This is a genomic window from Pseudomonas sp. AL03, assembly GCF_029960815.1.
Classification (GTDB): domain Bacteria; phylum Pseudomonadota; class Gammaproteobacteria; order Pseudomonadales; family Pseudomonadaceae; genus Aquipseudomonas.
This window is the reverse complement of record NZ_JASBRE010000035.1, coordinates 1-47,787: the sequence shown is the minus strand read 5'-3', so window position 1 is coordinate 47,787 and position 47,787 is coordinate 1. Positions and strand designations below refer to the sequence as shown.

General features: G+C 59.1%; 44 protein-coding genes. 23 read left to right on the top strand and 21 right to left on the bottom strand.

Going from position 1 to position 47,787, the window contains the following annotated elements; all coding sequences use genetic code 11:
* Positions 1-89: 89 nt before the first annotated feature.
* Complete coding sequence (gene tyrS, locus QK293_RS24295) at positions 90-1,289, bottom strand: tyrosine--tRNA ligase (protein ID WP_282382001.1); 1,200 nt, start codon at positions 1,287-1,289, stop codon at positions 90-92.
* Between the two features lie 213 nt (positions 1,290-1,502).
* Here tyrS and QK293_RS24290 point away from each other — a divergent pair, with 213 nt between their 5' ends.
* Positions 1,503-2,939, top strand: a complete 1,437-nt coding sequence (locus tag QK293_RS24290) for a peptidoglycan DD-metalloendopeptidase family protein (RefSeq protein ID WP_282381998.1) — start codon at positions 1,503-1,505, stop codon at positions 2,937-2,939.
* A gap of 3 nt (positions 2,940-2,942) precedes the next feature.
* Positions 2,943-4,034, top strand: a complete 1,092-nt coding sequence (locus tag QK293_RS24285; protein WP_282381993.1) for an anhydro-N-acetylmuramic acid kinase — start codon at positions 2,943-2,945, stop codon at positions 4,032-4,034.
* Between the two features lie 80 nt (positions 4,035-4,114).
* On the opposite strand, the gene erpA is transcribed toward QK293_RS24285, so the two are convergent.
* Positions 4,115-4,465 carry an iron-sulfur cluster insertion protein ErpA gene (gene erpA / locus QK293_RS24280; protein ID WP_007947969.1) on the bottom strand — a complete coding sequence of 117 codons (351 nt, stop codon included), beginning with the start codon at positions 4,463-4,465 and terminating at the stop codon, positions 4,115-4,117.
* Between the two features lie 167 nt (positions 4,466-4,632).
* Positions 4,633-5,667 carry an N-acetyl-gamma-glutamyl-phosphate reductase gene (gene argC, locus QK293_RS24275; RefSeq protein ID WP_282381989.1) on the bottom strand — a complete coding sequence of 345 codons (1,035 nt, stop codon included), beginning with the start codon at positions 5,665-5,667 and terminating at the stop codon, positions 4,633-4,635.
* 135 nt (positions 5,668-5,802) lie between these two features.
* Between argC and hemJ the strand changes: the two genes are divergently transcribed.
* The 6 genes from hemJ (at position 5,803) to coq7 (ending at position 10,330) form a co-directional block, all read left to right on the top strand.
* Positions 5,803-6,231 (top strand): protoporphyrinogen oxidase HemJ, encoded by a 429-nt coding sequence (gene hemJ / locus QK293_RS24270; RefSeq protein ID WP_282381986.1) that lies wholly within the window; start codon positions 5,803-5,805, stop codon positions 6,229-6,231.
* A gap of 33 nt (positions 6,232-6,264) precedes the next feature.
* A complete protein-coding gene (locus QK293_RS24265) occupies positions 6,265-7,233 on the top strand; it encodes a nitronate monooxygenase family protein (protein WP_282381982.1) in 969 nt (322 codons plus the stop codon).
* 86 nt (positions 7,234-7,319) lie between these two features.
* On the top strand, positions 7,320-8,285 hold the full coding sequence (locus tag QK293_RS24260) for a DUF805 domain-containing protein (RefSeq protein WP_282381980.1): 966 nt from the start codon (positions 7,320-7,322) through the stop codon (positions 8,283-8,285).
* Positions 8,286-8,347: 62 nt separating this feature from the next.
* Positions 8,348-9,136 carry an SDR family oxidoreductase gene (locus tag QK293_RS24255; protein WP_282381977.1) on the top strand — a complete coding sequence of 263 codons (789 nt, stop codon included), beginning with the start codon at positions 8,348-8,350 and terminating at the stop codon, positions 9,134-9,136.
* Positions 9,137-9,216: 80 nt separating this feature from the next.
* The gene (locus tag QK293_RS24250; RefSeq protein ID WP_282381975.1) at positions 9,217-9,555 is read left to right on the top strand and encodes a histidine triad nucleotide-binding protein; all 339 of its coding nucleotides are present in this window, start codon (positions 9,217-9,219) and stop codon (positions 9,553-9,555) included.
* Between the two features lie 127 nt (positions 9,556-9,682).
* Positions 9,683-10,330, top strand: coding sequence for a 2-polyprenyl-3-methyl-6-methoxy-1,4-benzoquinone monooxygenase (gene coq7, locus QK293_RS24245; protein WP_282381973.1), 648 nt, complete (start codon positions 9,683-9,685; stop codon positions 10,328-10,330).
* A gap of 168 nt (positions 10,331-10,498) precedes the next feature.
* Here coq7 and QK293_RS24240 read toward each other — a convergent pair whose 3' ends face one another.
* Entirely contained in the window at positions 10,499-10,921 is a 423-nt protein-coding gene (locus QK293_RS24240; RefSeq protein WP_007941657.1) for an OsmC family protein, read from the bottom strand.
* A gap of 230 nt (positions 10,922-11,151) precedes the next feature.
* Here QK293_RS24240 and crp point away from each other — a divergent pair, with 230 nt between their 5' ends.
* Entirely contained in the window at positions 11,152-11,796 is a 645-nt protein-coding gene (gene crp, locus QK293_RS24235; protein WP_282381971.1) for a cAMP-activated global transcriptional regulator CRP, read from the top strand.
* On the opposite strand, the gene QK293_RS24230 is transcribed toward crp, so the two are convergent.
* The 4 genes from QK293_RS24230 to QK293_RS24215 all read right to left on the bottom strand — a co-directional run bounded on the left by QK293_RS24230 (position 11,793) and on the right by QK293_RS24215 (position 15,078).
* Positions 11,793-12,494: a lipoate--protein ligase family protein gene (locus tag QK293_RS24230; RefSeq protein ID WP_282381969.1), complete on the bottom strand. Its 702-nt coding sequence runs from the start codon at positions 12,492-12,494 to the stop codon at positions 11,793-11,795. The genes crp and QK293_RS24230 overlap by 4 nt on opposite strands.
* Positions 12,495-12,592: 98 nt before the next feature.
* Complete coding sequence (gene trpC / locus QK293_RS24225; RefSeq protein ID WP_282381967.1) at positions 12,593-13,429, bottom strand: indole-3-glycerol phosphate synthase TrpC; 837 nt, start codon at positions 13,427-13,429, stop codon at positions 12,593-12,595.
* On the bottom strand, positions 13,426-14,475 hold the full coding sequence (trpD, locus tag QK293_RS24220) for an anthranilate phosphoribosyltransferase (RefSeq protein ID WP_282381965.1): 1,050 nt from the start codon (positions 14,473-14,475) through the stop codon (positions 13,426-13,428). The genes trpC and trpD overlap by 4 nt, the downstream gene beginning before the upstream one ends.
* 9 nt (positions 14,476-14,484) lie before the next feature.
* The gene (locus QK293_RS24215; RefSeq protein ID WP_157713839.1) at positions 14,485-15,078 is read right to left on the bottom strand and encodes an aminodeoxychorismate/anthranilate synthase component II; all 594 of its coding nucleotides are present in this window, start codon (positions 15,076-15,078) and stop codon (positions 14,485-14,487) included.
* A 46-nt stretch (positions 15,079-15,124) separates the two neighbouring features.
* On the opposite strand from QK293_RS24215, the gene QK293_RS24210 reads away from it, so the two are divergent.
* Both QK293_RS24210 and estP read left to right on the top strand, forming a co-directional pair.
* Positions 15,125-15,469 carry a hypothetical protein gene (locus QK293_RS24210; RefSeq protein WP_282381962.1) on the top strand — a complete coding sequence of 115 codons (345 nt, stop codon included), beginning with the start codon at positions 15,125-15,127 and terminating at the stop codon, positions 15,467-15,469.
* A gap of 15 nt (positions 15,470-15,484) precedes the next feature.
* Entirely contained in the window at positions 15,485-17,392 is a 1,908-nt protein-coding gene (gene estP / locus QK293_RS24205) for an esterase EstP (RefSeq protein WP_282381959.1), read from the top strand.
* Between the two features lie 79 nt (positions 17,393-17,471).
* On the opposite strand, the gene trpE is transcribed toward estP, so the two are convergent.
* The 10 genes from trpE to QK293_RS24155 form a co-directional block, all read right to left on the bottom strand.
* Entirely contained in the window at positions 17,472-18,953 is a 1,482-nt protein-coding gene (trpE, locus tag QK293_RS24200) for an anthranilate synthase component I (RefSeq protein ID WP_282381957.1), read from the bottom strand.
* A 71-nt stretch (positions 18,954-19,024) separates the two neighbouring features.
* Positions 19,025-19,843: a phosphoglycolate phosphatase gene (locus QK293_RS24195; protein ID WP_282381955.1), complete on the bottom strand. Its 819-nt coding sequence runs from the start codon at positions 19,841-19,843 to the stop codon at positions 19,025-19,027.
* Positions 19,840-20,514, bottom strand: coding sequence for a ribulose-phosphate 3-epimerase (gene rpe / locus QK293_RS24190; RefSeq protein WP_282381952.1), 675 nt, complete (start codon positions 20,512-20,514; stop codon positions 19,840-19,842). Before rpe ends, QK293_RS24195 begins: the two co-directional genes overlap by 4 nt.
* Before the next feature lie 79 nt (positions 20,515-20,593).
* Positions 20,594-21,742: an iron-containing alcohol dehydrogenase gene (locus QK293_RS24185; RefSeq protein WP_282381949.1), complete on the bottom strand. Its 1,149-nt coding sequence runs from the start codon at positions 21,740-21,742 to the stop codon at positions 20,594-20,596.
* A 222-nt stretch (positions 21,743-21,964) separates the two neighbouring features.
* Positions 21,965-22,789, bottom strand: coding sequence for an ABC transporter permease (locus QK293_RS24180; protein WP_282381946.1), 825 nt, complete (start codon positions 22,787-22,789; stop codon positions 21,965-21,967).
* Positions 22,790-22,801: 12 nt separating this feature from the next.
* Positions 22,802-24,049, bottom strand: coding sequence for an ABC transporter permease (locus QK293_RS24175; RefSeq protein ID WP_282381944.1), 1,248 nt, complete (start codon positions 24,047-24,049; stop codon positions 22,802-22,804).
* A 193-nt stretch (positions 24,050-24,242) separates the two neighbouring features.
* Complete coding sequence (locus QK293_RS24170; protein WP_282381942.1) at positions 24,243-25,286, bottom strand: ABC transporter substrate-binding protein; 1,044 nt, start codon at positions 25,284-25,286, stop codon at positions 24,243-24,245.
* A gap of 49 nt (positions 25,287-25,335) precedes the next feature.
* Entirely contained in the window at positions 25,336-26,460 is a 1,125-nt protein-coding gene (locus tag QK293_RS24165; protein WP_282381940.1) for an ABC transporter ATP-binding protein, read from the bottom strand.
* Positions 26,461-26,786: 326 nt separating this feature from the next.
* Entirely contained in the window at positions 26,787-27,416 is a 630-nt protein-coding gene (locus tag QK293_RS24160; protein WP_003210977.1) for a response regulator transcription factor, read from the bottom strand.
* Positions 27,417-29,816, bottom strand: a complete 2,400-nt coding sequence (locus tag QK293_RS24155; RefSeq protein WP_282381936.1) for a sensor histidine kinase — start codon at positions 29,814-29,816, stop codon at positions 27,417-27,419.
* A 73-nt stretch (positions 29,817-29,889) separates the two neighbouring features.
* Between QK293_RS24155 and QK293_RS24150 the strand changes: the two genes are divergently transcribed.
* Entirely contained in the window at positions 29,890-30,873 is a 984-nt protein-coding gene (locus QK293_RS24150; RefSeq protein WP_282381933.1) for an alpha/beta hydrolase family protein, read from the top strand.
* A gap of 36 nt (positions 30,874-30,909) precedes the next feature.
* On the opposite strand, the gene QK293_RS24145 is transcribed toward QK293_RS24150, so the two are convergent.
* From QK293_RS24145 to QK293_RS24135, 3 genes are read right to left on the bottom strand one after another with little or no spacing between them, the layout of a single operon-like run.
* On the bottom strand, positions 30,910-31,677 hold the full coding sequence (locus QK293_RS24145) for a TerB family tellurite resistance protein (RefSeq protein WP_282381928.1): 768 nt from the start codon (positions 31,675-31,677) through the stop codon (positions 30,910-30,912).
* Between the two features lies 1 nt (position 31,678).
* Positions 31,679-32,350 (bottom strand): N-acetylmuramate alpha-1-phosphate uridylyltransferase MurU, encoded by a 672-nt coding sequence (murU, locus tag QK293_RS24140; protein ID WP_282381925.1) that lies wholly within the window; start codon positions 32,348-32,350, stop codon positions 31,679-31,681.
* Positions 32,347-33,366 (bottom strand): phosphotransferase, encoded by a 1,020-nt coding sequence (locus QK293_RS24135; protein WP_282381922.1) that lies wholly within the window; start codon positions 33,364-33,366, stop codon positions 32,347-32,349. The genes murU and QK293_RS24135 overlap by 4 nt, the downstream gene beginning before the upstream one ends.
* 130 nt (positions 33,367-33,496) lie before the next feature.
* Between QK293_RS24135 and QK293_RS24130 the strand changes: the two genes are divergently transcribed.
* From QK293_RS24130 to QK293_RS24080, 11 genes are all read left to right on the top strand, one after another.
* Positions 33,497-36,298 carry an LPS-assembly protein LptD gene (locus QK293_RS24130; RefSeq protein ID WP_282381919.1) on the top strand — a complete coding sequence of 934 codons (2,802 nt, stop codon included), beginning with the start codon at positions 33,497-33,499 and terminating at the stop codon, positions 36,296-36,298.
* Positions 36,279-37,595, top strand: a complete 1,317-nt coding sequence (gene surA, locus QK293_RS24125; RefSeq protein ID WP_282381916.1) for a peptidylprolyl isomerase SurA — start codon at positions 36,279-36,281, stop codon at positions 37,593-37,595. Before QK293_RS24130 ends, surA begins: the two co-directional genes overlap by 20 nt.
* The gene (pdxA, locus tag QK293_RS24120) at positions 37,592-38,581 is read left to right on the top strand and encodes a 4-hydroxythreonine-4-phosphate dehydrogenase PdxA (protein ID WP_282381913.1); all 990 of its coding nucleotides are present in this window, start codon (positions 37,592-37,594) and stop codon (positions 38,579-38,581) included. The genes surA and pdxA overlap by 4 nt, the downstream gene beginning before the upstream one ends.
* Positions 38,578-39,396: a 16S rRNA (adenine(1518)-N(6)/adenine(1519)-N(6))-dimethyltransferase RsmA gene (gene rsmA / locus QK293_RS24115; protein ID WP_282381910.1), complete on the top strand. Its 819-nt coding sequence runs from the start codon at positions 38,578-38,580 to the stop codon at positions 39,394-39,396. The genes pdxA and rsmA overlap by 4 nt, the downstream gene beginning before the upstream one ends.
* 123 nt (positions 39,397-39,519) lie before the next feature.
* Positions 39,520-39,900, top strand: coding sequence for a Co2+/Mg2+ efflux protein ApaG (gene apaG, locus QK293_RS24110; protein WP_123368659.1), 381 nt, complete (start codon positions 39,520-39,522; stop codon positions 39,898-39,900).
* A complete protein-coding gene (locus tag QK293_RS24105) occupies positions 39,900-40,781 on the top strand; it encodes a symmetrical bis(5'-nucleosyl)-tetraphosphatase (protein WP_282381895.1) in 882 nt (293 codons plus the stop codon). The genes apaG and QK293_RS24105 overlap by 1 nt, the downstream gene beginning before the upstream one ends.
* Before the next feature lie 33 nt (positions 40,782-40,814).
* Positions 40,815-41,144: a thiosulfate sulfurtransferase GlpE gene (gene glpE, locus QK293_RS24100; RefSeq protein WP_046045372.1), complete on the top strand. Its 330-nt coding sequence runs from the start codon at positions 40,815-40,817 to the stop codon at positions 41,142-41,144.
* Between the two features lie 296 nt (positions 41,145-41,440).
* Complete coding sequence (locus tag QK293_RS24095; protein WP_033056218.1) at positions 41,441-43,363, top strand: PrkA family serine protein kinase; 1,923 nt, start codon at positions 41,441-41,443, stop codon at positions 43,361-43,363.
* 202 nt (positions 43,364-43,565) lie between these two features.
* Entirely contained in the window at positions 43,566-44,837 is a 1,272-nt protein-coding gene (locus QK293_RS24090) for a YeaH/YhbH family protein (protein ID WP_282381882.1), read from the top strand.
* Positions 44,834-46,396, top strand: a complete 1,563-nt coding sequence (locus QK293_RS24085; protein WP_282381879.1) for a SpoVR family protein — start codon at positions 44,834-44,836, stop codon at positions 46,394-46,396. Before QK293_RS24090 ends, QK293_RS24085 begins: the two co-directional genes overlap by 4 nt.
* 63 nt (positions 46,397-46,459) lie before the next feature.
* A complete protein-coding gene (locus tag QK293_RS24080; protein WP_282381876.1) occupies positions 46,460-47,689 on the top strand; it encodes a multifunctional CCA addition/repair protein in 1,230 nt (409 codons plus the stop codon).
* The last annotated feature ends 98 nt before the right edge of the window (positions 47,690-47,787 follow it).

Here is a 47,787-nt window from a genome sequence, read left to right as displayed (position 1 = left end):
GTTTACCAAGGAGTTTCCCGTTTCGACTGCGCCGGAAGTGGGGCGAATTATAGACTTCCAGAATCTGCCGTCAACCCCTGATTTCAGCTTTATTCAGATTTGAGCGTAATACGTGCAAATGCCTTCTTCCCAGCCTGGCAAACATGGGTCGCGCCCAACGCGTATATAAAGGTGCGATCGACAACCTCACCATCTATACGCACGCCACCCGAACCCAGAAGATCACGCGCAACCGCCGAGTTCTTCACCAGACCAGCTTTATTAAGGACGGCTGCGATCGGCATATCTTCGGCGGCAGTCAATTCGATCTCGGGCAGATCATCCGGCAGCTCACCTTCCCTCATACGGTTACCCGCCGCACGGTGAGCATTGGCCGCAGCCTCATCACCATGGAAACGCGCGACGATCTCTTCAGCCAACTTGATCTTGATGTCGCGCGGATTTGCACCCGCCTCAACATCCGCACGGAACGCATTGATCTCTTCCATGGAGCGGAAGCTGAGCAATTCGAAGTAGCGCCACATCAGCGCATCCGGAATGGAAACCAGTTTGCTGTACATCACACCCGGCGCTTCCTGAATGCCCACGTAGTTGCCCAAGGACTTGGACATCTTCTTCACGCCATCCAGACCTTCGAGCAGTGGCATGGTCAGAATGCACTGAGCCTCTTGACCATATCCACGCTGCAGTTCGCGCCCCATCAACAGGTTGAACTTCTGATCGGTACCACCCAGCTCGACATCCGCACGCAAAGCGACCGAGTCATACCCCTGAACCAGCGGATAGAGAAACTCGTGAATGGCGATTGGCTGATTGGTTGTGTAGCGCTTGTCGAAGTCGTCGCGCTCAAGCATGCGAGCCACGGTGTACTGGGAGGTCAGACGAATGAAGTCGGCCGGCCCCATCTGATCCATCCAGGTAGAGTTGAACGCAACTTCAGTTTTCGCCGGATCAAGAATCTTGAAGACCTGGGTCTTGTAGGTCTCGGCATTCTCGAGCACCTGCTCACGGGTAAGCGGAGGACGTGTTGCACTCTTGCCGCTCGGATCACCGATCATCCCGGTGAAGTCACCTATAAGGAAGATGACTTGGTGACCCAGCTCCTGGAACTGACGCAGCTTATTAATAAGCACGGTATGACCCAGGTGCAAATCCGGCGCGGTCGGATCAAAGCCTGCCTTGATACGTAGCGGCTGGCCACGCTTGAGCTTTTCGATCAGCTCGGACTCGACCAACAGTTCTTCCGCACCACGTTTGATCAGCGCTAGCTGCTCTTCAACCGACTTCATAACAGACCCGTAAGGCTCGAATTCAAAGGGAACCAACCATACAAGATCGCGCGTCAAATACAAGTTCTGCCCGGCGCACGGACGTCAATCCACGAACAGAGCGTTCGCGGACTTGCTTCAGAGACGATTTGGTTATATTTTATACAGTTATTTCATCTTCATCATGTCATTCATCTTTTCCACTTCATCTTTTTTCAAAGTCAAAAATTACCTATGACCAAAGAATCGTCTAAAGCGCCGCCGCTTTACCCGAAGACCCACCTGCTCGCAGCAAGTGGCATCGCCGCCCTTCTGAGCCTGGCGCTTCTGGTATTTCCTTCCAGTGATGTTGAAGCCAAAAAGACGACCCTGAGTCTTGAACTGGAAAGCCCTGCTGAACAACTGACACAAGATCAAGACGCTGCCGAGGCCGTCCAGGCCACAAATGAGCCAGCAACTTCCCCTTTCGCGCAGATCGAAAACAGCACAGAAGAACCCCAGGAAACCGCTCAGGTCGCACCGGCGCCGGCATCCACGCCCGCCCCTGTGATCGAAGAAAAAAAATCTCCAAACCATAGGGAAGTGATCGTTTCTAAAGGCGATACGCTCTCCACACTGTTCGCGAAAGTCGGCCTTCCGGCAACTTCGGTGCATGAAGTACTGGCCAGCGACAAACAGGCCAAGCAGTTCAGCCAACTCAAACATGGCCAGAAACTTGAATTCGAACTGAGCCCCGATGGCCAGCTGACCAACCTGCACAGCAAGGTCAGCGACGTCGAAAGCATCACCCTGACCAAGAATGACAAGGGTTATGCATTCAACCGCATTACCGCCAAGCCTACCGTTCGCTCCGCCTACGTTCATGGCGTGATCAACAGTTCGCTGTCGCAATCCGCTGCACGCGCAGGCCTGTCCCACAGCCTGACCATGGACATGGCCAGCGTGTTTGGCTATGACGTCGACTTCGCCCAGGATATTCGCCAGGGTGACGAGTTCGATGTCATCTACGAACAGAAAGTCGTCAACGGCAAGGCCGTCGGCAATGGTCCGATCCTTTCCGCGCGCTTCACCAACCGCGGTAAGACCTACACCGCCGTGCGTTACATCAATAAACAAGGCAACAGCAGCTACTACACCGCTGACGGCAACAGCATGCGCAAGGCGTTTATCCGTACGCCGGTGGACTTCGCCCGCATCAGTTCGAAATTCTCCATGGGCCGCAAGCACCCAATCCTGAACAAGATTCGCGCCCACAAAGGCGTCGACTATGCAGCGCCGCGTGGCACCCCAATCAAGGCAGCCGGTGACGGCAAAGTGTTGCTGGCCGGACGCCGCGGTGGCTACGGCAACACCGTAATCATCCAGCACGGCAATACCTACCGCACGCTATACGGCCACATGCAAGGCTTCGCCAAAGGCATCAAGACTGGCGGCAGCGTCAAGCAAGGCCAGGTGATTGGCTACATCGGCACCACCGGGCTCTCCACCGGCCCGCACTTGCACTACGAGTTCCAGGTCAATGGCGTACACGTCGATCCATTGGGCCAGAAGGTGGCGATGGCCGATCCGATCTCCAAAGCTGAACGTGCACGTTTCCTCGCGCAGAGCCAACCGCTGATGGCGCGCATGGATCAAGAGAAGTCCACTCAGCTGGCTTCGAGCAAGCGATAAGCCATGACGCTCTATATAGGTGTGATGTCCGGGACCAGCCTCGACGGCCTGGATATTGCGCTGGTTGAGCTAACCCCGGCGATCAAGCTGGTCGCCACGCACTACATTCCCATGCCTGATTCCCTACGCACCGAGCTGCTTGGCTTGTGCAGTAGTGGCCCGGACGAGATTGCCCGCTCCGCCATTGCCCAGCAGAACTGGGTGAAGCTGGCAGCACAGGGCATTCACACCCTCCTTGATCAACAAAACCTGAAGCCCGAAGACATTCGTGCAATCGGCAGCCACGGTCAGACCATTCGCCACGAACCCGCGCGCGGCTTCACGGTGCAAATAGGCAACCCTGCCCTACTGACGGAGTTGACCGGAATCACCGTGGTCAGCGACTTCCGCAGCCGTGATGTGGCCGCCGGAGGGCAAGGCGCGCCACTGGTTCCAGCCTTCCACGAAGCGTTGTTCGAAGAACAGCCTGGCAATCGTGCGGTATTGAACGTCGGCGGTTTCAGCAACCTAAGCCTGATTGAACCTGGCAAGCCTGTTGCGGGTTTCGACTGTGGCCCGGGCAATGTTCTGCAGGATGCGTGGATTCACCAGCAACGCGGCGACAACTTTGATCGCGACGGCCAATGGGCTGCCACCGGTAAGGTCGAACCGATTCTTTTGAAAGAATTGCTCAGTGATCCGTTCTTCGTGACCAAAGGCCCGAAAAGTACCGGTCGCGAAGTATTCAACCTGCCATGGCTGACACAGCATCTGGCACAGCTGCCGACCTTCGCCACCGAAGACGTGCAGGCAACCCTGCTCGAACTGACCGCCCTGACCATCGTCGAATCACTGCAAAGCGCCCAATCAGACACCCTGGAACTGCTTGTCTGCGGTGGCGGCGCGCACAACGCCACGCTGATGAACCGCTTGGCCAGCTTGCTGCCGAACGCCAAGGTCAGCAGCACCGCGGCTTGCGGTGTAGACCCGGACTGGGTCGAAGCCATGGCCTTCGCCTGGCTGGCCCATTGCTGCCTTGAAGGCATCGCCGCCAATCGCCCGAGCGTTACCGGCGCCCGTGGCCTGCGCGTACTCGGCGCCATCTACCCTGCCTGACTAGCCATACCGAATCCCGGACAGCAAAAAGCCGCAGAGCCCTGAGACCATGCGGCGCTTGGTGATGCTATGAATTGCGATCAGATCGAGAACGAGGAGCCGCAGCCACACGTGGTGCTGGCGTTCGGATTCTTGATCACGAAGCGCGAACCTTCCAGACCTTCCTGATAATCCACCTCGGCACCTGCCAAGTATTGGAAGCTCATCGGGTCGACCACCAGACTCACACCTTCGCGTTCGACAATGGTGTCGTCATCGGCCACTTCTTCATCGAAGGTGAAGCCGTACTGAAAACCTGAACAACCGCCGCCCGTAACGAATACGCGCAGCTTCAAGCGATCATTCCCCTCTTCATCGACCAGGCTCTTCACCTTGTGCGCGGCACCGTGGGTGAATTGCAAAGCCGTGGGGGTGAAGGATTCGACGCTCATGCTAATTATCTCCCGGCGTTACGCCGCCATAATGCGTGATGACGCGCATTATCCGCTTCTCCTAGAAAATCGGTCAACTATTGTTACGGTATATCAATCAACACATTTGCCCGCCCGAAATGCAAAAAAGCCCGTCAGACGGGCCTTTTTGCTGAGCGGAATGAACCTTACGGCAGCATACCTGCGTGGGACAGACCCAAGCGCTCATCCAGACCGAACAGAATATTCAGGTTCTGCACCGCCTGACCCGACGCGCCTTTGACCAGGTTATCGATCACCGACAACACCACCACCAGATCACCATCCTGTGGACGATGCACGGCAATACGGCAAACGTTGGCACCGCGCACGCTGCGGGTTTCCGGGTGACTGCCGGCCGGCATGACATCGACGAACGGTTCGTTGGCATAACGCTTTTCAAACAACGCCTGCAGATCCACCGAGCGATCCACGACAGTCGCGTAGAGCGTCGAGTGGATGCCTCGAATCATGGGCGTCAGGTGCGGAACGAAGGTCAGACCGACGTCCTTGCCCGCTGCGCGACGCAGACCCTGGCGAATTTCCGGCAAGTGACGGTGCCCTTTGACGGCGTAAGCCTTCATGCTTTCCGACGTCTCGGAGTAAAGCGAACCTACGGATGCACCACGACCGGCACCGCTGACGCCGGATTTGCAGTCAGCGATCAAGCGGGTGGTATCGGCCAGACCTGCTTCAAGCAATGGCAGGAAACCCAATTGCGTGGCAGTCGGGTAGCAGCCCGGCACAGCAATCAGGCGGGCCTGTTTGATCAGCTCACGATTGACTTCCGGCAAGCCGTAAACCGCCTCTTCCAGCAGTTCCGGTGCGCCGTGAGGCTGACCGTACCACTTGGCCCATTCATCGGCGTCTTGCAGACGGAAGTCTGCAGACAGGTCGATGACCTTGGTTCCCGCTGCCAACAGCTCACCGGCCAGGGCATGGGCAACACCGTGAGGCGTAGCGAAGAACACCACGTCACAAGCGCCCAGCGTCTTGATGTCCGGAACGCTGAACGCCAGGCCATCGTAATGACCGCGCAGGTTCGGATACATATTGGCCACGGCCAGACCGGCCTCGGATCGGGAAGTGATGACTGCCACTTCAGCTTGCGGATGCTGCGCCAACAGACGCAGCAGTTCGACACCGGTGTAACCCGTGCCGCCGACGATACCGACCTTGACCATAAACCTGCCCTCAACGAACCCACTGGAAAGCAGTCGATAATAGGGGCCGCACGGCTCTGCGACAACCGTCAAGGTGACGTGCGGGCGCTCTACCCTCTACTATCTTCGCTACCGTGAACCTGGGAATAACTAAAAATGCTTTATCTGTGGCTCAAAGCGCTTCACATCGTCAGCATGGTCTGCTGGTTTGCCGGCCTGTTCTACCTGCCGCGCCTGTTCGTCTATCACGCCCAAAGCGAAGACACCGTCAGCAAAGAACGCTTCAGCATCATGGAGCGCAAGCTGTACCGCGGCATCATGGGCCCGGCGATGATCGCCACCCTGATTTTCGGCATTGCACTGATCGCCTTGAACCCCAGCATATTTAGTCAAGGTGCCTGGATTCACGCGAAGTTGACGCTGGTGGTGATCCTGATCGGCTACCACCACATGTGCGGCGCCCAAGTGAAACGTTTTGCCCGTGGCGAGAACAACCGCAGCCATGTCTTTTATCGCTGGTTCAATGAAGTGCCGGTTCTGATATTGCTGGCTATTGTAATTCTGGTCATCGTTCGGCCGTTCTAACTCCAATAAGCACAACTCACCGGGGTACTTCCAATGTCGCTGCCCGCTCTGCTCGAACAACGTTTGCGCCTGCCTGTGGTGGCAGCACCGATGTTCCTGATCTCCAACCCTCAACTAGTGCTCGCCTGCTGCCGTAATGGCGTGGTGGGCAGCTTCCCCGCGCTCAACCAGCGCGAGAGCAGTGGCTTCAAGGCCTGGCTGGAAGAGATCGAAGCAGGGTTGGCAACACTGAAGAATCCGGCACCTTTTGCGGTGAACCTGATCGTCCACAACAGCAACCCGCGGCTGCAAGCGGATCTGGCGATCTGTATCGAGCACAAAGTGCCGATCGTGATCACCAGCCTCGGCGCCGTGAAAGAACTGGTCGATGCAGTACACAGCTATGGCGGTCTGGTGTTCCATGATGTGACGACTCGTCGTCATGCAGAGAAGGCCGCCGAGGCCGGGGTCGACGGTTTGATCGCCGTGGCAGCAGGCGCCGGTGGACACGCCGGGACCTGGAGCCCGTTCTCGCTAATTGCCGAGATACGCCAATTCTTCGACAAGACCCTGCTGCTGGCCGGTTGCCTGAACCACGGCCACGAGATTCTCGCTGCACAATTACTCGGTGCGGATTTGGCCTACTTCGGTACGCGATTTATCGGCACCACCGAAAGTCATGCGTCTGACGCCTATAAAGAGATGCTGCTGACGTCCAGAGCGGCGGACATCGTCCATACTCCAGCGGTGTCGGGAGTACCGGCGAGCTTTATGCGTCAAAGCCTTGAGGCTGCGGGTTTCGACATGGCAGCGCTGCAAGGCAAGGGTGAGGTGAACTTCGGCTCCAAACTCAAGCCTATAAGCGATGAAGCCAAAGCCTGGAAAACCGTTTGGTCCGCAGGCCAGGGGGTCGGCGAAATCGATGACCTGCCAAGTGTTGATCAATTGATCGCTCGCCTTGATGCCGAGTACCGCAAAGCACTGGAGCTGGCGGCAGCGCTGCCCAAACGCTGGCCACGCTGACAGGAAAACTTGGCCAGTCCATTCCGGCTGGCCTTACACTCCACGCGCAATTCTCCCTAAACCATTCGCGACAAGGATGCCTCGCAATGAGCGAAAACCGTTTCAAGATCGTATTCGACGGCGCTCTGCTGCCAGGTGTTGACGTCACCACTGCCAAGCTCAATCTCGCCGATCTGTTCAAAAGCGATGTGACTGCCATCGAGCGGCTGTTCAGTGGCAAGCCGGTTGCACTCAAACGCGACCTGTCACAGACCGATGCTCAGACTTATCTCCAGGCGCTGACCAAAACCGGTATCGATGCCCGGATCGAATCCGAACCTTCGATCGAGCTGAACCTGTCTGACGTTCATGAGCCCCCCCCTGCCGTTGCAGCAGATCCCGAATCCCCTTATGCACCCCCCCGGGCGACCGTCGGCGAAGCCTTGCCTGAATTTGCCCCACTCAAGGCGTTCAGTTTCGAGGGCCGCATCGGCCGCTTGCGTTACCTGGCCTGGACGATGGCCCTGACACTCGTCACCCTAGGCGTTGGCGCTGTGCTTGCTGTTTTCGGCCTGGCCCTCATCAGTACGGACTCGACCGCCGGCCTGATTCTCGGTGGCTTGCTGGCCTTTGTTCTCTTCGTGGCGCTTGCGTTCGTCAGCATTCAGTTCAGTGTCCAGCGTCTGCACGATATCGGCTGGTCTGGCTGGCTTTGGCTGCTGACCCTCGTGCCGTTCGTGGGCAGCATCTTTCCGTTCGTGATGATGATTGCACCGGGTAACAACACCGCCAATCAATACGGCGCGCCACCACCGCCCAACAGCTCCGCGGTCAAGGTCCTGTCTTCACTCTGGCTGGTGTTTATCGCGACTCTGTTCATCGGCGGACTGACCGGTGGCCTCTCTACCATTCAGAGTGAGTACGAAAGCGCCACCCAGAGCGGCTATGAAAGCGACTCCGTGACCACCGAAGAGTTCGAAGATCAGACCGCTGTGGAAGCAGAGCCGGCGCCAAATTCAGCCGACGATGCAGCCGAAGACGCCCAGCCCCCTGTAGACTCTGCGAAAGAATGAACAGCGCTCCCCGCCCGTGACACCTGCGTCGCTGGCGCGGAGCTGTTGCGATGGAGAAATGCATGACCCGTTACGCTCTGATCACTGGCGCTTCCAGCGGCATCGGCCTGGCAATGGCCGAAGCGCTGGCCCGGCGCGGCCGCAGCCTGATTCTGGTGGCCCGGCAGCGTGATCAGCTGGAAAGTATTGCGATTGAACTGACGCAACGTTTTGGCGTGGAAGTGTTGTTCCGAGCCTGTGACCTCGGCGAGCCGCTACGGCTGTCCGGATTTCTGCTGGAGCTGGAGGAAGGTGACCGACAGATCGATTTGCTGGTCAACTGCGCCGGCATCGGCACTTGCGGCCCTTTCCTGGCTCAGGACTGGATGACCGAGCAGGACCTGATCGAAGTGAACATCCTTGCGCTCACTCGCCTGTGTCACGCGATCGGCAACAGTATGGCGCTGCAGGGCGGCGGGCAGATTTTGAATGTCGCCTCGGTTGCGGCGTTTCATCCCGGCCCGTGGATGAGCACTTACTACGCCAGCAAGGCTTATGTGCTGCACTTTTCCGAAGGGTTGCGCGTCGAACTGAAAAAATGCGCGGTCAAGGTGTCGGTGCTCTGCCCCGGCCCTACCCGCACGGCGTTTTTCCGCACCGCGCAATTGGACACCGCCAAACTGGTCGACAGCAAAATGCTGATGAGCCCCGAGGAAGTCGCGCTCTATACCGTGCGGGCTCTGGAGAAAAATCGCGCCATCATTATTCCGGGTCGACGCAACCGCTGGCGCGCCTTCCTGCCGCGGCTCGGCTCCCGCTGGCTGACCCGGACAATCGCAGGCATGGTCAACAAGGCTTACTGCCCGCGCTGATCGCCCCTCAAGGTAAAAGGCTGGGCTCTGACATAACCCATGGTTACACTCAGGCCAGCCCAAACAACGGAGAAACAGCTGTGGATACTCTGTTCAGCAAGATCATCAACCGGGAAATCCCGGCCAAGATCATCTACGAGGACGACCAGGTACTGGCCTTCCACGACATCGCCCCACAGGCACCGGTGCATTTTCTGGTGATCCCGAAAAAAGCGGTGCGCACGCTTAACGACATGACCGAGGACGACAAGGCACTGGCTGGGCATATCCTGTTCACGGCCCAACGCCTGGCCCTGGAACTGGGCTGCGAAGAAGGTTTCCGGGTGGTCATGAACTGCAATCCACTGGGTGGGCAGACCGTCTATCACATTCATATGCACGTGCTGGGTCAGCGCCAGATGCACTGGCCGCCGGGCTGATTGCAGTAAAACCTGTGGGAGCGGCGGTGCGACGATTCGACTTGCTCGCTCCCGCAAATGACCCAACGCAAACCTTCGCCGGCCGATTGGGTTAAACTGGCCGCCGAGATTCTTCCCGGAGGTCAGCATGACTACCCAACGTCACTACTCGCCCATTGACCGTCTTCTGCTGCAAGCCGATGCCGCGATGCGTACATTGCTGCCCTTCAGTGGCCAGCCGTACCGTCCTTCGCCCGCTATCGTGCAGCCGGATGCGCAAATGAGCGACGAAGACACCCGACACGTCGCCGGCCTGATGCGCATCAACCATACCGGTGAAGTCTGTGCCCAGGCGCTGTATCAGGGTCAGGCCCTGACCGCCAAGCTGCCGAAAGTGCGTGCCGCCATGGAACATGCCGCCGAAGAAGAAATCGACCACCTGGTCTGGTGTGAACAACGCATAAAACAGTTAGGCAGCCACACCAGCATTCTCAATCCGCTGTTCTATGGCATGTCGTTCGGGATCGGCGCGGTAGCAGGGTTGATCAGCGATAAAGTCAGCCTGGGTTTCGTTGCTGCCACCGAGCATCAGGTCTGCAAACACCTGAACGAACACCTTGAGCAACTGCCGGCCGAGGACGAAAAGTCCCGGGCGATCCTCGAGCAGATGCGCATTGATGAAGAACACCACGCCGAAAGCGCGCTGGAGGCAGGGGGTTTCCGCTTCCCGGCACCGGTGAAGTTCGGCATGAGCCTGATGGCCAAGGTCATGACAAAGAGTACTTATCGGATCTGATAGCTGCATTGTCCTTGAGAGCCTCTTCGCGAGCAGGCTCGCTCCCACAATGCTCTGCGTCAGCAATAAAAAAGGCGACTACCGCAAAGTAGTCGCCTTTTTTGTGATGTTTGTCCCGTCCTGAATAAGGTTTACACCTGTTTCAGGACTAGACAGTTGAATGTCGATTCAACCGAGTTCGATGATCTCGTAGTCGTGGGTAATCGCCACGCCTGCCGCGCCGAGCATGATCGACGCCGAGCAATACTTCTCGGCAGACAGCTCGATGGCGCGTTTGACCTGGGCTTCTTTCAGCCCGCGACCCTTGACCACGAAGTGCATGTGGATTTTGGTGAAAACCTTCGGATCTTCGGTGGCGCGCTCGGCTTCGAGGAAGGCTTCGCAGCTTTCAACGGCCTGACGGGACTTCTTGAGGATGCTGACCACATCAAAATTGCTGCAACCGCCAACACCCAGCAGGAGCATTTCCATCGGCCGGACACCCAGGTTGCGACCGCCGGCATCGGGCGGACCGTCCATAACCACGACATGACCGCTGCCGGATTCACCGAGGAACATGGCTTCGCCAGCCCATTGGATGCGTGCCTTCATCGCCAAGACTCCACTGTATAAAAAAGGGTAGCCAGCTTAGCACAGGGCCCTTGATTGACAGCGTTCGCCTTCGTAGGACATAACCATCTGCGTCGTAGGTAAATGTTCGAATTTTGCAGGAAGTGTCTGTTAAGCTGGCGCCAATTCGCTGGCGCATAGCCAGCTTTGTAGCAACCTCAGCTCTTCATAAAAAAACCAAACATACCGCGCATTCTTTTCGGGATACAACCATGGTTGCTATTACCCCAACACCCAAAATGAAGAACCTCGACAAGCTGTTGATGCATTGCCAGCGCCGTCGTTATGCGGCCAAAAGCAACATCATTTGTGCCGGCGACCGCTCGGACACGCTGTTCTTCATCATCAAAGGGTCGGTCACCATCCTGATCGAGGATGACGACGGCCGCGAAATGATCATCGCTTATCTGAACTCCGGGGACTTTTTCGGCGAGTTGGGCCTGTTCGAACAGGCCGGCCTGGAACAGGAACGCAGCGCCTGGGTGCGTGCCAAGATCGAATGCGAAGTCGCGGAGATCAGCTACGCGAAATTTCGCGAGTTGTCCCAGCAGGATCCAGACATTCTTTACGTGCTCAGCGGACAAATCGCACAGCGTCTGCGCAACACCACGCGCAAAGTCGGTGACCTGGCGTTCTTCGACGTCACCGGTCGCGTTGCGCGCTGCCTGCTGGAACTCTGCAAACAGCCGGATGCCATGACCCACCCGGACGGCATGCAGATCAAGGTGACCCGTCAGGAGATCGGGCGGATTGTCGGTTGTTCGCGTGAGATGGTCGGTCGCGTACTCAAGGATCTGGAAGAGCGCAACCTGGTGGACGTCAAAGGCAAGACCATGGTGGTCTTCGGTACGCGCTAAGTCCTGAACATGTCTGCCAGCAACTGGCGGTACAACGTGTCGAGTCGCTCCAACGCATCAGGCGCTGCATATTTTTCATGCAGGGCGATGTGGCTCTCGGCGCGAACTCGCTGCTCCAGGCCACAGGCTTCATTGAAACGGTTGACCGCCGCGACCATCGATTCGCGCTCGTTTTCGAGCAACAAAGCACCATGCACCAACCCTACCGGACGCGTACCGCCCTTGCTCTGACGCCAGCGCTGAGCAGTGCCGACCATCTTGCGCCCATCGAGGTTGACGTTGAATCGGCCATCGCAGAACGCGCCATCAACTTCGCCCAGGGACGAAACGCCGCCCAACTCATCCAGCAGCTGACAAATCGGGTCGCAGAGTCGGCGATAAGCGGTTTCGATCCGGTTCTGGTCACCCTCGCTACGCGGTGGCGCGTAGACCAGCGCGATATTGATGGTTGAAGCCGATTGCGGCACCGGTTCACCGCCGGTCTCACGCAACAACACCGGCCAACCCGCTGCAGCCGATACCTCGCACGCGGCCTCGAACCCAGGCAGGCGATTCAACCGTCGAGGCATGACCAGCGCCCGATCACTGGGTTGCCAGAACAGCAGACCAAACTCCGAATCGCCGGTGCACACATGGGCCAACAGATTCTGTTCGGCGAGCAGGCCGGCTTCGACGGTCAGAGAGATTGGCTGAGGCATGGATAACTCCGTAAGACATGAAGTCTTTGGGGCACTTGATGACCTCTTCGCGGGCAAGCCCTCTCCCACAGGGGATCGGGTTGCCTGCGAAGATGTTTTCAGTCGAGGGTCGAGCCGCTGACCGGACCGCCACGCTCTGGAAAGAACAGACGCTGCAATTCGGTGCCCGGGCTTTCGGCGCGCATGAACGCTTCGCCAACCAGGAACGCGTACACATCACTGATTTCCATCAGCTCAACATCGGCCCGGTTGAGAATGCCACTTTCGGTGATCACCAAGCGATCACGCGGGATACGCGGCAACAGATCGAGGGTGGTTTCCAGATTGACGTCGAAGGTGTGCAAATTGCGGTTGTTAACGCCCACCAGCGGCGTGTCGAGGGTTTTCAAGGCCCGTTCCAGCTCGTCGCCGTCGTGGACTTCTACCAACACATCGAGGCCGACGCTTTTGGCCACGGCTGCCAGCTCAGCCATTTTCACGTCGTCCAGTGCGGAGACAATCAGCAGCACGCAGTCGGCGCCCAACGCTCGGGCTTCAATGATCTGGTATGGATCGATCATGAAATCCTTGCGGATCACCGGCAAACCGCACGCCGCACGAGCCTGTTGCAGATACGCATCGGCGCCTTGGAAGTAATCGATATCGGTGAGCACCGACAGACAGGTCGCGCCGCCCTTCTCGTAACTCTTGGCAATGTCGGCGGGAACGAAGTTCTCGCGGATTACGCCTTTGCTGGGTGAAGCTTTCTTGATTTCTGCAATCACCGCCGGCTGCTTGAGCTTTGCCTGAGCGATCAGTGCCTTGGCAAAACCACGGGGTGCATCGGCCGCCTTGGCCAGACTTTCCAGCTCTGCCAGGCTTACGCGAGCGCTACGCTCGGCGACCTCCTGGACTTTGCGGGCCAGAATGCTTTCCAGAACCGTCGGTACACTCATCCCTCATTCTCCACTCTGAATACCGCGGTAAATGCACCCAACTCCTCCAGTTTTTCCCGAGCGAGGCCTGTGTGCAGCGCATCGTGCGCCAGGGCAACGCCTTCTTTCAAACTGCTGGCATGGTCGGCGGCGTACAGCGCGGCACCGGCATTGAGCATAATCATTTCCGCGGCTTTCTGACCGTTCTCGGTCTTGCGCTTGCCCAAGGCATCGCGAATCAGCTCCAGCGAGGCCGCCGGGCTATCCACTGCCAGACCGTGCAGGCTCTGGCTCTTCATGCCCAGGTCTTCTGGCTCGACCCAATACTCGGTGATCTGGTCATCCTTCAATTCCGCCACAAAGGTTGGCGCTGCCAGACTGAATTCGTCCAGGCCATCCCTCGAGTGCACCACCAGCACGTGTTTGCTGCCCAGACGCTGCAGGACTTCGGCCAACGGCCGGCACAACGCCTGATTGAATACGCCCACCACCTGATGCTTCACGCCCGCCGGATTCGTAAGCGGGCCGAGCATGTTGAACAAGGTGCGCAAGCCCAGCTCCCGGCGCGGGCCGGCGGCGTGCTTCATGGCACTGTGGTGGGTCTGGGCGAACATGAAACCGATGCCGACGTTATCGATGCAGCGTGCTACCTGAACCGACGTCAGGTTCAGGTAGATACCGGCCGCCTCCAGCAGGTCGGCGCTGCCGCTGTTGCCCGAGACCGCACGGTTACCGTGTTTGGCCACGGTGCAACCGGCCGCCGCGACCACGAACGAGGAAGCGGTCGAGACGTTGAAGATATTGGCACCGTCACCACCGGTACCGACCACATCGACGACGCCGTCGAGGGTCTTGAGTTCGACCTTGTCCGCCAGCTCGCGCATGACCGACACGGCGCCGACGATCTCGTCGATGCTTTCGCTCTTCATGCGCATGGCCATCATGAATGCGCCGATCTGCGCATCCGTGCATTGACCGGTCATGATTTCGCGCATCACATCGCGCATCTCATCGGTGCTGAGGTCGAGCTGTTCGACGATACGGCTCAGGGCTGTCTTGATATTCATGAAAAGTCCTTAGCGCGTGCCGCCGGTTTGTTTGAGGAAGTTAGCGAACAGCTCGTGGCCCTGTTCGGTGAGGATCGACTCAGGGTGAAACTGCACGCCTTCGATGTTCAGTGTCTTGTGGCGCAGCCCCATGATCTCGTCGACCGAGCCGTCTTCAAGCTGGGTCCAGGCGGTCAGCTCAAGGCAATCGGGCAGGGTTTCGCGTTTGACGATCAGTGAATGATAGCGGGTGACCGTCAGCGGATGGTTCAGGCCTTCGAAAACGCCCTTGTCCTCGTGGAACACCGGGCTGGTCTTGCCGTGCATGACCTGCCGGGCGCGAACCACATCGCCGCCAAACGCCTGGCCGATGGACTGATGGCCCAGGCAGACGCCGAGAATCGGCAGTTTGCCGGCGAAATGCTTGATCGCTTCAATCGAGATGCCGGCTTCAGTCGGGGTGCAAGGACCGGGCGAGACGACGATCCGCTCAGGGTTGAGGGCTTCGATTTCGGCGATGGTGAGCTCATCGTTGCGCACGACTTTGACCTGGGAGCCGAGCTCACCAAGGTACTGCACAACGTTGTAGGTAAAAGAGTCGTAGTTATCGATCATCAGCAACATGGCGTTATGAACCTCTTGAATTCACTGACTTTAATACAGCCTTCGAATGAGTTACCCGCAGCGTCCTGCGCTTTGTCAGTCGCTGGAATCGCGCAGCAAAGCGGTTTGTCTTACGGGTAAAGAAGGCAAAGCGGTAAAGATCCGGCCTAGCCGGCAGAAGAATTCAGGCGCGCCAACGCCAACGGGCGTGTGCCTTGATGACTTGATCCAGAAGTTTGCTGACGATCAACACGGGGAAGGTCTCATTTATACGTCTCGGCACAGTAACTTAGCTGGGCAGAGCGTGCAATATGGGGCGATCGAAGCGCGTAAAACAATCGACGGGTTCGCGCCGAACGGCAACAGGCTCTATAGTTTTTTGGCACTATCGTTTTGCTCACTACAACAATAACAAACGGACTTGCTCATGATCAGACAGACGTTGGCTGTACCGCTTGCCGGCTGCTTGCTCGCTATGGCCTGCGCCCAGGCGATCGCGGCGCCCAACCCTTACTCGAACTTCATCGTCTTCGGCGATAGCCTCAACGATGCCGGGCAGTTTACCGACACGGGCGGCCCCGCCGGTGCCACCCTGCGCTTCACTAACCGGACCGGGCCGATCTATCGGGATGGCAGTGGCGAAGTTTATTCCGCCAACTCGACACAACTGCTGGGCGCAAGGCTTGGGTTTTCTCCAGACCAGACGGCCGCTTCGACCTCGGCAGCGCGCGCCGACCAGGGACTGCCGGACGGCAATAACTGGGCGGTTGGCGGCTACCGCACCGACCAGATCCTCAACTCGATCACCAGCGTATCCGCCACGGGTGAACGCACGCGCTCGGGCTATCTGCCGACAAACAACTTCAGCGCCGATCCGAATGCGCTGTATTACATTTCCGGAGGTGGTAACGATTTTCTTCAGGGACGTGTACAAAGTGGCGCTCAGGCGAATGCCGCTGCGGATCGACTGGCCAACAGCGTCCAGGTTCTGCAAACCGCCGGCGCCCGGTACATCGTGGTATGGCTGCTGCCCGACCTGGGTTTGACGCCCGCCATCAATGGCACGCCCCAGCAGACACCCACCTCACTACTGAGCTCTGCCTTCAACCGGCAACTGGTCACTCGACTGGCGGGGATCGATGCCGAAATCATCCCGCTGAACATTCCGCTGCTGTTGCGGGAAACCTTCGCCGATCCGGCGCGATTCGGTTTTGCTACAGGCCAGAACCTGACGGCGACCTGTTTCAGCGGTAACAGCTGCACCGAAAACCCTACGTATGGCATCAACAGTGCCACGCCGGACCCCAGCAAGCTGATTTATAACGATGGGGTTCATCCGACCGAAGCCGGGCAAAAACTGATTTCCGACTACGCCTATTCCTTACTGGCTGCGCCTTGGGAGCTGACGTTGTTGCCGGAAATGGCCCACGCTACCTTGCGTGCGCACCAGGATGAACTGCGCAGCCAATGGCAATCGGACTGGGATAACTGGCAAGCGATCGGCCAATGGCGCGCCATTGTCGCCGGTGGCGGTCAGCATCTGGATGTCGATAGCCAAAGCAGCGGAGCCAGCGCCGACGGCGACGGTTACAACCTGAACATCGGCGGCAGCTATCGTCTCAATGACGCCTGGCGCGTCGGTGTGGCGGCGGGTTTCTATCGTCAGAACCTGGAAGCAGGCAATAACGATTCGGACTACAAACTCAACAGCTACCTGGCCACCGCCTTCGCCCAGTTCCAGCAGAATCGCTGGTGGGCCGATGCCGCGTTGACCGGCGGCAAGCTGGATTACGACAACCTCAAACGCAAATTCGACCTGGGTGCCAGCGAAGGGGCGGAAAAAGGCGATACCAATGGCGATCTCTGGGCTTTCAGCACACGCGTTGGCTACGACATTGCGCAACCGGGCAGCGAGTGGCACCTGTCACCGTTCATCAGCGCCGATTACGCAAAAGTGGAAGTCGATGGCTACTCGGAAAACAGCACTCGTTCCACAGCGCTGACCTTTGATGATCAGACTCGCGATTCAAAACGTCTGGGCGCCGGTCTGCAGGGTAAGTATCAGATCACCACGCAGACTCAAGTGTTCGGCGAATACGCGTATGAGCGTGAATACGAGGATGACACTCAGAAAGTAAACATCGCGCTCAACAGCCTGCCATCCCTGGACTTCAAACTGGACGGCTATACACCGCAAAGCCACCTGAATCGCGTGAGCCTGGGGGTCAGCCACAAGTTGACGGCCGATCTGGCGCTGCGTGGCGGATACACGTTCCGCAAGGATGATGACTTTACCCAGCAAGGGCTTACCGTTGGGGTTGCGCTGGACTTCTGATCCGGTAACAGCAGGCGCAAAAAACGCGGCGCCCTCACAGGTGCCGCGTTTTTTATGGTGGTGAGGTCTTTGTGGGAACTCAGCTTACCGGGGTTTGCTCGGCGAGAGCCACGGCACGAAACATCGCGCGGCGCTTGTTCAGGGTTTCTTCCCATTCCAGCGCCGGCACCGAGTCGGCAACGATGCCGCCACCAGCCTGCACGTGCAGTTCGCCGTTCTTGATCACTGCTGTGCGGATCGCGATCGCAGTGTCCATGTTGCCGTTCCAGGCGAAGTAACCGACCGCGCCGCCATAGACGCCACGCTTGACCGGCTCCAGTTCGTCGATGATTTCCATCGCGCGGATTTTCGGTGCGCCGGACAAGGTGCCCGCCGGCAGAATCGCCCGCAGTGCGTCCATCGCCGTCAGCCCGGCTTTCAGTTGACCGGTAACGTTGGAAACGATGTGCATCACGTTGGAATAACGCTCGATGACCATTTTTTCGGTGAGTTTCACCGAACCGATTTCCGAGACCCGACCCGTATCGTTACGACCCAGGTCGATCAGCATCAAGTGCTCGGCAATTTCCTTGTCGTCGGACAGCAGGTCTTTTTCCAGCGCCAGGTCAGCCTCTTCGTTGGCGCCCCGAGGACGGGTGCCGGCAATCGGGCGCACGGTAATCAGGTTGTCTTCGACCCGCACCAGCACTTCAGGCGAACTGCCGACGACGTGGAAGTCGCCGAAGTTGAAGAAGTACATATAAGGCGTCGGGTTGAAGCAACGCAGCGCCCGGTACAGATCAATCGGCGCGGCCTTGAAGTCAATCGACATGCGCTGGGACGGCACGACCTGCATGCAGTCACCGGCCAGAATGTATTCCTTGATGGTATCGACGGCTTTTTCGTAATCGCCCTGGGTGAAGCTCGAACGAAAGACCGGATCAGCAGACTGTTGTTTGCTGAAATCCAGGCCACGGCGCGGGGTGATCGGTTGACGGAGTTTTTCCAGCAGCTCTTCCAGTCGTGCCTGACCTTGCTCGAAGGCATCTGCTTGCGACGGATCGGCCAGAACAATCGCGTGCATCTTGCCGGCGAGGTTGTCGAACACCACCACCGCGTCGGAAACCATCAGCAGAATGTCCGGCACGCCCAATGGATCCGGGTTCGGGCATTTGCCTAGACGCTTTTCTACATACCGCACGCAGTCGTAACCGAAGTAACCCACCAGACCGCCATTGAAGCGCGGCAGGCCAGGAATGGTCGGCACGTTGTAGCGAGCTTTGAATTCTTCGACAAAGGCCAGCGGATCTTCAGCCTCATGACTTTCGATCTCGACGCCATCGTGGGTCACGCTGACGTGATGGTCGTGAACCCGAAGCACGGTGCGGCACGGCAGGCCGATGATCGAGTAACGGCCCCACTTCTCCCCGCCCTGCACCGATTCCAGCAGGTAGGAGTTAGGCTCGTCAGCCAGTTTCAGGTAGATCGACAGCGGCGTGTCGAAGTCGGCCAGGGTTTCGCAGGCCAGCGGGATGCGGTTGTAGCCGGCAGCGGCCAAACGCAGGAATTCTTCGCGGATCATGGGGTAGCCTCGTGGCTTGAGGGTCTAACAGTCAGGTATGCAAACGCGCCGGTAGGCCGGCCAGGAACAAGTCAGGCGCGCCAACGCCAGCGGGCCAGGGCCTTGATGACTTTCATCCAGAGTTTGCGAGTGACCACCACGATGGCGTTTCCAGAAGGGGGTTGAACAGCGTTGGGCAACGTTATCTCAGCGGCCGGATCCAGGCAACCGCGAATTAACTTGCGCAGATCGTCGATCACCAGCGCCGGCGACTCTTCGGCAATGGGTCGGCCGTGGTTATAGCCGTAACTGAGCGCCACGCATTTGACCCCCGCCGCTTTCGCCGCCAGCACATCGCTGCGCGAATCGCCGACAAATAACGATTGAGACGCGGGAATGTTGGCCATTTTCATCACAAAAAACAGCGCCGCAGGGTCGGGCTTCTTCTGCGGCAGTGTGTCGCCGCCGATGATCCATTTGAAGTAACGACCGATTTTCATCTGATCCAGCAGCGGCGCGACGAAACGCTCCGGCTTGTTGGTGATCAGCGCCATCTCTACACCCTGCTTGTGCAGCCATTTCAGGGTGTCGCGCACGCCGGGGTACACCACCGTCAGCGCGTGACCGTCCTCATAAAAGCCGTTGAACAACGCCAGGGCATGCTCGGCTTCGACCTCATCGACACCCTCGGCGTCGATGTGGTTGGCCAAGGCCCGTCGCACCAGCAGGTGCACGCCGTTGCCCACCCACTCACGCACCGATGCGATACCAGCAGGTTGACGCCCGAGTTTGAGCAGCATGTTATCCACAGCCGCTGCGAGGTCGGGGACCGAATCGACCAGCGTGCCATCCAGATCGAACATCACCAACCGCGGCAGAGACCCCGGGAACAGCTGCTCAAAGCCACTCATGGGCGAGCCAGCGCCAGTTCGGAACGCATCTTTTCAATCACATCTTGGTAGTTCGGTGCATTGAAGATCGCCGAGCCGGCGACGAAGGTGTCGGCGCCGGCAGCGGCGATTTCACGAATGTTGTTCACGTTCACGCCGCCGTCGATTTCCAGGCGGATGTCACGGCCGGAGGCATCGATCAGCGCCCGCGCTTCACGCAGCTTGTCGAGGGTACCGGGGATGAACTTCTGCCCGCCGAAGCCCGGGTTGACGCTCATCAGTAGGATCATGTCGACCTTGTCCATCACGTACTTGAGCACGTCGAGTGAGGTCGCCGGATTGAACACCAGGCCCGACTTGCAGCCCCCTTCGCGGATCAGTTGCAGGGAACGGTCGACGTGCTGTGTGGCTTCCGGGTGGAAGGTGATGTACGTCGCGCCGGCCTCGATGAAGTCACCGACGATGCGGTCCACCGGGCTGACCATCAGGTGCGCGTCGATCGGCGCAGTCACGCCGTACTTGCGCAGTGCGGCGCAGACCATCGGGCCGATGGTCAGGTTCGGCACGTAATGGTTGTCCATGACATCGAAGTGCACGAAGTCGGCACCGGCGGCCAGGACGTTGTCCACTTCTTCACCCAGGCGGGCGAAGTCGGCGGAGAGAATCGACGGAGCAATGACGAAGGGCTGCATGACGCACCTTTTTTGAGCGGAATCACGATGGCGCGCATTGTATACCGCATGCTTTGCAGCGCGCACCGTGACGCGATAATCAGTACGCCGCCCGGTAGATCTTCTCGATATCGACGGCGCTCAATTTGCGCGGATTGTTGCGCATCAGACGCTCAATTCCCGCCGCCTCCACGGCCATGGCCGGCAGGGCGTCCTCGGGAACGCCGAAGCTGCGCAGACCCGGCGGGATTTCCACCGCGGCGCACAGTTCGGTCATCGCCTCGACGGCTTTGTCGGCCGCGTCGTTGACGCTCAGATGAGCGATCTTCACCCCCATGGCCTCGGCAATATCCTGCATGCGCTCCACGCAGGCCATTTTGTTCCAGGTCATGACATACGGCAGCAGCAAGGCATTGCTGACGCCGTGGGCAATGTTGAACCGCCCGCCCAGCGGATACGCCAATGCATGCACCGCCCCGACCCCGGCATTACCAAACGCCATACCGGCCATCAGGCTGGCGGTGGCCATGTCTTCGCGGGCCTGGAGGTTGGACGGATTGGCGTAGGCCTTGGGCAGCGCCTTGGCGATGAGCTTGATGGCGCCGATGGCCAGCGCGTCGGTAATCGGTGAGGCGTTCAGCGACAGATAGGCTTCGATGGCGTGCACCAGTGCATCGACGCCACTGGCGGCAGTGACACTGCGCGGGCAGGTCAGGGTCATTTGTGGACTGACCAGCGCCACGTCCGGTAATAGATAGTCGCTGACGATGCCTTTCTTCAGTTGCGCAACCTTGTCGGAGAGGATCGCCACGTTGGTGACTTCCGAGCCGGTGCCCGCGGTGGTCGGGATGGCGATCAGCGGCGGGCCTTTGCGCGGCACCTGATCGATGCCGAACAGATCTTCCAGCGCCCCGTGATAACCGGCGTAGGCCGCGACACTTTTGGCGATGTCGATGGCACTGCCGCCGCCCAGGCCGATCAATCCGTCGTGCCCGCCCTCGCGGTAGACCCGCATGCAGTCTTCGACGATGGCAATTTCCGGGTCTGGCAGCACACGGTCGAAAATTTCGTAGGGGCGGTCGCCCAGCTGCGCCAGCGCCAGCTCGACCGTGCCGGACTTGACCAGTGCGGCATCGGTGACGATCAGCGGGTTGTCGATGTCCAGGCGTGTCAGTTCAGCCGCCAGTTGCTCGATGGCACCGGCGCCGGTGATCAGTTTGTGAGCGATTTTGAAAGAGGAAAGACTCATGTGCGCAGCCTCTTATAGCCAGGGGAGCTGGACACAAGAGTAGCTGGGGATTTGGGATTGTCTGCTATTCGGGTGGTGAATGGCTGAGCCTGCACTCGGATCGTTCCCACGCTCTGCGTGGGAATGCCTCAACGGACGCTCTGCGTTCGGCTTTTAAATGGGACGCGGAGCGTCCCGGGCTGCATTCCCACGCAGAGCGTGGGAACGATCAGTGCTTGCAGGTCAGACCTGGGCGGTACGCAGTTTCTCGCTGCGCCCACGCAACCATTCCAGCGTCAGCAGCAGAATCACCGAGAAGGCGATCAGCAGCGTTGCGGCAGCTGCAATGGTCGGGCTGAGGTTTTCGCGGATGCCGCTGAACATCTGCCGTGGCAAGGTCGCTTGTTCGGGGCCGGCGAGGAACAGCGTCACTACCACTTCATCGAACGAGGTCGCAAAGGCGAACAGCGCACCGGAAATCACGCCGGGAGCAATCAGCGGCAACGTCACCCGACGGAACGCCGTCAGTGGCGAAGCGCCAAGGCTCGCCGCAGCGCGCACCAGGTTTTGGTTAAACCCCTGCAACGTCGCCGACACCGTGATGATCACAAACGGCACACCCAACACCGCATGCACCACGATCAGCGAGAAGAAGCTGTTGCCCAATCCCAGCGGGGCGAAGAACAGATAACTCGCCACACCAATGATCACCACTGGCACCACCATCGGAGAAATCACCAGCGCCATCACCAGCGCCTTGCCCGGGAAGTCGCCACGGGTCAGGCCAATCGCCGCCAGCGTGCCGAAGATCATCGCCAGCACGGTCGCCGCCGGGGCGACGATGACGCTGTTCCTCAACGCGCGCATCCATTCCGCCGAGGCGAAAAAGTCGTGGTACCACTGCAACGAGAAGCCCTGCAGCGGGTACACCAGGAAACTGCCCGAGTTGAACGACAGCGGGATGATTACCAGCACCGGCAGAATAAGGAACAACAAAATCAAGCCGCAGAGAATCCGCAAGCTGTAGAACCACACCCGCTCAATGGGCGACATATAAGGACTCAGCATTTCGTTCTCCCCTTAGCTCAGGCGCAGGCGACTGGCGCCCACCAGCCAGCTGTAAATCAGATAAAGCACCACGGTCGCCAACAGCAGCAGCCCACCGAGTGCGGTCGCCATGCCCCAGTTGATGCTGGTGTTGGTGTAGAAGGCGACGAAGTAACTGACCATCTGATCGTTCGGGCTGCCCAGCAAGGCCGGGGTGATGTAGTAGCCGATGGCGAGGATGAACACCAACAGGCAACCGGCGCCGACACCGGCATAGGTCTGCGGGAAGTACACCCGCCAGAAACTGGCGAACGGGTGGCAGCCGAGGGAAATCGCGGCGCGCATGTAGGTTGGCGAAATGCCTTTCATCACGCTGTAGATCGGCAGAATCATGAACGGCAGCAGGATGTGCACCATGGAGATGTAAACCCCGGTGCGGTTGAACACCAGCTCCAGCGGTTTATCGATGATGCCCATGGCCATCAGACCGCTGTTGATCAGTCCGCCCGATTGCAGCAGCACGATCCACGCGGCGACCCGCACCAGGATCGAGGTCCAGAACGGCAGCAGCACCAGAATCATCAGCAGGTTGCTTTGCCGCGATGGCAGGTTCGCCAGCAGGTAGGCCAACGGATACGCCAGCACCAGGCAGATCACGGTGATGATCAGCCCCATCCAGAAGGTGCGGGCGAAGATGTCGAGGTAGATCGCCTGATCGGGCGTGGCCGGGGCGATTTCGCCGAGGTCGTCGATCCGGTGATCGACCGCCGCCAGTAAGTAATAAGGCGTGATGCTGCTGGTGTTGCGGCGCACGGCTTGCCAGTAGGCCGGGTCGCCCCAGCGCTCGTCGAGACCTTCCAGCGCTTCTTTATAGGAGGCCGGTTCGGTGGCGAACGGTAAAGCACGTGCAGTTTTGGTCAGCAGGCTGCGGTAGCCGGCCAACTCCATGTTCAAGCGCTTGGACAGGTCGCCCAAGGTCTGATTCTTGCGGGCCTCAGCGAGGTCTTCGCTGGCCGCCTTGTAAACCGGTTCAGCGGGCAGGCCTCGGCCATCCCAACTGGCGATGGCCGCCACGGTGCGTGGCATGCCGCCGACGACTTCCGGGTTACCGACGCTTTTGTAGAGCAGCGCCACGATGGGCACCAGAAACACCAGCAACAGAAACAACACCAATGGCGCGATCAAGGCTTGTGCTTTCCAGCGGTTGATCCGCTCGGCGTGCTTGAGCCGCTGCTTCAAGGTGGGGTCAGTGCCCGCGTTCAGGGGAATGGCGGTGGCCATGGCGTACTCCGGAAATCTTTGATCGTTACAAAGGAAGGCAAGCCACCTCTGTTCTTGATAACTACACATCACCCCTGTAGGAGCGAGGCTTGCCCGCGAAGACGGTGTGTCAGTCAACATCGATGTTGAATGTACCGACGCCTTCGCGGGCAAGCCTCGCTCCTACAGGAGTGGATAAGCCCACGGGGTGGTCTTATTTTGCAGCCCAGGAATTGAAGCGCTGTTCCAGTTGCTCGCCGTTGTCAGCCCAGAAGCTGACGTCGATCTGCACCTGGTTGGCGATGTTTTCCGGGGTGGTCGGCATGTCTTTCAGGACATCCTTGGCCAGCAACGGTACGGCCTGGATGTTGGCCGGCCCGTAGGCGATGTTTTCCGAGTAAGTCTTCTGCTGCTGCGGCTGCACCGAGAACGCGATGAATTTCTTCGCCGCTTCAGCCCGTGCCTTGTCCAGACCCTTTGGAATGGCCCATGCGTCGAAGTCGTAGATGCCGCCGTTCCACACGACTTTCAGGTTGCTTTCTTTCTGCACGGCAGCGATCCGGCCGTTGTAGGCCGAGCTCATGACCACGTCACCGGAAGCGAGGTACTGCGGCGGTTGCGCGCCGGCTTCCCACCACTGGATGCTTGGCTTGAGTTCATCCAGTTTTTTGAACGCGCGATCCTGACCATCCTTGCCGGCCAGCACCTTGTAGACGTCTTTCGGCGCAACGCCGTCGGCCATCAGAGCGAATTCGAGGGTGTACTTGGCGCCTTTACGCAGGCCACGTTTGCCCGGGAATTTCTTGGTGTCCCAGAAATCCACCCAACTGGTCGGTGCGGATGCCAGCTTGTCGGCGTTGTAGGCCAACACGGTCGACCACACGAAGAAGCCCACGCCGCACGGCTGGATGGCGCCTTTGACGTAGTCCTCGGACTTGCCGAACAACTTCGGATCAAGCTGCTCGAACATGTCTTCGTCGCAACCACGGGACAGTTCTGGCGATTCAACTTCCACCAGGTCCCAGGACACGCTCTTGGTGTCGACCATGGCTTTGACCTTGGCCATCTCGCCGTTGTACTCGCCCGCCACGATCTTGCCGTTGCCTGCCGCTTCCCACGGTGCGTAGAAGGCTTTGACCTGCGCTGCCTTGTTCGCCCCGCCAAAGGACACCACGGTCAGGTCCGGGCCCGCCGCCATTGCGTGTGCCGCGCCGATCATGCCCATGACCAAAGCGGTGAATTTCAGGGATCTCAACATTTATTGTTCTCTCCACGTGCAGGGTTGGTGTTGGTGTAGCAGGGGGCGATCAGTTCGCCTCTAGAAGTGGGTCGAGCGCGCGAACGTGTTCGACCTGCCAGCCAATCGGTACCACGTCGCCGACGGCCAGCGCGGGATCGAGCTCGGCAATCGGTTGTTTCACAAAGAAATCGGTCTTGCCGCAGACTTCCAGGCGAACCCGGACGTGGTCGCCCAGATAGATGAATTCCGCCACCCTCCCCGAGAAGCGATTGACGCAGGACTCGCTGGAACCATTGAGGCTCACGCGTTCCGGACGAATCGACAGCGTGACGGGTTCGCCGGTCTTGCCGACGTTGACGGCCAGGGCTTCAACCTTTTCACCGCGACCGAGCTCAACCACGCAGCGGTCGCCGGTGTGGCTGTGCAAGCGGCCGTTGAGACGATTGTTCTCGCCGATGAAGTTGGCGACGAAGGTATTTTTCGGTTCTTCGTAGAGGCTGCGCGGTGGAGCGATCTGCTGGATCTCGCCTTGGTGGAACACCGCTACGCGGTCGGACATGGTCAAGGCTTCACCCTGGTCGTGGGTCACGTAGACCACGGTCACGCCGAGGCGCTGATGCAGATGCTTGATCTCCATCTGCATGTGTTCGCGCAGTTGTTTGTCCAGTGCGCCGAGGGGTTCGTCCATCAGCACCAGTTGCGGTTCGAACACCAACGCCCGGGCCAAAGCCACACGCTGTTGCTGACCGCCGGACAGTTGTGCCGGATAACGCTGGGCGAAGGTGTCGAGCTGAACCATGCTCAGGACGCGCTTGACCCGATCACTGACGTCGCTCTTGTTCAAGCCACGCACGGTCAGCGGGAACGCCAGGTTCTCGGCCACCGTCATGTGCGGGAACAACGCGTAGTTCTGGAACACCATGCCGATGTCGCGCTTGTGCGGCGGCACGTTGTTGATGGAACGCCCGGCCAGCTGGATTTCACCTGCAGTCGGGGTTTCGAAACCGGCGAGCATCATCAGGCTGGTGGTCTTGCCGGAGCCGGACGGCCCGAGCAAGGTGAGGAATTCGCCTTTGCGAATCTCCAGGTTGAGGTCTTTGACGATCAGGTTCTCGCCGTCGTAGCTTTTTTGCACTCCACGAAAGCTGACCAGAATATCGCTGGCCCCTGCGTTTGAATCGACCTGGCTCATACCCACACCTTTGTTGTGATGACTGCTGTGGACTAAGCCTAGTGGACACTGCCGACCACGCAAATCGGGGCGCAGGAGAGAATGGCCTCAGCCGGATGGAAGGTTGGGGGTAGGGATTGCCCTACAAGGATGGCGCGTTTTGACCAACACAGCGTCAAACGGTCAGCTGCAAGCCACAAGTAAAGGCAAAAGCGATTCGCAGGGATGTCGCAAATGGATATGCACCGCCCATCCCTGTAGGAGCGAGGCTTGCCCGCGAAGCTTTTGGCGTCAGTGAAATCGCCTTCGCGGGCAAGCCTCGCTCCTACAGGGAATGCATGCGATTTTTATAGGAGTTTGTGCTCCATGGCGTACTTCACCAGCTCCGCCAGGGAGGTGATGTTGAGTTTCTGCATCAGCCGCGCCTTGTGGGTGCTGATGGTTTTGCTGCTCAGGGCCAGTTGCTGGGCGATGTCGTTGACGTTGGCGCCCTGGGCCAGGCGTTCGAACACCGAGAACTCGCGCTCAGACAGCAACGAGTGCAGCGGACGCGAATCGGTCAGGCCGACTTCGAAGACCATGCGGTCGGCCAGGTCCGGGTCGATATAGCGCCCGCCCGCCGCGACCTTGCGGATCGCCGTCAGTAGCAGCGCCGGATCACTGTCCTTGGTCGCGTAGCCGGCGGCGCCGACCTTCAACGCGCGGGCGGCCATTTGCGCTTCGTCGTGCATCGACAACACCAGAATCGCCGGCGGATTGTTCAGCGCGCGAATCCGCGGAATCGCCTCCAGGCCGTTAACCCCGGGCATGGAAATGTCCAGCAAGACCACTTCGCAGGGAACATGGCGCAAGGTCTCGAGCAACTGTTCGCCATTGCTCGCCTCCCCCACCACCAGTAAGTCCTTGGCCAGGCCGATCAACTGCTTGATGCCTTCACGGACGATGGTGTGGTCTTCAGCTACCAGTACACGGATCACTTACTTCTCCTCATCCAACGGCACTCGCACACTCAGGGTCGTGCCTTCACCCGGTTCACTTTCAAGCGACAACTGCCCGCCCATGATCAACACTCGCTCGCGCATGCCGACTACCCCGAAGGATGTTGACCTACCGGTGGCAGGGACAAATCCTACGCCATCATCGCTGACGGTCAGACACAACTCGTCGCCTTCCAGCACCAATGTCAGTTCGACAGTATGCGCCTGGGCATGGCGCATGACATTGGTCAGCGCTTCCTGAAGGATCCGGAACAGGCCAATCGCCTTGGCATCACTGAGCACTGGCAGATTTTCCGGCACCTGCACCAGACACGGAATCTGCGTGCGCGCCTCGAATCGGCGGGCCTGCCACTCGATGGCCGAGGCGATCCCGGCGTCGAGAATCGGTGGCCGCAGCGCCGTCGCCACATCCCGTACCAGTTGGAACAGCTGAGCGATCAAGCGCTTCATACTGTTCAAACGTTCGTTCAGACCGGGGTCGAGCTGGGCGTAGGCCAGTTCGCACATGGAAGTTTCAAGCTTGAGCACGGTCAACATCTGACCCAGTTCGTCGTGAACCTCCCGGGCGATGCGGCCCTTTTCCTCTTCCCGCACGCTCTCCAGGTGAGCGGACAACTCACGCAACTGCTCGCGAGAGCTGGCCAATTCCAGTTCGATGCGTTTGCTTTCGCTGATGTCCCAGACGATCCCGTCCCAGACATAGGCGCCGTCTTCGAGTCGGCGGGTGATGGCCTTGATCTCGGCCCAGCGCTGTTCGCCCGAACGGGTGAGAATCCGCCCCTGCCACGACCAGTCGCTGTCGGTATCCAGCGCATGGTCCTGGGTTTGGTGATAACTGACTTTGTCGTCCGGGTGCACCAGGCTGCGCAGGCCTTTGTCGCGATGGGCCAGGGTGGCCGGTGAGTAACCCACCAGGCTCTCGCTCCCTTCACTGATGTAGGCAAAGTCTATTTGCCCCGTCACCGGGGCCCGTTCCAGACGAAAGACCAGCCCTGGAACGTTGGCGGCGATCCCTTGCAACCGAGCCTCGCTCTCCTGCAACGCGGCCAGGGCGCGACGACGCTCGGTGACGTCGTTGAGGTAAACCACCAGGTATTCGCCGTCGCGAAACCGCAAAAAACTCAGCGAAACATCCACCGGCAGATCGCTGCCATCCGCCCGCACGCAGTTGGTTTCGAAACTTTGCGGGCCTTCCTCGCTGGCCCGGGCGCGCTTCCACAGGTTCAGCCAGCGATCCATGTGCAAGCCGGGCTCGAAGTCGATCAGCGGCCGATCAATGATCCCGCCCGCCGGATAACCCAGCATGGTGTCGGCCGCGCGATTGGCGTAGCGCACATGGCTGTCCCAGTTGACCCAAAGGATGCCGACGGTGCTCTGGTCGATGGAAAACTGTGTGAGACGCAAGGCTTCTTCACTGGCGGCACGCAGGGCAATGTCTTCGCGCGCTGCCAGCAAACGATGCTCAAGACTGCGTTGCTGCCGCCGCTGCCAGAACACGATAGCCATGCTGCTCAACGTCAACACCACCAGCAACAAACAGAGGTTTTGCCAGAAGCCCGGGGACTCGGTCAGCCGCGGGTACTTGGGTTGCAGCCATTGGTTGTGCAGTTGCTCCAGGTCCTTGGCCGGGATCGCCCGCAACGCGCTTTCGACGATGCCAGCCAGTTCCGGCCAGTCCCGGCGCGTGGCCACCCGCAACAGTTGCGGCAGGCCGATGTCACCCACCACCGCCAGCCCGGCGAACTCCGGTTCGGCGGACAGACGTCCCAGCTGCGCTTCGTCGACCACGGCGTAGCTGGCCTGCTGACTCAATAACAGTTGCAGTGCCTGGCGTTCGATCGGTACGCCTTGAAGGTTCAAGTGCGGGTAATTACTGCGAAGATAGTCGGCGGTGGCACTGGGCATGCGCACGGCGACGCGGGTCTGGCTGTCGAGGTTTTCCAGCTCGACCACGCCAGTGCTTTTCTGGTCGCTGACCACCAGTTGCGGCACCCGCATATACGGGTCTGAAAACTGCCAGAGCCGCAGGCCAGCGGGGGTTTGGGACAACCCCGGAGCGATGTCGATTTCACCTTCGCGCGCGGCAGTTTCCAGTTGCGCCAGGTCGGGGAAATTACGCCAGCTCAGCTCGACCTTGAGGGACTTGGCCAGCCATTTCATCAGCTCGACGTTAACCCCGGACAGGCGCTGCAAGCGGCGATCGTATTGGGCGTAGGGCACTTGCAACACCAGCCCGACGCGCAACTCTCCATGCTGCGCCAGCCATTGCTGCTGGTCCGCGGACAATGGCGCGACGTGCCCCGGTGGCGCGGGAGCCGCCCAGCCCATCAAGGGAAACCACAAACAGCCGATAACCCACAGGCAGCGAAAACGCATCATCGAAATCTCACACACTGACAAATACTGACCAACCCATTAGGCTGCCGGAATAACTTCTGGCCTGGAATATCCGATGCCCCCTGTTTACCGCCTGGCATTGCCAGCATTGTGCCTGTCGCTGCTCCTGCCTTGCGCCTTTTCCGTCGCGGCCGCCGACCCGGCACCCGCCGCGACACAACTCGCCGAAGCAAAACCGGTCGAGCGCCAGCCGCTGCTTGAGCGTAGTCAGGAAGAAGCGACTGCACTTGAGCGCAAGATCCCCGCCCAGGAACAACAGCAACTGCAAGCGGGTAGCGATACGTTTCTGGCCTTGTGGAAACCAGCCAATACCGCCGAGCCCAAAGGCGCGGTGATTATCATCCCGGGTGCCGGCGAAAGCGTTGACTGGCCGCAAGCAATAGGTCCATTGCGACGTAAATTGCCGGACGCCGAGTGGAGCAGCCTGAGTATCACCTTGCCGGACGTGCAAAGCGATGCCATTGCACCACGCATCGTAGAAGTGGCACTCACGCCAAAAGCCCCCGACACTGGCAGCAAAGACTCGACCACCGCAGCGCCCATCGAACAAGCCGCGGGCGGTGAAGCGGAGGTGGCGGACAAGGTGATCGCCGAAACCACCGAGGAACAGGCCAACGCCGACGCCGAACGAATCTTCGCCCGCGTCGACGCCGCCATTGCCTATGCCGAACAGCAAAGCGCTCGCCGCATTGTCGTATTGGGCCATGGCACCGGCGCTTACTGGGCCGCGCGCTACCTGAGCGAAAAGCAGCCCTCGCAAGTGGAGAAGTTTGTGATGGTCGCCGCTCAGATGCCGGTGAAAGCCAAACCAGAGTTGGCCGAACTGACACCGACCCTGAAGCTGCCCACCGCAGACATCTTCTATATGGATAAGCCGCTGGATCGCAACGCGGCGCTAGAACGTATGCAAGCCAGCAAACGTTTGAAAGCTTCGGCATTCAGCCAGGTAGCGCTCAAGGCTTTGCCCGGGAATACCAAGGCAGAGCAAGAGCAGTTGTTCCGCCGCGTGCGTGGATGGCTGAGTCCGCTAGCCGATTGACCCTCGCTGCCTGACAGGTATTACACCCCTGCCCTGCTAGCGAAAATCCCGACGCTCGCGAATTAATGTGTAGGCGCTATGCAGCTCGCGAGTCTTGTCAGTGGCTTCGCGAACCTGCGACGCCGTCGCACCGCTGCCGGCAATCTTGTCCGGGTGATGGCGACTCAGCAGGCGTCGATAAGCGCGTTTGATCTGCGCCGGCTCGCTGGTCGCCGACACGCCCAAAAGCCGCAACGCATCTTGGTAGGTGACAGCGTTGCTGACCGGCGCAAGCTTGTGCTGTTCATAATCGGCCGCCAGCGCCTGCACTTGATGCCGTGTCCAGCCCAGCCATTTGCCCCACTGCGTAATCAGCGCTCGCTCAGCACTACCGGCGCGGCCATCAGCCCAGATCATCCGCCAACAGGCGCGCAAGACGCCTTCGGCCGCATGGGGTTGAGCACTCAAGCGGCGCAGGTAACCGCGCAACCGGTCATCTCCCGACTTGCCGCGATTGAACGCGGCAATTGCCCGGCGCTGGGCCGACTCGTTCATTTCCAGCGAACGCATTTCCTGACGGGCCTGCTGGATGTGGCCCTCCACCACCCGTCCATCGCTCTTGGCCAGTCGTCCCAACAACACAAACAGCAGTTCGTCGTTGCGCAGCACCGAGCGACCACCGAGCTTTTCTCGCAAGTGCGCCCAGCTCTGCAAGTGCAAGCGCCGATCCAGCGCCTGCCCCAATAAGGCGCCAAGCATGGCCCCCGGAATGCTGGCGATGAAAAAGCCCACTCCGGCTCCAATCAGAGTCCCTGGCCACAGCATGTCAGCGTCTCGCCTCTAACAGAGTTTCGACTTCAGCCAGACGCTCGTGAGTGCCAACATCCACCCAATGTCCGTTCAAGCGTTCGCCGGTTACGTGTCCATCGGCCATGGCCTTGCGCAGCAGTGGGGCGAGTTTGAACGCCCCGGCGGAGCAACCGTCGAACAGCTGCGGGTGCAGCACCGCGATGCCGCTGTAGGTCAGGGTTGCAGTGTCCGGCAGACCGTCGTGCACTTGCCCGTCGATCAGACTGAAATCCCCGGCTAGGTGATGAGCCGGGTTGTCCGCCAGCACCAAATGCGCCAGCCCGGTGATGGGTTGGTGCAATACGCTGAAGTCATAGTCGGTCCAGATGTCACCGTTGACCACCACAAAGGCCTTGTCTCCCAACAGCGGCAACGCGCGGAAAATCCCGCCTCCGGTTTCCAGTGGCTCACCTTCCGGCGAGTACTGAATACGTACGCCGTATTGAGAGCCATCACCGAGGTAGTTTTCGATCTGCTGGCCAAGCCAGGCGTGGTTGATCACCACCTCGGTAAACCCCGCCACCGCCAAGGCTTTCAAGTGATACTCGATCAACGGAATACCGCCGGCGCGAACCAGCGGTTTCGGTGTAGTCAGGGTCAGCGGGCGCATGCGCTCGCCCTTGCCTGCCGCCAGAATCATCGCCTTCATGCATTCGCTCCAGCACGCAGACTGGCCAGCAATACATCCAGCTCGGCCAGCTCAGGACGACGGGCGATCACTGCGTCTATATAAGCAAAAAAGCGCGGCACATCGGCCAGGTAGCGCGGTTTGCCGTCACGGTGGCAAATACGGGCGAAGATGCCGATCACTTTCAAGTGACGCTGCACGCCCATCAGGTCGCTGGCACGCAGGAAATTTTCGAAGTCAGGCTGGACCGGGATGCCAAGCGCACCCGCTTGCTGCCAATAAGCTTCCAGCCAGCCGTACACGCGCTCTTCAGGCCAGCTGAGGAACGCATCCTTGAACAGGCAGGTCACGTCGTAGGTCACCGGGCCATAGACTGCGTCCTGGAAATCCAGCACACCGGGATTCGGTTCGCTGAGCATCAGGTTGCGCGGCATGTAGTCGCGGTGCACCAGCACTTTGGGCTGGGCCAGGGCGCTGTCGATCAATAGCTCAGTCACGTTCTGCCAGAGCATTTGCTGAGCCGCGTCGAACTCGATACCCAACTCACGCTTTACGTACCACTCGGGGAACAATTCCAGCTCGCGGCGCAGCAGCGCAACGTCATAACTTGGCAGCGGTGCAACCATCGGCAGTTGCTGAAAAGCCAGCAGTGCTTGCAGGGCATCCTTGAACAAATCGTCAGCATTTTCGCTGTCGATTACGTCCAGGTAAGTCTTGTTGCCCAGGTCATTGAGCAAAAGAAAACCACGCTCGAGGTCTTCGGCATAAATTTTCGGAACATTTATTCCGGATTTCGCCAGCAAAAAAGCGATATCCACGAAGGGTTTGCAGTTTTCCTGGGGGGGTGGTGCGTCCATCACGACGAAGCTTCTGCCCTCGCCTTCCCAGCGGAAATAACGTCGAAAACTCGCATCGCTACTGGCCGCGGTCAACGTGGCCGGGGGTACGACGCCCCAACCCTGCTCTGCAAAGAGGGCAGCCAATTGTTCATCGAGCCAAACTTTCAGGTGTTGCAAACGTACATCTTGGTCAGGCATTGCAAGGGTCTCCGACGGCGCTAGCCGTCAAGCGGGTCATGCTTTATTATCCAGCATCTTTTTCAGACCATCGAGAGGCGTGCGGCCCACACCGCGGGCAGATGGCACGCAGGAAGCCCGGACTAATAAGATGGCATTGAAATCCCCCGCGTTTCGTAAAAAATTTCCGTTGTTGGTTACCGGCAGTCTGCTGGCCCTGCAACCTCTAGCCACTTCGTTCGTGGTCGCCGCGGAACAGTATGACTGCTCAGTCTCTGCTTCGGGTGCCTGGAACTGTGCGCCAAAATCTCCAGCAGCTGCGCTGCCACCGCGTCCCGTCCATGACGGCAGTGCGGCGGTAAGCGCGAGCGGCGAGACTCCGGCCGACAGCGGTTCCAGTCAAGACACCAGCGCCAAGCCTGCGCTAGTGACCGAGTCCAAGGGCCGCGGCCTGAAGTCGCGTAGCGAAGACTACAGCCACCTCGACTGGGTTCCGCGCGAGAAGCTCACTGCAGCGCAATTGGCCGAAACCGGTCCTTACTGCTCTGGTTCCTATATCGAACCGATTCGTCCTGGCATGAATGACAAGACGAGTAAAAGTGACGCTCCGACCTTTCTCGGCGCCAAAGCCTCTCGCTATAAGCAGGATGAGCAGGTCGCGACCCTGGCCGGTGACGTGGTCATGCGTCAGGGCAGCATGCAGGTCGAAGCCGACGAAGCGAACCTCTACCAGGCCGAGAGCCGTGGCGAACTGAGCGGCAACGTCCGTGTTCGCGACAACGGCGCACTGATCGTGGGCGACCACGCCGACGTGCAACTCGACACCGGTGAAGCCAAGGTCGACAACGCCGAATACGTCCTGCACAAATCCCGTATCCGCGGCAGCGCGCTGTACGCCAAGCGTGCCGAGAACGCGATCATCCGTCTCAAGGATGGTACGTACACCACGTGCGAACCGGACAGTAACGCCTGGCAACTCAAGGGCAACAACATCACCTTGAACCCGGCCACCGGTTTCGGTACCGCGACCAACGTGACGCTGCGGGTCAAGGACATTCCGGTTCTGTACACGCCGTACATCTATTTCCCGATCGATGACCGTCGCCAGTCCGGCTTCCTGCCGCCGACTATCGGCACCGGCACCGATACCGGCTTCCTGCTGGTCACACCGTATTACTTCAACCTGGCACCGAACTACGACGCCACGTTGTACCCGCGCTATATGAGCAAGCGTGGCATGTTGGTGGAAGGCGAGTTTCGCTACCTGACCCAATCCAGCGAAGGTCAGCTCGGCGCCGCGTACCTCAACGATGACGATACAGAGCGCAGCCAGCAGACCGACTACGAAAAAACCCGCTACATGTACAACTGGCAGCACAAGGGTGGCCTTGACTCGCGTGTATTCACACAGGTCGACTACACCAAAATCAGCGATCCTTATTACTTCCAGGATCTGCAGACTGACCAGATTGGGGTAAAGAGTTCCGATTACGTGAACCAGCAGGGTTCTGTCAGCTATCGCGGCGACAGTTACACCGCTCGCATCAACGCCCAGGCCTATCAGCTGGCGACCGTATCGAACATCACCCCGTACGACCGATTGCCGCAGATAACCTTCAACGGTCAGCTGCCTACGCACCCGAACGGTCTGAATTTCGATTACGAAACAGAAGTCGTGCGCTTTGATCGTGACCTGGAAACGGGCCAGTTCTCCGATGAAGACGGTAACCTGTCTCCTCGCCTGGACACCAACGTGACCGGCCTAGCCCGGGCCAACGGCGACCGTTTGAATCTCAAACCGGGTGTCAGCCTGCCGCTGGACTGGACTTATGGCTTCCTGAAGCCATCGCTGAAGTACCAGTACACCCAGTACCAGTTGGACCTCGACGGCCAGGGTAAAACCGACATTGCCAATCAGGGCGCTGAAGGCGACCGACTCAACGGCACTTTCAGCAGCAACCAGAACCGTGGCGTCCCGATCGCCAGCATCGACAGCGGTCTGTACTTCGATCGCAACACCAACTGGTTCGGCAAGGACTATCGCCAGACCCTGGAACCGCGCCTGTTCTACCTTTACGTACCTGAGGAAGACCAGAAAGACATTCCGGTATTCGACACCGGCGAGTACACCTTCAACTACGCGTCGTTGTTCCGCGACAACCGCTTCTCTGGCTCCGACCGCGTCGGCGACGAGAGCAAACTGTCGCTGGGCGTAACCAACCGCTGGATCGAAGACAATGGCTTCGAACGTCAACGCATCAGCGTCGGCCAGGCCGTGTATTTCAAGGATCGCGAAGTTCAGTTGCCGGGTATCGATGCAAAAACCCGCGACGACGCGCAGGCTAATGTCTCGCCATACGCGCTGGAATACGAATATCGCTGGAACCGCGATTGGCGCACCACGGCCGATTACAACTGGGACCCGGACAGCCGCAGCCCTCGCTCGGGCAGCGCGATGTTCCACTACCAGCCTGAAGACAACCCGAACAAGGTCATCAACGCTGGCTATCGCTATCGTAATGACCAGGTCCGTTACGACCAGAACACCGGTAAGTGGCAAGTGGGTGGTGGTGACTACGGCACCCCGGGCACTCCTGGCTACGTGAAGGACTACTACAAGATTCAGCAGCACGACTTCTCGGTGATCTGGCCGATCGTGCCGCAATGGAACGCCATCAGCCGCTGGCAGTATGACTACAACCGCAACCGTACCCTGGAAGCCTTCGGTGGCTTCGAGTACGACAACTGCTGCTGGAAACTGCGCCTGATCAACCGTTACTGGGTTTCGTATGACGAGTTCAGTCAGAACGCCCCGGAAAACGAAAAAGGCGACCACGGCATTTTCCTACAAATTGTTCTGAAGGGACTCGGCGGCCTCACCGGCGCCAAAGTAGAGAGCTTCCTCGACAAAGGCATCCAAGGTTATCGTGAACGTGAAGACCAAGCTTTCTGATTGTCTGCGCCCGCTGATGCTGGGCGCGCTGTTCCTGGGTACCGCGGCGAACGCCGCGGTACAGTCCATCGATAAAGTGGTGGCCATTGTCGACAACGACGTGGTCATGCAGAGCCAACTGGACCAACGCGTCCATGAAGTTCAGCAAACCATCGCCAAGCGCGGTTCAGCCGTGCCGCCGGCCGGCGTGCTGGACCAGCAGGTGCTTGAGCGCCTGATCGTCGAAAACCTGCAACTGCAGATCGGCGAACGTTCCGGTATCCGCATTACCGATGAAGAACTGAACCAGGCTGTCGGCACCATTGCCCAGCGCAACAACATGTCCGTGGATCAGTTCCGCGCCGCCCTGACTCGCGATGGCCTGTCTTATGAAGACGCCCGCGACCAGATTCGCCGCGAGATGGTCATCAGCCGTGTGCGTCAGCGTCGTGTGGCCGAGCGCATCCAGGTTTCCGAACAGGAAGTGAAGAACTTCCTCGCTTCCGACCTTGGCAAAATGCAGTTATCCGAAGAGTTCCGTCTGGCCAACATCCTGATTCCAACGCCGGAAAGCGCCAACTCCGACGCTATTCAGAATGCGGCCAAACAAGCCGACGCGGTTTACCAGCAGCTCAAGCAAGGCGCTGACTTCGGTCAGTTGGCAATCGCCAAATCCGCCAGCGAAACCGCACTGGAAGGTGGCGACATGGGCTGGCGTAAAGCCGGTCAACTGCCACCGCCGTTCGATCGCATGCTGAGCACCATGACTGTCGGCGACATCACTCAACCGATGCGCACCCCGGGCGGCTTCATCATCCTGAAGATCCTCGACAAGCGTGGCGGCGAGACCCAGGTGCGTGACGAAGTGCACGTGCGTCATATCCTGGTCAAACCGAGCCCGATCCGCGACGAGGCTAAAACCAAGGCGTTGGCTGAGTCGCTCTATACCCGTATCGAAGCGGGCGAAGATTTCGGCGAACTGGCGAAAAGCTTTTCGGAAGATCCGGGTTCCGCCCTCAACGGCGGCGACCTGAACTGGATCGACCCGAATGCATTGGTGCCTGAATTCCGCGAAGTGATGGCCAAGACCCCGCAAGGTCAGCTGTCCAAGCCATTCCAGACCCAATACGGTTGGCACGTTCTGGAAGTCCTTGGCCGTCGCGCCACTGACAGCACCACCCAGGCCCGTGAGCAACAAGCGATGACCGTACTGCGTAACCGCAAATACGACGAAGAGCTGCAAACCTGGCTGCGTCAGATCCGTGATGAAGCGTACGTAGAGATCAAACTCCCTGGTGCAAACCAGGCAGCGCAGTGAAACCCAAGCGTTTCGCGCTGACACCCGGCGAGCCGGCCGGCATAGGTCCTGACCTGTGCCTGCTGCTCGCCTCGCAAGCCCAGCCACACCCCCTGATTGCCATTACCAGCCGCGACCTGCTCCTAGAGAGGGCCGCGCAACTGGGCGTGGTTGTCGATTTGTTGCCGGTCACCCCGGACAGCTGGCCGGATGTACCTGCGCCGGCCAACAGTCTGTATGTCTGGGATACACCGCTCAACGCCAAGGTTACCGCCGGGCAACTGGACAAGGCCAACGCGGCTTTCGTCCTGGAAACCCTGACCCGAGCTGGCCAAGGCTGCCTGGACGGGCATTTTGCCGGCATGATCACGGCCCCTGTGCACAAGGGCGTGATCAATGAATCCGGGATCGCCTTTTCCGGGCACACAGAATTTCTCGCCGACCTGACCCATACCGCACAAGTGGTGATGATGCTCGCCACTCGCGGATTGCGCGTGGCGTTGGTCACCACTCACCTGCCTCTTCGCGAGATTGCCGATGCGATCACGCCGGAGCGACTGGAACGGGTCACGCGAATTCTGCACACCGATCTACAAGAAAAATTCGGCATCGCCCAGCCGCGCATCCTCGTGTGTGGGCTCAACCCCCATGCCGGCGAAGGCGGACACCTGGGCCATGAAGAAATCGACATTATCGAACCTACATTAGAGCGCCTGCGCGGCGAAGGAATGGACCTTCGCGGCCCCCTGCCCGCCGACACTCTGTTTACCCCCAAATATCTGGAGCACTGCGACGCGGTGCTGGCGATGTACCACGACCAGGGCCTGCCGGTGCTGAAGTACAAAGGCTTCGGCGCAGCAGTCAACGTGACCCTCGGCTTGCCGATCATCCGCACATCGGTCGACCACGGCACTGCCCTGGACCTGGCCGGCAGCGGCAAAATCGACACTGGCAGCCTGCAAGTCGCCCTGGAAACCGCTTACCAGATGGCCGAGACCCGTTTATGACCGAGCATTACCAACACCGGGCGCGCAAGCGTTTCGGCCAGAACTTCCTGCACGATGCCGGCGTTATCGACCGCATCCTGCGCGCCATCCGCGCCAAACCCGAAGACCGCCTGCTGGAAATCGGCCCGGGCCAGGGCGCACTGACTCAAGGCCTGCTCAACAGCGGCGCGCAGTTGGACGTGGTGGAGCTGGACAAGGACCTGATACCAATCCTCAACCAGCAGTTCGCCGGCAAGGACAACTTCAACCTGCACCAAGGCGACGCGCTGAAGTTCGACTTCAACAGCCTGAATGCCGCGCCGAACAGCCTGCGTGTGGTCGGCAACCTGCCGTACAACATCTCCACGCCACTGATTTTCCACCTGCTAAACAACGCCGGCATCATTCGCGACATGCACTTCATGCTGCAAAAGGAAGTGGTCGAGCGTCTGGCGGCAGGCCCTGGTGGTGGTGACTGGGGTCGCTTGTCGATCATGGTTCAGTACCACTGCCGGGTCGAGCATCTGTTCAACGTCGGCCCGGGCGCGTTCAATCCGCCGCCGAAAGTCGACTCGGCCATCGTGCGCCTGGTACCCCACGCGGTACTGCCGCACCCGGCCAAGGATCACAAGTTGCTGGAGCGCGTTGTGCGCGAAGCCTTCAACCAGCGCCGCAAGACCCTGCGCAACACCCTCAAATTGCTGTTGAGCAACGATGAGATCGAAGCCGCCGGCGTCGATGGCAGCCTGCGCCCCGAGCAACTTGATCTGGCCGCTTTCGTGCGTCTGGCTGACAAGCTCAGCGAACAAGTCCTACAAAAGCCTGCTGATATCTGACAGGCCGGAAGCGTTATCGGGTAGGACACCGGCCGTCATGTCTGGTTTACTACCCGATACTTGGCCTAGACTGAGTTCCATCAGCTACGCCCCGCGTTCCGCTTCGATTTTAAGGCCTCTTGCATGTCCGATCCTCGTTATCAGGTCGACGTCAGCGTCGTCACCCGCTATCTGGCAGAACAATCGCAACCCGAGCAAAACCGCTTTGCCTTCGCCTACACCATCACCGTGCACAACAATGGCGAGCTACCGGCCAAACTGTTGTCGCGGCACTGGGTAATCACCGACGGTGACGGGCATGTCGAAGAGGTTCGCGGTGCCGGCGTTGTTGGCCAGCAGCCGTTGATCGACGCGGGCGAAAGCCACACCTACAGCAGCGGCACCGTCATGACCTCCAAGGTCGGCACGATGCAGGGCACTTATGAAATGGTTGCCGACGACGGCAAACACTTCGACGCCATCATTGCCCCATTCCGTCTGGCGGTGCCCGGAGCCCTGCACTGATGGCAACGTACGCCGTCGGCGATCTGCAAGGCTGCCTTCAAGCATTGCAATGCCTGCTCAAGCAAGTCGCCTTCGACCCGACACGGGATCGTCTGTGGCTGGTCGGCGATCTGGTCAACCGTGGCCCGCAGTCCTTGGACACCTTGCGCTTCCTCTATAGCATCCGCGAATCGCTGGTGTGCGTGCTCGGCAACCATGACCTGCATTTACTGGCCGCCGGGAAAAACATCGAACGCTTGAAGAAGTCCGACACCCTGCTCGAGATTCTCGCAGCGCCCGATTGCGCGGAACTGCTGGAGTGGCTGCGTCAGCAAAAGCTCATGCACTACGACGAACAGCGTGATGTCGCCCTGGTACATGCTGGCATTCCGCCCCAGTGGTCGCTGCGCAAGGCCTTGAAGTGTGCCGCCGAAGTCGAGACCGCATTGCGCGATGACAACCTGTTGCCGCCCTACCTCGATGGTATGTACGGCAACGATCCGGCGAAATGGGACAACGACCTCAAAGGCGTGACACGCCTGCGGGTGATCACCAACTATTTCACCCGCATGCGGTTTTGCACCGCCGAGGGCAAGCTTGACCTCAAAAGCAAGGAAGGTCTCGACAATGCCCCACCGGGTTACAAACCCTGGTTCCAGCACAAGGAACGCAAGACCAAGGGCCTGAAGATCATCTTCGGCCACTGGGCCGCGCTGGAAGGCCGGTGCAACGAACCGGGCATTTCGGCCCTCGATACCGGCTGTGTCTGGGGTGGCGCCCTGTCCCTGATGAATGTCGACAGCGGTGAACGGCTGTCTTGCAAATGCGACGAGCACGGCCTTGCCCTGCCGCCAGTCGCCCCACTTAGTCCCGAACCCTCGTCAGCCAGCGCCCCGCGCTAGACTGCGCTTTCAGCCGTGCCACAGGAGCCCGCCATGAGCGAATTCAAACGTATCCCCCCGGAACAGGCCCAGGCCTTGCGCGAACAAGGCGCAGTGGTGGTCGATGTCCGCGACCCTGCGACCTTTGCTGCGCTGCACATCGCCGGCTCGAAGCATTTGGACAATGTTTCCATCTCGGATTTCATTCGTGCCGCCGACCTCGACGCACCGACTGTAGTGGTCTGTTATCACGGCAATTCCAGCCAGAGCGCCGCTGCGTACCTGATCAGCCAGGGCTTCTCCGACGTCTACAGCATGGATGGCGGTTTTGAGCTGTGGCGTACGACTTATCCTTCGGAAACGGCGCAAGGCACTTCCGAATAATTTTTTTGTAACGTGCAAGCCCCGGTCCCCGCGGGCTCGCGCGGTGGCAGACGAACGGTCTGCCACAACTAATTACGTATCTCGCCTTTACCTGCCGAATTCCCAACTATCCTTAAGCGCAGGCCATCCAAAACAGGGGAGAGCCGGTACACCGGCGCGCGGGTCATCGGGAGTAGCTTTCGGGGTAGTCAGCTTCGAAAGAGTTCTGGGGGGTAAACAGCGACTGCATATTCGGTCGCTGCCAGCATCGACTGAATGATCCGGCGTCGGCTCCACGTATCGAGCGAGGTGACGTCATGAGTATCTTTAGCCACTTCCAACAACGCTTCGAGTCCACACGCCAGGAAGAACTCTCGCTGCAAGAGTATCTTGAGCTGTGCAAAAGCGACCGCAGCGCCTACGCTTCCGCCGCCGAGCGTCTGTTGCTGGCCATCGGTGAACCGGAGCTTCTCGACACCTCGGCCAACTCGAGACTGTCGCGGATCTTTTCCAACAAGGTGATCCGCCGCTATCCGGCCTTTGAAGACTTCCACGGGATGGAAGAATGCATTGACCAGATCGTGTCGTATTTCCGCCATGCCGCTCAGGGCCTTGAAGAGAAGAAACAGATTCTCTATTTGCTCGGCCCTGTGGGTGGCGGTAAATCGTCCCTGGCCGAAAAGCTGAAACAGTTGATCGAAAAAGTGCCCTTCTACGCGATCAAGGGCTCACCCGTCTTCGAATCACCTCTGGGTCTGTTCAACGCCACTGAAGATGGCGCGATCCTCGAGGAAGACTTCGGCATTCCACGGCGCTACCTCAACACCATCATGTCGCCATGGGCGACCAAGCGCCTGGCCGAATTCGGCGGCGACATCAGCCAGTTCCGCGTGGTGAAGCTCTATCCTTCGATCCTCAACCAGATCGCCGTGGCCAAAACCGAGCCTGGGGACGAAAACAACCAGGACATCTCGGCGCTGGTGGGCAAGGTCGATATCCGCAAACTCGAAGAATTCCCGCAGAACGACGCCGACGCCTACAGCTACTCAGGCGCACTGTGCCGGGCCAACCAGGGCCTGATGGAATTTGTCGAAATGTTCAAGGCACCGATCAAGGTGCTGCACCCACTGCTGACCGCCACTCAGGAAGGCAACTACAACAGTACCGAAGGTCTGGGGGCGATTCCGTTTACCGGGATCCTGCTGGCCCACTCCAACGAATCGGAATGGCACACCTTCCGCAACAACAAGAACAACGAAGCCTTCATCGACCGGATCTACATCGTCAAAGTGCCGTACTGCCTACGGGTCAGCGACGAAGTGAAGATCTACGACAAGCTCTTGTTCAACAGCTCCCTGGCCAAGGCTCACTGCGCGCCTGACACCTTGAAAATGCTCGCCCAGTTCACCGTACTCTCGCGCCTCAAAGAGCCGGAGAACTCCAACATCTACTCCAAGATGCGCGTGTATGACGGCGAAAACCTCAAGGACACCGATCCGAAGGCCAAGTCGATCCAGGAATACCGCGACAACGCTGGTGTCGACGAAGGCATGAACGGCCTGTCGACCCGCTTCGCGTTCAAGATTCTGTCGAAAGTGTTCAACTTCGATCCGCACGAAATCGCCGCCAACCCGGTGCATTTGCTCTACGTGCTGGAACAACAGATCGAGCAGGAACAATTCCAGGCCGAAACCCGCGAACGCTATCTGCGCTTCCTCAAAGAGTACTTGGCACCGCGTTATATCGAATTCATCGGCAAGGAGATCCAGACCGCCTATCTCGAGTCTTACAGCGAGTATGGCCAGAACATCTTCGATCGCTATGTGCTGTACGCCGACTTCTGGATCCAGGACCAGGAATACCGCGACCCGGAAACCGGCGAGATCCTCAACCGCGTAGCGCTGAACGAAGAACTGGAGAAAATCGAAAAACCGGCCGGCATCAGTAATCCGAAGGATTTCCGCAACGAAATCGTCAACTTCGTGCTGCGCGCCCGGGCCAATAACAACGGCAAGAACCCGACCTGGCTCAGCTACGAAAAACTGCGGGTGGTCATCGAGAAGAAGATGTTCTCCAACACCGAGGACCTCCTGCCAGTCATCAGCTTCAATGCCAAGGCCAGCAAAGAGGACCAGCAGAAGCACAACGACTTCGTCACACGGATGGTCGAGCGGGGCTACACCGACAAACAGGTACGACTGCTGTCCGAGTGGTACCTGCGGGTCAGAAAATCACAATAACCCGCTGCCGGTCAGACCGGTTGTCGTCAGTCAGAGGCCTGTGTGCGCATTTTCTGTTACACAGACCTTTGGAAGGTGTTCGAAAGTCGGTAGCGAGGTTCAGTCAGCGTCCAAAAGCGCTTGGGGGAGCGTGAACATCCCTTGGCACGGTCGATGCTGCATAACCGCTCGCCCCTTTCAGGACAGCTTCTAAGGAGCAGTCATGAGCTATGTGATCGACCGACGTCTCAATGGCAAGAACAAGAGCACGGTGAACCGTCAGCGGTTTCTGCGGCGTTACCGTGATCACATCAAAAAGGCTGTCGAAGAGGCGGTCAGCCGGCGCTCCATTACCGATATGGAACACGGCGAACAGATAAGCATCCCCGGCCGCGACATTGACGAGCCGGTGCTTCACCACGGTCGGGGTGGCAAGCAGACCGTCGTGCATCCGGGCAACAAGGAATTCACCAGCGGCGAGCACATTGCCCGCCCGCCTGGAGGTAGTGGTGGCAGAGGCCCCGGCAAGGCCGGTAACTCGGGCGAAGGGATGGACGAATTCGTCTTCCAGATCACCCAGGAGGAATTCCTCGAATTCATGTTCGAGGACCTTGAGCTGCCGAATCTGGTCAAGCGCAACCTGACCGGCACCGACACCTTCAAAACTGTTCGTGCCGGGATCAGTAACGAGGGCAATCCGTCACGGATCAACATCATCCGCACCTTGCGCTCGGCCCATGCACGGCGAATCGCCCTGTCTGGCAGCAGCCGGGCAAAATTACGTGAAGCCAAAGAGGAACTACTGCGACTCAAGCGGGATGAGCCTGACAACTTCGGCGATATTCAGGAAATCGAATCAGAGATCGAAAAACTCAGTGCGCGCATTCATCGCGTACCGTTCCTCGATACCTTCGACCTCAAGTACAACCTGCTCATCAAGCAACCCAACCCCAGTTCCAAGGCAGTCATGTTCTGCCTGATGGACGTGTCCGGTTCCATGACGCAGGCGACCAAGGATATCGCCAAGCGCTTCTTTATCCTGTTGTACCTGTTTCTCAAGCGTAACTACGACAAGATCGACGTCGTATTCATCCGCCACCACACCAGTGCCCGGGAAGTGGATGAAGAGGAGTTTTTCTACTCGCGCGAAACCGGCGGCACCATCGTTTCCAGCGCCTTGAAACTGATGCAGGAGATCATGGCCGAACGCTATCCGACAAACGAGTGGAACATCTATGCCGCCCAGGCCTCCGACGGCGATAACTGGAACGACGACTCGCCGATCTGCCGCGACATTCTGATCAACCAGATCATGCCGTTCGTGCAGTACTACACTTACGTTGAGATTACCCCGCGCGAGCACCAGGCCCTGTGGTTCGAGTACGAACGCATCGCCGAAGCCTTCTCTGACAATTTCGCCCAGCAACAACTGGTCTCGGCCGGGGATATCTATCCGGTCTTCCGTGAACTCTTCCAGCGCAGGTTAGTGACATGACCGCCAAAGAGCAGAAGCGCCAACCCATTTCCACCGGCTCCGAATGGACGTTTGAGCTGATCCAGGCCTACGACAAAGAAATCAGTCGCCTGGCGGCTCGTTATGCCCTGGATACCTACCCCAACCAGATCGAAGTGATCACTGCCGAGCAGATGATGGACGCTTATGCTTCCGTCGGCATGCCGCTGGGCTATCACCATTGGTCCTACGGCAAACACTTCCTCAGCACCGAGAAATCCTACAGCCGTGGGCAGATGGGGCTGGCCTACGAGATCGTGATCAACTCGGACCCGTGCATCGCCTATTTGATGGAAGAAAACACCATCTGCATGCAGGCCCTGGTGGTTGCTCACGCCTGCTACGGCCACAACAGCTTCTTCAAGGGCAATTACCTGTTCCGCACCTGGACCGATGCCAGTTCGATCATCGATTACCTGGTCTTCGCCAAGCAGTACATCATGCAGTGCGAAGAGCGCCACGGTATCGACGCGGTCGAGGACCTGCTGGATTCCTGCCATGCGCTGATGAACTACGGTGTCGACCGCTACAAACGTCCGTATCCGATTTCCGCCGAAGAAGAACGCCGTCGGCAAAAGGATCGGGAAGAGCATTTGCAGAAACAGATCAACGATCTGTGGCGGACCATTCCAAAAGGTGCGGACAAGTACAGCGACAAGGACAACGCGCGTTTCCCCGCAGAACCTCAGGAAAACATCCTTTACTTCATCGAAAAACACGCACCGCTGCTGGAGCCATGGCAGCGGGAAATTGTGCGGATCGTGCGCAAGATCGCCCAGTATTTTTATCCACAGCGTCAGACGCAGGTGATGAACGAAGGGTGGGCCACGTTCTGGCACTACACCCTGATGAACGACTTGTACGACGAAGGACTGGTAACCGACGGCTTCATGATGGAGTTTCTGACGTCGCACACCAGCGTGGTCTATCAGCCCGGCTTCGACAGCCCCTACTACAACGGCATCAACCCCTACACCCTGGGTTTTGCCATGTATCGGGACATCCGACGCATGTGTGAAAAGCCTACCGAAGAGGACTACCGTTGGTTCCCTGAGATTGCCGGCACTGACTGGCTGTCGAGCATCAAGTTCGCCATGAGCAGCTTCAAGGATGAAAGCTTCATCCTGCAGTACTTGTCACCCCAGGTGATCCGCGACCTGAAATTGTTCAGCATTCTCGATGACGACCAGAAGGACGATTTGCTGGTCCCCGCCATTCACGATGAACCCGGCTACCGGATCATCCGTGAAACCCTGGCGGCGCAGTACAACCTGGGTAATCGTGAACCCAACGTGCAGATCTACAGCATCGACCGGCGCGGCGACCGCTCTCTGACCCTGCGTCACCAGCAACATGACCGCAAACCGCTGGGCGAGTCCACCGAGGAAGTGCTAAAGCACCTGCATCGCCTCTGGGGTTTCGATATTCACCTGGAAACCCTGCAAGGGGATCAGATAATGAAAACCCAGCATGTTCCGCCCAGAAGTGAACACAGCGAGGGGGATTACGGCCGGCTGGACCTGGCTGTCATCCATCTTTGATCCTGTTTCGGCCTCCGGAAGTTCGACGCAAAGGTTATTCTGTCGAGCTAACGGAGGTTTTTTATGCAGATTTATAAAGTTGGCGGTGCGGTACGCGATCGCCTGCTGGGCAAGCCTGTCACCGACATCGACTGGGTCGTGGTTGGCGCCACCACTGAAGAAATGCTCGCCAAGGGCTTCCGCCCGGTGGGTGCGGACTTCCCGGTTTTTCTTCACCCCAAAAGCGGTGAGGAATACGCTCTCGCCCGGACCGAACGCAAAAGCGGACGCGGTTACGGCGGCTTTACCTTTCACGCCAGCCCCGAAGTCACCCTCGAAGAAGACCTGATCCGTCGTGACCTGACAATCAATGCCATGGCAGAAGACGATCAGCAGAACCTGACCGATCCTTACCATGGCCAACGGGATCTCAAGGATCGCCTCCTGCGCCACGTTTCCCCCGCATTCGCCGAAGATCCTCTCAGGGTTCTGCGCGTTGCCCGCTTCGCTGCTCGTTATGCGGGGCTCGGTTTCACCGTCGCACCTGAGACACTGGAGCTGATGCGTCAACTCAGCGAATCAGGTGAACTCGAAGTCTTGACCGCGGAACGAAGCTGGAAAGAAATCTCTCGCGCCTTGATGGAAGACCAGCCCCAGGTGTTCGTTGAGGTACTTCGCGAGTGCGGTGCGCTCAAGGTGTTGATGCCGGAACTCGACGCGCTGTTCGGCGTACCGCAACCGGAAGCCCATCACCCGGAAATTGACACGGGCTTGCACACCCTGAGCGTGCTGGAGCAAGCGGCACTGCACAAACAACCCCTCGTCGTGCGCTGGGCCTGCCTGCTGCATGACCTGGGCAAGGGACTGACGCCCGAGGAAGAATGGCCCCGACACATTGCCCACGAGCACAAGGGCCTGAAACTGATCAAGGCGGTCAACGAACGCTTCAAGGCGCCGAGGGACTGTCAGGAACTGGCTCTGCTGGTCGGCAAATATCACACCCACGGCCATCGCGCCCTGGAGCTGAAGCCGTCGACCTTGCTGGAGTTGCTGCAAAGTTTTGACGTTTACCGTCGACCGCAGCGGTTCGAGGATTTTATCGCGGCGTGCGAGATGGACGCGCGTGGACGCAAAGGTCTGGAACAGCGAAGTTATCCACAGGCGGATTATTTACGGGGCGCGGCGAATGCCGTTCGGACCGTGGCGATTCAGCCGTTGCTGGAGAAAGGATTCAAAGGGCCGGAGCTGGGTGAGGCGATCAAGCGTGAACGGCTCAAGACGTTGAAGACTTACAAAGACACGGCGCCTGCCTGAAAGCTTCGCGGGCAAGCCTCGCTCCTACAAGGGTCGGCGTAGAACCTGTAGATACTCTGTTCACGGTCAAGCTTTCGCGAGATGTTTTTCGCTAAAAA

Excerpts from the sequence above, each read along its gene's own strand:
- tyrS (WP_282382001.1), bottom strand. The coding sequence starts at position 1,289 with ATGAAGTCGGTTGAAGAGCAGCTAGCGCTGATCAAACGTGGTGCGGAA.
- QK293_RS24290 (WP_282381998.1), top strand. The coding sequence starts at position 1,503 with ATGACCAAAGAATCGTCTAAAGCGCCGCCGCTTTACCCGAAGACCCAC.
- QK293_RS24285 (WP_282381993.1), top strand. The coding sequence starts at position 2,943 with ATGACGCTCTATATAGGTGTGATGTCCGGGACCAGCCTCGACGGCCTG.
- erpA (WP_007947969.1), bottom strand. The coding sequence starts at position 4,465 with ATGAGCGTCGAATCCTTCACCCCCACGGCTTTGCAATTCACCCACGGT.
- argC (WP_282381989.1), bottom strand. The coding sequence starts at position 5,667 with ATGGTCAAGGTCGGTATCGTCGGCGGCACGGGTTACACCGGTGTCGAA.
- hemJ (WP_282381986.1), top strand. The coding sequence starts at position 5,803 with ATGCTTTATCTGTGGCTCAAAGCGCTTCACATCGTCAGCATGGTCTGC.
- QK293_RS24265 (WP_282381982.1), top strand. The coding sequence starts at position 6,265 with ATGTCGCTGCCCGCTCTGCTCGAACAACGTTTGCGCCTGCCTGTGGTG.
- QK293_RS24260 (WP_282381980.1), top strand. The coding sequence starts at position 7,320 with ATGAGCGAAAACCGTTTCAAGATCGTATTCGACGGCGCTCTGCTGCCA.
- QK293_RS24255 (WP_282381977.1), top strand. The coding sequence starts at position 8,348 with ATGACCCGTTACGCTCTGATCACTGGCGCTTCCAGCGGCATCGGCCTG.
- coq7 (WP_282381973.1), top strand. The coding sequence starts at position 9,683 with ATGACTACCCAACGTCACTACTCGCCCATTGACCGTCTTCTGCTGCAA.
- QK293_RS24240 (WP_007941657.1), bottom strand. The coding sequence starts at position 10,921 with ATGAAGGCACGCATCCAATGGGCTGGCGAAGCCATGTTCCTCGGTGAA.
- crp (WP_282381971.1), top strand. The coding sequence starts at position 11,152 with ATGGTTGCTATTACCCCAACACCCAAAATGAAGAACCTCGACAAGCTG.
- QK293_RS24230 (WP_282381969.1), bottom strand. The coding sequence starts at position 12,494 with ATGCCTCAGCCAATCTCTCTGACCGTCGAAGCCGGCCTGCTCGCCGAA.
- trpC (WP_282381967.1), bottom strand. The coding sequence starts at position 13,429 with ATGAGTGTACCGACGGTTCTGGAAAGCATTCTGGCCCGCAAAGTCCAG.
- trpD (WP_282381965.1), bottom strand. The coding sequence starts at position 14,475 with ATGAATATCAAGACAGCCCTGAGCCGTATCGTCGAACAGCTCGACCTC.
- QK293_RS24215 (WP_157713839.1), bottom strand. The coding sequence starts at position 15,078 with ATGTTGCTGATGATCGATAACTACGACTCTTTTACCTACAACGTTGTG.
- QK293_RS24210 (WP_282381962.1), top strand. The coding sequence starts at position 15,125 with ATGAGTTACCCGCAGCGTCCTGCGCTTTGTCAGTCGCTGGAATCGCGC.
- estP (WP_282381959.1), top strand. The coding sequence starts at position 15,485 with ATGATCAGACAGACGTTGGCTGTACCGCTTGCCGGCTGCTTGCTCGCT.
- trpE (WP_282381957.1), bottom strand. The coding sequence starts at position 18,953 with ATGATCCGCGAAGAATTCCTGCGTTTGGCCGCTGCCGGCTACAACCGC.
- QK293_RS24195 (WP_282381955.1), bottom strand. The coding sequence starts at position 19,843 with ATGAGTGGCTTTGAGCAGCTGTTCCCGGGGTCTCTGCCGCGGTTGGTG.
- rpe (WP_282381952.1), bottom strand. The coding sequence starts at position 20,514 with ATGCAGCCCTTCGTCATTGCTCCGTCGATTCTCTCCGCCGACTTCGCC.
- QK293_RS24185 (WP_282381949.1), bottom strand. The coding sequence starts at position 21,742 with ATGAGTCTTTCCTCTTTCAAAATCGCTCACAAACTGATCACCGGCGCC.
- QK293_RS24180 (WP_282381946.1), bottom strand. The coding sequence starts at position 22,789 with ATGCTGAGTCCTTATATGTCGCCCATTGAGCGGGTGTGGTTCTACAGC.
- QK293_RS24175 (WP_282381944.1), bottom strand. The coding sequence starts at position 24,049 with ATGGCCACCGCCATTCCCCTGAACGCGGGCACTGACCCCACCTTGAAG.
- QK293_RS24170 (WP_282381942.1), bottom strand. The coding sequence starts at position 25,286 with ATGTTGAGATCCCTGAAATTCACCGCTTTGGTCATGGGCATGATCGGC.
- QK293_RS24165 (WP_282381940.1), bottom strand. The coding sequence starts at position 26,460 with ATGAGCCAGGTCGATTCAAACGCAGGGGCCAGCGATATTCTGGTCAGC.
- QK293_RS24155 (WP_282381936.1), bottom strand. The coding sequence starts at position 29,816 with ATGATGCGTTTTCGCTGCCTGTGGGTTATCGGCTGTTTGTGGTTTCCC.
- QK293_RS24150 (WP_282381933.1), top strand. The coding sequence starts at position 29,890 with ATGCCCCCTGTTTACCGCCTGGCATTGCCAGCATTGTGCCTGTCGCTG.
- QK293_RS24145 (WP_282381928.1), bottom strand. The coding sequence starts at position 31,677 with ATGCTGTGGCCAGGGACTCTGATTGGAGCCGGAGTGGGCTTTTTCATC.
- murU (WP_282381925.1), bottom strand. The coding sequence starts at position 32,350 with ATGAAGGCGATGATTCTGGCGGCAGGCAAGGGCGAGCGCATGCGCCCG.
- QK293_RS24135 (WP_282381922.1), bottom strand. The coding sequence starts at position 33,366 with ATGCCTGACCAAGATGTACGTTTGCAACACCTGAAAGTTTGGCTCGAT.
- QK293_RS24130 (WP_282381919.1), top strand. The coding sequence starts at position 33,497 with ATGGCATTGAAATCCCCCGCGTTTCGTAAAAAATTTCCGTTGTTGGTT.
- rsmA (WP_282381910.1), top strand. The coding sequence starts at position 38,578 with ATGACCGAGCATTACCAACACCGGGCGCGCAAGCGTTTCGGCCAGAAC.
- apaG (WP_123368659.1), top strand. The coding sequence starts at position 39,520 with ATGTCCGATCCTCGTTATCAGGTCGACGTCAGCGTCGTCACCCGCTAT.
- QK293_RS24105 (WP_282381895.1), top strand. The coding sequence starts at position 39,900 with ATGGCAACGTACGCCGTCGGCGATCTGCAAGGCTGCCTTCAAGCATTG.
- glpE (WP_046045372.1), top strand. The coding sequence starts at position 40,815 with ATGAGCGAATTCAAACGTATCCCCCCGGAACAGGCCCAGGCCTTGCGC.
- QK293_RS24095 (WP_033056218.1), top strand. The coding sequence starts at position 41,441 with ATGAGTATCTTTAGCCACTTCCAACAACGCTTCGAGTCCACACGCCAG.
- QK293_RS24090 (WP_282381882.1), top strand. The coding sequence starts at position 43,566 with ATGAGCTATGTGATCGACCGACGTCTCAATGGCAAGAACAAGAGCACG.
- QK293_RS24085 (WP_282381879.1), top strand. The coding sequence starts at position 44,834 with ATGACCGCCAAAGAGCAGAAGCGCCAACCCATTTCCACCGGCTCCGAA.
- QK293_RS24080 (WP_282381876.1), top strand. The coding sequence starts at position 46,460 with ATGCAGATTTATAAAGTTGGCGGTGCGGTACGCGATCGCCTGCTGGGC.